The organism is Acinetobacter sp. YH12041 (assembly GCF_013419975.1).
Classification (GTDB): domain Bacteria; phylum Pseudomonadota; class Gammaproteobacteria; order Pseudomonadales; family Moraxellaceae; genus Acinetobacter.
On sequence record NZ_VOZC01000006.1, the window covers coordinates 115,344 to 170,302 of the forward strand.

General features: G+C 44.4%; 67 protein-coding genes (2 of these 67 cut by a window edge). 44 read left to right on the forward strand and 23 right to left on the reverse strand.

Annotated features, from left to right (window positions below):
• A protein-coding gene (locus tag FTU00_RS07015) for a type B 50S ribosomal protein L31 (RefSeq protein WP_004787006.1) crosses the window boundary here: on the reverse strand, positions 1-173 show its 5' portion. 79 nt of this gene lie to the left of the window's left edge; the window shows 173 of its 252 coding nt (coding positions 1-173); the start codon lies at positions 171-173; its stop codon lies beyond the left edge, outside the window.
• A 97-nt stretch (positions 174-270) separates the two neighbouring features.
• Positions 271-1,569: an AarF/ABC1/UbiB kinase family protein gene (locus tag FTU00_RS07020; RefSeq protein ID WP_004787005.1), complete on the reverse strand. Its 1,299-nt coding sequence runs from the start codon at positions 1,567-1,569 to the stop codon at positions 271-273.
• A gap of 288 nt (positions 1,570-1,857) precedes the next feature.
• Here FTU00_RS07020 and FTU00_RS07025 point away from each other — a divergent pair, with 288 nt between their 5' ends.
• A complete protein-coding gene (locus tag FTU00_RS07025) occupies positions 1,858-2,064 on the forward strand; it encodes a DUF1737 domain-containing protein (protein ID WP_034701512.1) in 207 nt (68 codons plus the stop codon).
• 30 nt (positions 2,065-2,094) lie between these two features.
• Here the strand turns inward: FTU00_RS07025 and FTU00_RS07030 are convergent, their stop codons facing one another.
• On the reverse strand, positions 2,095-3,453 hold the full coding sequence (locus tag FTU00_RS07030; RefSeq protein ID WP_180179415.1) for an MATE family efflux transporter: 1,359 nt from the start codon (positions 3,451-3,453) through the stop codon (positions 2,095-2,097).
• Between the two features lie 40 nt (positions 3,454-3,493).
• On the reverse strand, positions 3,494-3,952 hold the full coding sequence (locus tag FTU00_RS07035; RefSeq protein WP_004786999.1) for a DMT family transporter: 459 nt from the start codon (positions 3,950-3,952) through the stop codon (positions 3,494-3,496).
• 126 nt (positions 3,953-4,078) lie between these two features.
• On the opposite strand from FTU00_RS07035, the gene hemW reads away from it, so the two are divergent.
• The gene (hemW, locus tag FTU00_RS07040; protein WP_180047847.1) at positions 4,079-5,233 is read left to right on the forward strand and encodes a radical SAM family heme chaperone HemW; all 1,155 of its coding nucleotides are present in this window, start codon (positions 4,079-4,081) and stop codon (positions 5,231-5,233) included.
• A gap of 104 nt (positions 5,234-5,337) precedes the next feature.
• Here the strand turns inward: hemW and FTU00_RS15560 are convergent, their stop codons facing one another.
• The 7 genes from FTU00_RS15560 to hemF all read right to left on the reverse strand — a co-directional run bounded on the left by FTU00_RS15560 (position 5,338) and on the right by hemF (position 10,971).
• Entirely contained in the window at positions 5,338-5,493 is a 156-nt protein-coding gene (locus FTU00_RS15560; RefSeq protein WP_257229792.1) for a hypothetical protein, read from the reverse strand.
• Between the two features lie 6 nt (positions 5,494-5,499).
• A complete protein-coding gene (locus tag FTU00_RS15565) occupies positions 5,500-5,622 on the reverse strand; it encodes a hypothetical protein (RefSeq protein ID WP_257229793.1) in 123 nt (40 codons plus the stop codon).
• 378 nt (positions 5,623-6,000) lie between these two features.
• Complete coding sequence (locus FTU00_RS07050; RefSeq protein ID WP_004786992.1) at positions 6,001-6,210, reverse strand: cold-shock protein; 210 nt, start codon at positions 6,208-6,210, stop codon at positions 6,001-6,003.
• Between the two features lie 359 nt (positions 6,211-6,569).
• Positions 6,570-8,393 carry an acyl-CoA dehydrogenase C-terminal domain-containing protein gene (locus FTU00_RS07055; protein WP_180179416.1) on the reverse strand — a complete coding sequence of 608 codons (1,824 nt, stop codon included), beginning with the start codon at positions 8,391-8,393 and terminating at the stop codon, positions 6,570-6,572.
• 386 nt (positions 8,394-8,779) lie between these two features.
• Complete coding sequence (gene aroE / locus FTU00_RS07060) at positions 8,780-9,568, reverse strand: shikimate dehydrogenase (RefSeq protein WP_180179417.1); 789 nt, start codon at positions 9,566-9,568, stop codon at positions 8,780-8,782.
• A gap of 98 nt (positions 9,569-9,666) precedes the next feature.
• Positions 9,667-9,873 carry a hypothetical protein gene (locus FTU00_RS07065; protein ID WP_004786985.1) on the reverse strand — a complete coding sequence of 69 codons (207 nt, stop codon included), beginning with the start codon at positions 9,871-9,873 and terminating at the stop codon, positions 9,667-9,669.
• 150 nt (positions 9,874-10,023) lie between these two features.
• Positions 10,024-10,971 carry an oxygen-dependent coproporphyrinogen oxidase gene (gene hemF, locus FTU00_RS07070; protein ID WP_180179418.1) on the reverse strand — a complete coding sequence of 316 codons (948 nt, stop codon included), beginning with the start codon at positions 10,969-10,971 and terminating at the stop codon, positions 10,024-10,026.
• Between the two features lie 241 nt (positions 10,972-11,212).
• On the opposite strand from hemF, the gene hemN reads away from it, so the two are divergent.
• Entirely contained in the window at positions 11,213-12,586 is a 1,374-nt protein-coding gene (gene hemN / locus FTU00_RS07075) for an oxygen-independent coproporphyrinogen III oxidase (protein ID WP_180179419.1), read from the forward strand.
• Positions 12,587-12,722: 136 nt separating this feature from the next.
• On the opposite strand, the gene ribA is transcribed toward hemN, so the two are convergent.
• Positions 12,723-13,325: a GTP cyclohydrolase II gene (gene ribA / locus FTU00_RS07080; RefSeq protein WP_004786979.1), complete on the reverse strand. Its 603-nt coding sequence runs from the start codon at positions 13,323-13,325 to the stop codon at positions 12,723-12,725.
• Positions 13,326-13,636: 311 nt separating this feature from the next.
• On the opposite strand from ribA, the gene dxs reads away from it, so the two are divergent.
• The 8 genes from dxs to FTU00_RS07120 all read left to right on the forward strand — a co-directional run bounded on the left by dxs (position 13,637) and on the right by FTU00_RS07120 (position 22,461).
• Positions 13,637-15,547: a 1-deoxy-D-xylulose-5-phosphate synthase gene (gene dxs, locus FTU00_RS07085; protein WP_180069722.1), complete on the forward strand. Its 1,911-nt coding sequence runs from the start codon at positions 13,637-13,639 to the stop codon at positions 15,545-15,547.
• A gap of 114 nt (positions 15,548-15,661) precedes the next feature.
• Complete coding sequence (locus tag FTU00_RS07090; protein ID WP_004786976.1) at positions 15,662-16,492, forward strand: inositol monophosphatase family protein; 831 nt, start codon at positions 15,662-15,664, stop codon at positions 16,490-16,492.
• Positions 16,493-17,021: 529 nt separating this feature from the next.
• Entirely contained in the window at positions 17,022-18,827 is a 1,806-nt protein-coding gene (locus FTU00_RS07095) for a DEAD/DEAH box helicase (RefSeq protein ID WP_180179420.1), read from the forward strand.
• Positions 18,828-19,232: 405 nt separating this feature from the next.
• Positions 19,233-20,051, forward strand: coding sequence for an ABC transporter ATP-binding protein (locus FTU00_RS07100; RefSeq protein ID WP_005233709.1), 819 nt, complete (start codon positions 19,233-19,235; stop codon positions 20,049-20,051).
• A complete protein-coding gene (mlaE, locus tag FTU00_RS07105) occupies positions 20,048-20,827 on the forward strand; it encodes a lipid asymmetry maintenance ABC transporter permease subunit MlaE (protein ID WP_004786970.1) in 780 nt (259 codons plus the stop codon). The genes FTU00_RS07100 and mlaE overlap by 4 nt, the downstream gene beginning before the upstream one ends.
• Entirely contained in the window at positions 20,827-21,504 is a 678-nt protein-coding gene (locus FTU00_RS07110) for an outer membrane lipid asymmetry maintenance protein MlaD (protein ID WP_179992763.1), read from the forward strand. Before mlaE ends, FTU00_RS07110 begins: the two co-directional genes overlap by 1 nt.
• A gap of 18 nt (positions 21,505-21,522) precedes the next feature.
• On the forward strand, positions 21,523-22,158 hold the full coding sequence (locus FTU00_RS07115) for a phospholipid-binding protein MlaC (RefSeq protein WP_004786965.1): 636 nt from the start codon (positions 21,523-21,525) through the stop codon (positions 22,156-22,158).
• Positions 22,159-22,170: 12 nt separating this feature from the next.
• Positions 22,171-22,461 (forward strand): STAS domain-containing protein, encoded by a 291-nt coding sequence (locus FTU00_RS07120; protein WP_180179421.1) that lies wholly within the window; start codon positions 22,171-22,173, stop codon positions 22,459-22,461.
• 106 nt (positions 22,462-22,567) lie between these two features.
• On the opposite strand, the gene FTU00_RS07125 is transcribed toward FTU00_RS07120, so the two are convergent.
• On the reverse strand, positions 22,568-23,581 hold the full coding sequence (locus tag FTU00_RS07125; protein ID WP_159122636.1) for a CorA family divalent cation transporter: 1,014 nt from the start codon (positions 23,579-23,581) through the stop codon (positions 22,568-22,570).
• 152 nt (positions 23,582-23,733) lie between these two features.
• Between FTU00_RS07125 and FTU00_RS07130 the strand changes: the two genes are divergently transcribed.
• Positions 23,734-24,324 carry a TIGR00730 family Rossman fold protein gene (locus tag FTU00_RS07130; RefSeq protein ID WP_034701503.1) on the forward strand — a complete coding sequence of 197 codons (591 nt, stop codon included), beginning with the start codon at positions 23,734-23,736 and terminating at the stop codon, positions 24,322-24,324.
• Between the two features lie 28 nt (positions 24,325-24,352).
• Positions 24,353-24,754 carry an NUDIX domain-containing protein gene (locus FTU00_RS07135; protein WP_180179422.1) on the forward strand — a complete coding sequence of 134 codons (402 nt, stop codon included), beginning with the start codon at positions 24,353-24,355 and terminating at the stop codon, positions 24,752-24,754.
• Between the two features lies 1 nt (position 24,755).
• On the opposite strand, the gene FTU00_RS07140 is transcribed toward FTU00_RS07135, so the two are convergent.
• Both FTU00_RS07140 and recG read right to left on the reverse strand, forming a co-directional pair.
• Positions 24,756-25,391 carry a ComF family protein gene (locus FTU00_RS07140; RefSeq protein WP_180179423.1) on the reverse strand — a complete coding sequence of 212 codons (636 nt, stop codon included), beginning with the start codon at positions 25,389-25,391 and terminating at the stop codon, positions 24,756-24,758.
• Complete coding sequence (gene recG, locus FTU00_RS07145; protein WP_180179424.1) at positions 25,378-27,423, reverse strand: ATP-dependent DNA helicase RecG; 2,046 nt, start codon at positions 27,421-27,423, stop codon at positions 25,378-25,380. Before recG ends, FTU00_RS07140 begins: the two co-directional genes overlap by 14 nt.
• Positions 27,424-27,456: 33 nt before the next feature.
• Here recG and FTU00_RS07150 point away from each other — a divergent pair, with 33 nt between their 5' ends.
• Entirely contained in the window at positions 27,457-28,269 is an 813-nt protein-coding gene (locus tag FTU00_RS07150; RefSeq protein ID WP_180047863.1) for an NAD-dependent epimerase/dehydratase family protein, read from the forward strand.
• Positions 28,270-28,446: 177 nt separating this feature from the next.
• Here FTU00_RS07150 and plsB read toward each other — a convergent pair whose 3' ends face one another.
• Entirely contained in the window at positions 28,447-31,014 is a 2,568-nt protein-coding gene (plsB, locus tag FTU00_RS07155; protein WP_180179425.1) for a glycerol-3-phosphate 1-O-acyltransferase PlsB, read from the reverse strand.
• Positions 31,015-31,296: 282 nt separating this feature from the next.
• Between plsB and FTU00_RS07160 the strand changes: the two genes are divergently transcribed.
• Together FTU00_RS07160 and FTU00_RS07165 are read left to right on the forward strand one after the other, a co-directional pair.
• Positions 31,297-32,169 (forward strand): acyl-CoA thioesterase II, encoded by an 873-nt coding sequence (locus tag FTU00_RS07160; protein WP_004786947.1) that lies wholly within the window; start codon positions 31,297-31,299, stop codon positions 32,167-32,169.
• 143 nt (positions 32,170-32,312) lie between these two features.
• A complete protein-coding gene (locus tag FTU00_RS07165; protein WP_004786945.1) occupies positions 32,313-33,551 on the forward strand; it encodes a dicarboxylate/amino acid:cation symporter in 1,239 nt (412 codons plus the stop codon).
• On the opposite strand, the gene FTU00_RS07170 is transcribed toward FTU00_RS07165, so the two are convergent.
• The 7 genes from FTU00_RS07170 to FTU00_RS07200 all read right to left on the reverse strand — a co-directional run bounded on the left by FTU00_RS07170 (position 33,548) and on the right by FTU00_RS07200 (position 40,800).
• The gene (locus FTU00_RS07170) at positions 33,548-33,982 is read right to left on the reverse strand and encodes a VOC family protein (RefSeq protein WP_180047867.1); all 435 of its coding nucleotides are present in this window, start codon (positions 33,980-33,982) and stop codon (positions 33,548-33,550) included. The two genes, FTU00_RS07165 and FTU00_RS07170, sit on opposite strands and share 4 nt — an antisense overlap.
• 97 nt (positions 33,983-34,079) lie before the next feature.
• The gene (locus FTU00_RS07175; RefSeq protein WP_180047869.1) at positions 34,080-35,024 is read right to left on the reverse strand and encodes a metal-dependent hydrolase; all 945 of its coding nucleotides are present in this window, start codon (positions 35,022-35,024) and stop codon (positions 34,080-34,082) included.
• A 102-nt stretch (positions 35,025-35,126) separates the two neighbouring features.
• Positions 35,127-36,044, reverse strand: a complete 918-nt coding sequence (yihA, locus tag FTU00_RS07180) for a ribosome biogenesis GTP-binding protein YihA/YsxC (protein WP_166135543.1) — start codon at positions 36,042-36,044, stop codon at positions 35,127-35,129.
• A gap of 93 nt (positions 36,045-36,137) precedes the next feature.
• Complete coding sequence (locus tag FTU00_RS07185; protein WP_004786937.1) at positions 36,138-36,578, reverse strand: Rrf2 family transcriptional regulator; 441 nt, start codon at positions 36,576-36,578, stop codon at positions 36,138-36,140.
• An 89-nt stretch (positions 36,579-36,667) separates the two neighbouring features.
• Positions 36,668-37,876 (reverse strand): NO-inducible flavohemoprotein, encoded by a 1,209-nt coding sequence (gene hmpA / locus FTU00_RS07190; protein ID WP_004786935.1) that lies wholly within the window; start codon positions 37,874-37,876, stop codon positions 36,668-36,670.
• A gap of 152 nt (positions 37,877-38,028) precedes the next feature.
• On the reverse strand, positions 38,029-39,579 hold the full coding sequence (locus FTU00_RS07195) for a helicase HerA-like domain-containing protein (protein WP_180179426.1): 1,551 nt from the start codon (positions 39,577-39,579) through the stop codon (positions 38,029-38,031).
• 18 nt (positions 39,580-39,597) lie between these two features.
• A complete protein-coding gene (locus FTU00_RS07200; RefSeq protein WP_180179427.1) occupies positions 39,598-40,800 on the reverse strand; it encodes a PLP-dependent transferase in 1,203 nt (400 codons plus the stop codon).
• Between the two features lie 162 nt (positions 40,801-40,962).
• Between FTU00_RS07200 and FTU00_RS07205 the strand changes: the two genes are divergently transcribed.
• From FTU00_RS07205 to FTU00_RS07340, 28 genes are all read left to right on the forward strand, one after another.
• Positions 40,963-41,697 carry a type 1 glutamine amidotransferase gene (locus FTU00_RS07205; protein ID WP_180179428.1) on the forward strand — a complete coding sequence of 245 codons (735 nt, stop codon included), beginning with the start codon at positions 40,963-40,965 and terminating at the stop codon, positions 41,695-41,697.
• Positions 41,698-41,971: 274 nt separating this feature from the next.
• Positions 41,972-42,283 (forward strand): 30S ribosomal protein S10, encoded by a 312-nt coding sequence (rpsJ, locus tag FTU00_RS07210; RefSeq protein WP_000070912.1) that lies wholly within the window; start codon positions 41,972-41,974, stop codon positions 42,281-42,283.
• A 60-nt stretch (positions 42,284-42,343) separates the two neighbouring features.
• A complete protein-coding gene (gene rplC, locus FTU00_RS07215; RefSeq protein WP_005233737.1) occupies positions 42,344-42,982 on the forward strand; it encodes a 50S ribosomal protein L3 in 639 nt (212 codons plus the stop codon).
• An 11-nt stretch (positions 42,983-42,993) separates the two neighbouring features.
• Positions 42,994-43,596: a 50S ribosomal protein L4 gene (gene rplD / locus FTU00_RS07220; protein WP_004786925.1), complete on the forward strand. Its 603-nt coding sequence runs from the start codon at positions 42,994-42,996 to the stop codon at positions 43,594-43,596.
• Positions 43,593-43,913: a 50S ribosomal protein L23 gene (rplW, locus tag FTU00_RS07225; protein WP_004786923.1), complete on the forward strand. Its 321-nt coding sequence runs from the start codon at positions 43,593-43,595 to the stop codon at positions 43,911-43,913. Before rplD ends, rplW begins: the two co-directional genes overlap by 4 nt.
• Positions 43,914-43,924: 11 nt before the next feature.
• Positions 43,925-44,749 (forward strand): 50S ribosomal protein L2, encoded by an 825-nt coding sequence (rplB, locus tag FTU00_RS07230; RefSeq protein ID WP_005233738.1) that lies wholly within the window; start codon positions 43,925-43,927, stop codon positions 44,747-44,749.
• Between the two features lie 19 nt (positions 44,750-44,768).
• Positions 44,769-45,044, forward strand: a complete 276-nt coding sequence (gene rpsS, locus FTU00_RS07235; RefSeq protein WP_004673001.1) for a 30S ribosomal protein S19 — start codon at positions 44,769-44,771, stop codon at positions 45,042-45,044.
• A gap of 11 nt (positions 45,045-45,055) precedes the next feature.
• A complete protein-coding gene (gene rplV / locus FTU00_RS07240; protein WP_001982638.1) occupies positions 45,056-45,385 on the forward strand; it encodes a 50S ribosomal protein L22 in 330 nt (109 codons plus the stop codon).
• A 1-nt stretch (position 45,386) separates the two neighbouring features.
• Positions 45,387-46,139: a 30S ribosomal protein S3 gene (rpsC, locus tag FTU00_RS07245; RefSeq protein WP_004786918.1), complete on the forward strand. Its 753-nt coding sequence runs from the start codon at positions 45,387-45,389 to the stop codon at positions 46,137-46,139.
• Between the two features lie 3 nt (positions 46,140-46,142).
• Complete coding sequence (gene rplP / locus FTU00_RS07250; RefSeq protein ID WP_004786917.1) at positions 46,143-46,556, forward strand: 50S ribosomal protein L16; 414 nt, start codon at positions 46,143-46,145, stop codon at positions 46,554-46,556.
• Complete coding sequence (gene rpmC / locus FTU00_RS07255) at positions 46,556-46,753, forward strand: 50S ribosomal protein L29 (protein WP_004786915.1); 198 nt, start codon at positions 46,556-46,558, stop codon at positions 46,751-46,753. Before rplP ends, rpmC begins: the two co-directional genes overlap by 1 nt.
• Positions 46,750-47,007, forward strand: coding sequence for a 30S ribosomal protein S17 (rpsQ, locus tag FTU00_RS07260; RefSeq protein WP_004786913.1), 258 nt, complete (start codon positions 46,750-46,752; stop codon positions 47,005-47,007). The genes rpmC and rpsQ overlap by 4 nt, the downstream gene beginning before the upstream one ends.
• Positions 47,008-47,098: 91 nt before the next feature.
• Positions 47,099-47,467, forward strand: a complete 369-nt coding sequence (gene rplN / locus FTU00_RS07265) for a 50S ribosomal protein L14 (protein ID WP_001982634.1) — start codon at positions 47,099-47,101, stop codon at positions 47,465-47,467.
• Between the two features lie 9 nt (positions 47,468-47,476).
• Positions 47,477-47,794, forward strand: coding sequence for a 50S ribosomal protein L24 (gene rplX / locus FTU00_RS07270; protein ID WP_004786911.1), 318 nt, complete (start codon positions 47,477-47,479; stop codon positions 47,792-47,794).
• A 16-nt stretch (positions 47,795-47,810) separates the two neighbouring features.
• Positions 47,811-48,347 (forward strand): 50S ribosomal protein L5, encoded by a 537-nt coding sequence (rplE, locus tag FTU00_RS07275; protein ID WP_004786908.1) that lies wholly within the window; start codon positions 47,811-47,813, stop codon positions 48,345-48,347.
• 9 nt (positions 48,348-48,356) lie between these two features.
• Positions 48,357-48,662 (forward strand): 30S ribosomal protein S14, encoded by a 306-nt coding sequence (gene rpsN / locus FTU00_RS07280; protein WP_004786907.1) that lies wholly within the window; start codon positions 48,357-48,359, stop codon positions 48,660-48,662.
• 12 nt (positions 48,663-48,674) lie between these two features.
• Positions 48,675-49,070, forward strand: a complete 396-nt coding sequence (rpsH, locus tag FTU00_RS07285) for a 30S ribosomal protein S8 (protein WP_004786905.1) — start codon at positions 48,675-48,677, stop codon at positions 49,068-49,070.
• Positions 49,071-49,083: 13 nt separating this feature from the next.
• Positions 49,084-49,617 (forward strand): 50S ribosomal protein L6, encoded by a 534-nt coding sequence (gene rplF, locus FTU00_RS07290; protein ID WP_004786903.1) that lies wholly within the window; start codon positions 49,084-49,086, stop codon positions 49,615-49,617.
• A 14-nt stretch (positions 49,618-49,631) separates the two neighbouring features.
• A complete protein-coding gene (gene rplR, locus FTU00_RS07295) occupies positions 49,632-49,982 on the forward strand; it encodes a 50S ribosomal protein L18 (protein ID WP_004281497.1) in 351 nt (116 codons plus the stop codon).
• A 2-nt stretch (positions 49,983-49,984) separates the two neighbouring features.
• Positions 49,985-50,482, forward strand: a complete 498-nt coding sequence (gene rpsE / locus FTU00_RS07300) for a 30S ribosomal protein S5 (RefSeq protein WP_004786901.1) — start codon at positions 49,985-49,987, stop codon at positions 50,480-50,482.
• A 6-nt stretch (positions 50,483-50,488) separates the two neighbouring features.
• Positions 50,489-50,665: a 50S ribosomal protein L30 gene (rpmD, locus tag FTU00_RS07305; protein WP_004786899.1), complete on the forward strand. Its 177-nt coding sequence runs from the start codon at positions 50,489-50,491 to the stop codon at positions 50,663-50,665.
• Between the two features lie 3 nt (positions 50,666-50,668).
• Positions 50,669-51,109, forward strand: coding sequence for a 50S ribosomal protein L15 (rplO, locus tag FTU00_RS07310; RefSeq protein WP_004786897.1), 441 nt, complete (start codon positions 50,669-50,671; stop codon positions 51,107-51,109).
• A gap of 45 nt (positions 51,110-51,154) precedes the next feature.
• The gene (gene secY / locus FTU00_RS07315) at positions 51,155-52,474 is read left to right on the forward strand and encodes a preprotein translocase subunit SecY (RefSeq protein WP_171065444.1); all 1,320 of its coding nucleotides are present in this window, start codon (positions 51,155-51,157) and stop codon (positions 52,472-52,474) included.
• A gap of 20 nt (positions 52,475-52,494) precedes the next feature.
• Positions 52,495-52,611 carry a 50S ribosomal protein L36 gene (gene rpmJ / locus FTU00_RS07320; protein ID WP_000867907.1) on the forward strand — a complete coding sequence of 39 codons (117 nt, stop codon included), beginning with the start codon at positions 52,495-52,497 and terminating at the stop codon, positions 52,609-52,611.
• 107 nt (positions 52,612-52,718) lie between these two features.
• Positions 52,719-53,075 (forward strand): 30S ribosomal protein S13, encoded by a 357-nt coding sequence (gene rpsM / locus FTU00_RS07325; RefSeq protein ID WP_180179429.1) that lies wholly within the window; start codon positions 52,719-52,721, stop codon positions 53,073-53,075.
• Between the two features lie 19 nt (positions 53,076-53,094).
• Positions 53,095-53,481: a 30S ribosomal protein S11 gene (gene rpsK, locus FTU00_RS07330; protein ID WP_001040166.1), complete on the forward strand. Its 387-nt coding sequence runs from the start codon at positions 53,095-53,097 to the stop codon at positions 53,479-53,481.
• Between the two features lie 12 nt (positions 53,482-53,493).
• Entirely contained in the window at positions 53,494-54,120 is a 627-nt protein-coding gene (gene rpsD / locus FTU00_RS07335; RefSeq protein ID WP_004786890.1) for a 30S ribosomal protein S4, read from the forward strand.
• A 16-nt stretch (positions 54,121-54,136) separates the two neighbouring features.
• Positions 54,137-54,959, forward strand: partial view of a DNA-directed RNA polymerase subunit alpha gene (locus tag FTU00_RS07340; RefSeq protein WP_004786889.1) — the 5' portion only. 185 nt of this gene lie beyond the right edge of the window; the window shows 823 of its 1,008 coding nt (coding positions 1-823); its start codon is at positions 54,137-54,139; the stop codon falls past the right edge of the window.

Genomic DNA, 54,959 nt, shown 5'->3' on the forward strand with positions numbered 1-54,959 from the left:
GTATAAAACGGATGTGAAGCACTCGAAATATCCAGGGTGACATAAGGATAGGTCTTACCTTCATATTCCTTGGTCTGGCTAGAAGTCATGGTGCTGCCAATCACGAAGTAGGCATCAGCATTGGTGTCATGAAATAAAACTTCTCGATATTCGGGATGAATGTCTGGACGCATCGTAATATTCCTCTTGTAATTTAAGAGTAATGTTATAATGTAACATTTGATATTTCAAGTGAAGTAGGGTTACAGCTTGTAAGCTTATTACTTCAACTTAACTGCGACTTGGCACGATTTCTTCAAATACATCACTCAAATCATCATGTACTTTCAAATGAATCAAGTTCCAGTATTGTCCGGAAATAGTACGGTTTACCATCAGGGTATCCGGCGACGGTTTGAATACATCCCAATATTTCAGAGAAGGTTTGAGCAATTCCATTCCATCATGATGTGCTGAGTTTTCAGCAAAATCATAATTAGTGGTTAAAGGACGCATCAGCACTTCTAGCCATTGCTCATACAGATCGGCCGGGAATTTTCCGGTTTCTGTCAGGGTATGCAAGGCATCCAGTTGCTGTTCAATGGTCGAAATATCCTTGTCACGGGCTGCATGGATCAACTCTTTGAAATGAGTAATGATCTCGGTAGAAAGCGTTTTAACACCGCCGTAATCGTAAATAATCACCGAGCCATCTTCACGGAAGGCAAAGTTCCCTGGATGCGGATCACAATGGAAACGTTTCAGATAGAAAATTTCCTGACCAATCGCACGGAATAAACGGCGGCCTAGGGCATTACGGGTTTCTAGCGGCCATTGGCTGGCTGTTTCCATACTTTCACCCTGTTCCAGGCTTAGGGTCAGAATATGGCGGGAAGAATATTCACTAAATACTTTTGGAATCACAATTTGGTGATCGAGTGATTCATGAAAGGCACGTGCCACTTCCAGATTCTGAGCTTCAATTTCATAATTGAGTTCATTGTCCAGACTATGCTGGATTTCCTTGAATAGCTGATCCTGCAATTTGCGGTCAATTTTTAGTACACCCATCAAACGCAAGGCCAGACGAACCTGTTTCAGGTCACTTTCACAGGCTTCTTCCACTCCCGGATATTGCACCTTGACCACAACCTGCTGGCCATCGGGTAGAGTCGCTTTATGCACCTGTCCGATCGAGGCTGCGGCAAAAGGCTGCTCATCAAACTGCTGGAATAGGTCCTGCAAAGATTTACCTAATTCTTTTTCAACCTGTGACTGAATCTCTTTAAATGGCATCGGTGGAGCCTGACGCTGCAATTTGGAAATGGCTCGAGCAACTTCAGGCGGGAAAATATCTTTATATTGCGAGGCAATCTGGCCGACTTTCATCACCGCACCTTTCATTTCCCCCAAGGTATCAGCAATCTGTACTCCAATATCCTGAAATAATTTACTGCGTGCAGCATTTTTCTGCTCTTCATCCGCAGTTAAATTTTTAATCGAATTGGATAGGGTTTTACTTGCAATACTTGCGGTCATTCCAGCCAATTTCATAAAGCGGCGACCAGGCGTTCGAGCCGTTTTTGCCATGCGAGATTCCTCAAAATCACCATTTTTATGGGTGTATTTGATCATAGGTGACAAACTATAAATTGCCTATATTTAATTGTAGATGTTATGTTGCAAAGCTTCTCAAAGTATTCATATTTACTTGATATTGTTCACTTGATTTATGCAATTTTTAAACCATCTTGGTGTCTGTACGGCAGTTTTTGAATCAATTATTTAATTATTCTGGAGAGAGCAAAGCATGATTTTTGAGTTCCTTTCCATGATGAAAGTCTTAAAATAATCGCATCTCAAGATCAAGAAATTTCAATGAAAGTCTATCGATATTTTACTGGTAAAGATGATGTGAATTTTTGTGCCCGTGTGACCAAGGCACTCAATGAAGGCTATGAACTTTATGGTGCACCGACCATGACCTTTAATGGAACAGATGTCATTGTCGGGCAAGTGGTGATTAAGGAAGTGGCGGATGAGTCGGAAATTCCACAGGGATTAAAAGATGCGTTAAATCAGTAATTCAATGCATCTTTTTAAATAATAAGAGGATTAGGCATGCTGGCTTAAACGTTTATTATTACCATAAAGCCGTGCCAGCAATAAAACACAGGCCACGCTCAGACCGACAATCAGACCGACCCAGACGCCTGCCGCACCCATATCTCCAAAACGGGATAGATAAACCCCTACAGGAAAGGCAATCACCCAATAGGCAATCATGGTGATCCACATGGGACCTTTGGTATCCTGCATGCCGCGTAAGCAACCTGCAGCACTGATCTGCCAGGCATCCATCAGCTGATAGGCCACAGCAAAGAGCACCAGATAAAGCGCAATCTGGGTCACCATAGGATCAGAGGTATAAAGCGCTACGATTTCACTACGGAACACCCAGAGTAATAACATGATGAGCAGAGCCAAAATCGTCGCGGTCATCAGACCTAAGCCTTGCACTCTACGCATGGCATCCCAGTTCTGTTCACCATAATAAGTTCCCACCCGAATGGTTAGTGCAATGGCGAGAGACATCGGAATCATGAACAGCTGTGAGGTAACAGAAATAGCAATCTGGTGAGCGGCCACAATGGTTTCACCCAATGGGCTCAAGACTATCGCTGCGGTACTAAAAATACTCACTTCAAAGAAAATTGCCAGTCCGATCGGAAAGCCCAGCTTTAAAATCCGTTTCAGCCAATATCCGTTCAGCTTTTCCCAGTGACTAAATGGCTGACTATTTTGATAAACCCGATTTTTAAAAATATACAGTGCCAGACTCATTAACATGAGCCACTGCAGAATTGCGGTGGCAAAACCACAACCGGCACTGCCCAGTGCCGGAATAGGGCCAACTCCATACATAAAAATGAAGTTTAATGGAACCAAAAGCAGTAGCGCCATGAGGCTAATAGCAGTGACCGGACGTGGATAACCAATGGCTTCAGAATAACCACGTAAAGCCGCATACATGGTCACAGCAGGCATACCAAAGCCGATGGCATGTAGGAACAGACCAGCCTTAGGTTGCAAGCTTTCTGGGACACCTAGTAAAGGTAAAGAGAGGGGCAAAACTTGTAAAACCAGACCCGCAATCACCCCAAGGATGAATGCGACCCATAATGATTGTCGCGCAATTGTGGCAATTTTCTCAGGTGTACGTGCGCCTTTGGCTTCCGCCACTAAAGGTGTAGTGGCGATCATGATGCCACTGAAGAGTAGCATGACTGGAATCCAGAGGCCGACACCAACCGCAATCGCTGCCAGATCAGTTGGTGAGAGACGCCCGGCCATAATGGTATCAATCAGGCCCAAACCTGCCTGGGAGAATTGTGTGACCAGAATGGGCAACATCAGATGGAACAGCTGTTTTAATTCATAACGACGGGTTGTGGCTGTCAAAACATTCGACACAAAAATTACTCATTAGTGATCATGTGCTTAGAGATAAGGTTTAGCGTTGTAAAGTGAGAAGCACACCAATAAAAATCACCACGCCACCTAAAAGACGTTGCCAGTTCACCGGCATTTTTTCATTGCCCAGCAGACCAAACTGATCGACGATCATGGACATCACCATCTGACCAAAAATAATCATTCCGGTCAGTGTCAGGAAGCCCATTTTAGGTGCAGCATAAATGCTCATGCTGATCGCATAAACACCCAAAAAACCACCTAACCAGAGATACCAGGGAATTGCCATCAGCTCCTGTAAGCCTGGTTTGGGATGTGACTGAAACAGCACGATGCCGGCAAGTACTATTGTACCAATCAAAAAGGAAAAAAATGCAGCTTGAATAGGAGAATATAAATATTCTTTTAATTGGGTATTAATAGCCGTCTGTAAGGTCAGCAAGACCCCGATTGCAAAGACCAAAGGCAATAAAATAAGGAGCTGGGAGGATATTTTCATAATTTTAACTATCTAATTCTATTTAAATTTTTAAGCATTAGGTGATGGCGATTTTAATTTTAGCAGTGTTGTTGCCGAGTCATGTTAAAATTACGCTAGATCTTGTAGTTGTTTTTGAGTAGTTCTTTGGCTGAATTGAATCCTGCACTTATTCCCTTATCCCTGTATATCCATATGCCGTGGTGCGTACGTAAATGTCCGTATTGTGACTTTAACTCGCATGCCGTGCCTGATGGGGAATTGTCTCTCGAGCTGGAGCGGGAATATCTGCATGCGCTGGTAGAGGACTTTAAAACTCAGGTTGATTTTGCCCAAGGCCGTTCGATTCATAGTGTATTTATCGGTGGGGGAACGCCATCACTGATCTCTGCTGCAGGTTATCAGTGGCTGTTTACCGAACTGAAAGCACTGATTCCTTTTGAAGAGAATTGTGAAATCACACTGGAAGCCAATCCAGGTACGGTGGAGCATGATCCATTTGCTGGCTATTTAGCAGCTGGTATTAATCGTCTTTCTATTGGCGTGCAAAGTTTTAATACCGAGCATCTGAAAAAGCTGGGCCGAATCCATAGCAATAAAGATGCGATCTCGGCGATTGGCCTAGCGCGTGACGCAGGGTTTCAGCGGATCAATGTTGACTTGATGCATGGCTTGCCTGAACAGACACTAGAGCAGGCACTCAATGACCTGAAACTGGCAGTCGAGAATGGTGCTACGCATATTTCCTGGTATCAGTTAACTATTGAGCCGAATACTGTGTTTTTCCGTACTCAGCCGATTTTACCGGTCGATGAAGTACTGGAAGAGATTCAGGAACAGGGCGAGGCTTATTTAAAAGCCAATGGCTTTATCAATTATGAAGTCTCTGCCTGGCGTAAAGAATTACCATCGGCACATAACCTGAATTACTGGCAATTTGGTGATTATCTGGCCATTGGAGCAGGGGCGCATGGCAAAGTGACTCAACCGGATGGTGTTTACCGTTTCCAGAAAACCCGTTTGCCTAAAGACTATTTAGCCAAAGTGCCAGCCGAACATTTGCAGTTTAAGCGCATCGAAGCGGCAGATATGCCGTTTGAATTTATGATGAATGCCTTACGTTTAAATGAGGGTGTGGAAGCGAAGCTTTATCTTGAACGAACAGGCTATAGTCTGGATACACTGGATGAATTGCTGACTTCATTGCGCCAACGTCAATTAATGGTAGAAGATGCAGAACGTCTGGCATGTACTGAGCAAGGTCACATCTTTTTAAACTCTGTGCTGGAAGAGTTTCTTTAATTGCCTAATCTATCCGAATAATTAATCCAGTTTAAAAAGAAAAAGCCCGATGAGTTACATCGGGCTTTTTCTTCTCTCTCCACTATGCATTTAAGCCATTCGGATTAACGATACTTAGGTGGCAACTTGTGATGCGGGCCATTGTGATGATTTTTGTTGAAGAAGCCTTTATGGTCTTTCTTGCCAAACTTATCATGACGATCATGCTGGTTAAAATGCGCTTTAGGAGGTGCTTTATGGAAACCCCCTTTATGCGGCATTGGTTTCTAATCAAAATGATGCGCTGCTGGCGTTGGATGACGATGATCCGGTCCAGGAGCTGCCATTACTGACATGGTAGCTGTTGTTGCGATCAAGCCAATCATTAAAGAAGAAACTAATTTTTTCATGATCATACTCATATTTATTCAATGAGTTCATCATAGGAGTCAGTGATGTAGGGAAGATGGAGCCGTAGACAAGACTTTTGTAAATTTCAGAATTTCTTTCAATTCCGTATATAAGTAATTAATAAATAACAATTTTTATTAAAACTTCTATATTTTTATGTGCAATTTTTGATTTTAAAATCATCAGAATTCTTCTCAGTTTCTTCATATTTTAACATGACTAAAATCAGATGAAGAGATTTGGGACAAGATGATGAATGAAAAGCGAATATTTTTAATTATCTTTAAAATTTAATTAATTGATCTGGAAACTAAAATTAGTCAATTTAAGGTACAAAAAAAGCACTCTAATGAGTGCTTTTTTTCATCTTCGCAATATTAGATTGCAGTGATGTTAGTCGCTGTAGGACCTTTTTGGCCTTGAGCTACGCTGAAAGAAACCTTTTGGCCTTCAGCTAAAGTTTTGAAACCTGAACCTTGGATTTCGCTGAAGTGAGCGAAAACGTCTGGACCATTGTCTTGTTGAATGAAGCCAAAACCTTTAGTTTCGTTGAACCACTTTACTGTACCGGTAACTGTGTTAGACATAATATAACCTATTGAATCTTATGGATTTATAGTCAAAATTTCAGATGACTAGCTGTAACTTTGAAAAATAAAAAGGATGGAGCTTATTGATCTTTAAAACGAAGGTTTATGACTAAAACTGCGATACTTAAAAGAAGACTAACCAAAACAAGAATTTTTCTAGTTATCGCCATCATACCCTGTATTTATAGATATTCAAGTAAATTATATGGATTATTTAATAGACGTCTGAAAATTATAGATATAAATTTGTGTAGTTTGTGTACGCAGCAGATTTTTCTTTGTATCAAGTCATCATTTTGACATATGAAAAAGAGCGCCGTAGCGCTCTTTTTAAAGCTAAAACCTAAGTTTTTGACTTAGTAATCAAAACTGAAGTGTTCTGATGCCAGTGAAGTCATGGTTTTTGATGGGTTCACCATCGCTTCAGCATGGCCTTGGGCACGCGGCAATAAACGCTCAAAGTAGAAATCAGCAGTTTTGATCTTCGCTTTATAGAACTCTGGAACTTCTGCACCATCACCAGCAACCAGTTTCGCTGAAGCCACCGCAGCTTGTTGTGCCCAGAAGTAAGCCATCATTACATAGCCTGAGAACATCAGGAAGTCCACAGAAGCAGAGGATACGATGTCACGGTCTTTACGTGCTGCCAGCATGATACGTACAGTTAACGCATTCCACTGTGCACATAGCTTGGTCAGGTCCCAGGCAAAACGGCGCATGTATTTATTGCGTGCATGCTGTCCACAGAATTTCAGAATTTCAGCGGTGTAATCACGAATCACTTTACCTTTAGAGGTTAGCAGGACCTTACGACCAATCAGGTCAAGTGCCTGAACGCCAGTCGTTCCTTCGTACAGGGTAGAGATACGTGAGTCACGAACGATTTGCTCCATGCCCCATTCTTTGATGTAACCATGACCACCAAATACTTGCATACCGTGGTTCGCTGCTTCATAACCCATTTCAGTCAGGAAGCCTTTCAGAATAGGGGTATAGAAACCTAAGTGATCATCCTGCTGTTCAAATTCAGCAGTATCACCACGCAGCAGGGCATCATTCATGTTATCTGCGATTTGTGCTGCATGATAGATCATGGCACGACCACCTTCAGCAATCGCTTTCTGGGTCAACAGCATACGGCGCACATCGGCATGGTGGATGATCGCATCCGCCACTTTTTCCGGATCTTTTTTACCAGACAGGGCACGCATCGACATACGTTCTTTGGCATATGGCAATGCACCCTGGAACGATAATTCTGCATGACAGATACCTTGAATTGCGGTACCAATACGCGCGGTATTCATGAAGGTAAACATGGCATGCAAGCCTTTGTTTGGCTCGCCAATTAAATAACCTACTGCATTGTCAAAGTTTAGTACCGCTGTTGCAGAGGCACGGATCCCCATTTTGTGTTCAATCGAACCACAGTTCACCGCATTGCGTTCACCAATACCGCCATCTTCAGTGGCAATGAATTTCGGTACGATGAACAGGGAAATGCCTTTAGTGCCTTGTGGCGCATCTGGAAGACGTGCCAAAACGATGTGCACGATATTTTCAGTTAAATCGTGTTCACCCGCAGAAATGAAGATTTTAGTGCCAGAAATCGCATAAGTACCATCAGCTTGCGGTTCTGCTTTAGTTTTTACCTGACCCAGGTCGGTACCACATTGTGGCTCAGTCAGACACATGGTTCCTGACCAGGTACCTGCAACCAGATGCGGTAGATAGGTGTTTTTCTGCTCGTCAGTACCATACTGGATGATGGTATTGATACAGCCCACGCTCAAACCTGGATACATCTGGAAAGACCAGTTTGCTGTACCCATCATTTCGGATTTGATCAGGTTTAAAGACATCGGCAGGTTTTGACCGCCAAATTCTTCAGGATAAGACAGACCTTGCCAGCCACCTTGCACGAACTGATCATAAGCTTCCTTGAAGCCTTTCGGTGTGCGTACTTCGCCATTTTCAAAATGACAGCCTTCTGCATCGCCGGTCTGGTTCAGTGGAGAAAGTACATTTTCACAAAAATCTGCCGCACCTTCTAGAATCATGTCTACCGTATCTGCATCGGCATATTCGCCATTTGACAGTTTTTGGTAATGTGCAGGGTAATCAAGCACTTCATTCATTAAGAAGCGAATATCACGTAAAGGAGCTTTATATGCTGGCATGCGTTTAATCCTGATTAAAATAGTTTTGGATTATCTGTATCGATTCTATGATTATTCACATTGGGGATAAAAAAACATTGATAAAGACAACAAATAAAAATGTCAGAAAAGCGAATCGAGAAGATCAGACAAGTTTAAAGATTAAATAACGGAACTCTCCATCTTTAAATAAGGCACTTATATTGAAAAATGCTTATCTGTCTGGACTTTAATCAATATTTAGGGAGATTGTCTAGGGGTATTTTTGTATGAATTGTACACGAATGTTAGGGGCTAATCATTGGATAAATCATGTCATTAAATCCAATTTAATTTTATTATTTTTAATGAAAGGAAAAGAGTGAACGGATTAATGGCTAACCCGTTCATCTCAAAAATATTCAGAATTAAAGAAAATCTTTCAGCTCAGGTTTTACTCCGTTCCAGATATAAAAAGATTCAATGGCCTGACCGACTAGCATGCCGAAACCTTCAGAGGTAGGGACGCCACGGGCTTTGGCTTGATCTAAGAACGTGGACGGTTTGCCATAGGCCATTTCATAGGCATGTTTAAACTGTAGAGCTTCAGGTAGTACCAGCGCATCACCACTAAGACTGGCAGAAGTCGCATTAATCACGATATCAAACTCACCGGCTAAATCAGTTAAGGCAATGGCTTGTAACTCCGCTTGAGGCACAGCGTCTTTTAGATCGGCAACCAGTTGTTCTGCACGTGACAAAGTACGGTTAGCAATAACAATCTTCTTCACACCAGCCTGTACCAATGGATAGATCACGCCGCGGGTCGCGCCACCAGCACCAATAATCAGGATATCGGTATTTTCCAGAGTCCAGTCAAGAGCACGAATAGCCTCGACTAAGCCTTGTCCGTCAGTATTGTCACCATGCAGAATGCCATCTTTCATCCATAGGGTATTCACGGCTTTGGCGATTTTGGCGCGTTCGGTAAGGACCTGGCACTGGGCAAAGGCCTGTTCTTTGAAGGGCACAGTCACATTCATGCCAATACCGCCCTGAGCAAAAAATTCCTGGATATTGGCTGTGAAACCATCCAGAGGGGCAAGGCGTTTGGTATAGGTCAGATTGACCCCGGTTTTGGCAGCGAAAGCCTGATGCAGTTCAGGAGAGCGTGATTGTTCGATGGGGTTGCCAATGACGGCAAATTGCTTGCTCATTTCACCATGTCCATGTGCGGAAATGGCCATTAATATACGTGAAAATGCAGGAGGGCTAAAGCCTGTCAGCAGTGAAAAGCAGGCTAAAGATTAAAGGTTTAGGAACTGCAAATCTCAATAATATGTTCGACAAAAAGCAAGGCCATACTAAATAAGGTTCCGGCAATCGTGAGAACACTCACAGAAATGGCAACTACATCTAGAATCAGGTTATGACTGATGACAGCGGTACTAATCGCACTAATACCAAGCGCCAGAAATAGCCAAAAGGCCAACGTAGCAGGATTAAGGTGAAGCTTAAACATTGTTATTTTTACCTAGCAGAATTTATCTTTATCAGAGTCAAGATCAAGGAGTAGATCCTGAAATATCTTTCTGAGTTGCAGTATAGAGGATTTATCCATTAAAAAAGCCCTCGATCTGAGGGCAATTTGTATTTAAATATTTTGATTGCTTTATTTTGTTTTTAATTCTGTTAACCAGTCATGTGGTTTAAGGTAGTAATTGGTCAAGCGTTTTTCTGGTGATCCTTCGGCCCATTCCGGACGGTATAACCAGCCGGTAAGAGGTGGCAGGCTGACTAGAATTGATTCAATCCGGCCACCCGTCTGCAGGCCAAACAGTGTGCCCCGGTCATATACCAGATTGTATTCCACATAACGGCCACGACGATACAGCTGGAAATCACGTTGTGCTTCAGTATAAGGCTTGTCTTGGTTGCGCTGGAAAATTGGCAGAATGGCTTCTAAATAGCCATTGCCTACAGCTTGCATATACTGAAAACAGGTTTCAAAATCCCATTGATTCAGGTCATCAAAGAATAGGCCGCCGACACCGCGCTGCTCATCACGGTGTTTTAGATAGAAATACTCATCACACCATTTTTTATGTTCCGGATAAACCTCTTCGCCAAAAGGTGCACATAGATCATGCGCCGTCTGGTGCCATGAAAGCACATCTTCATCATTTGGATAGAAAGGGGTGAGGTCAAAACCGCCACCAAACCACCAGATCGGATTCTGACCTTCTTTTTCCGCCACAAATAAACGTACATTGGCATGTGAGGTCGGGACATTCGGATTTTTAGGATGGATGACTAAAGATACACCCATGGCTTGGGCTTTAGCTCCGGCTATATTCGGATGACGTTCAGTGGCAGAAGCCGGCAGTTTAGAAATATTGATGTGAGAGAACATCACACCGCCTTTCTCAATTACCGTACCATTTTGCAGCACACGTGAACGGCCGCCGCCACCTTCAGGACGTTCCCAGTCATCAATCACAAATTCAGCTGTACCGCCACCGGCACGTTCCTGCTGTTCCAGCGCGGCACAAATCCGGGCTTGCAGGTCGAGGAGAAAATCGCGAACGCGTTGAATATCTGCAGAGGTAGGATGCTGCATCAGAACCCTCATAGGGAAATAAAAAGACTGCTTACATCAAAGCATAAAATGGCCTAAAAATTAAGGTGTTTTTCTGGATGCTCACCATCTGTAACAACATTCAACCTAATGTTTTAGAAGGATGTGTAGTGCATTAAATCCGACCAGACTACTAGGTTGAATTCTTTTTTTGAGCTCCGCACAATAACCTCAACAGCGCTTATGCAGCGCATTAACCTGACTGATAAGGTGGTAGGCATTCATGACTGTGCAGGCAAATTCTCTCATTCAAAAATATAATGTCCCCGGTCCTCGCTACACCAGTTATCCAACCGTACCTTATTGGGAAGAGTCAGGATTTTCACTAGAGCTTTGGAAGCAGACACTAAAACGTTCTTTTCAGGAGTCGAATGCGACTGAAGGCATTAGCCTGTATATCCATCTGCCATTTTGTGAAAGTTTATGTACCTTTTGTGGCTGTCATAAACGGGTGACCAAACGTCATGAAGTCGAGCAACCTTATATACAGGCTGTGCTGAAAGAATGGGAGCTGTATTGTAAGTTATTAGAAGAAAAACCCATCATCAAAGAAATTCATCTCGGCGGTGGGACACCGACGTTCTTTTCTATTGAACATTTAACCCAGCTGATTCAAGGTATTTTGTCCAAAGCCAAGATTACAGCAGAGCATGAATTCAGCTTCGAAGGTCATCCAAACAATACCACGCGTGAGCATTTGCAAGGCTTGCATGACCTGGGTTTTCGTCGGGTCAGTTATGGCGTGCAGGATTATAATGAAACCGTACAAAAAGCCATTCACCGGATTCAGCCTTATGAAAATGTTAAACAGGTGACTGAATGGGCACGTGAAATTGGTTATGAATCGATTTCGCATGATCTGGTTTTTGGTCTGCCATTTCAAAGCCTGGAGGATGTCTTAAATACCATCGATCAGACCAATTCCCTATTACCAGACCGTCTGGCCTTATATAGCTATGCACATGTACCTTGGATTAAAGGGAATGGCCAGCGCGGTTTTAAAGATGCTGATGTACCCAAAGATGAGATCAAGCGTCAATGTTATGAAGAGGGTAAGAAAAAGCTCCTGGCGCATGGTTACCATGAAATTGGTATGGATCATTTTGCGCTAGAAAAAGACAGCATGTACCAGTCCTTTCAGTCTGGGACTTTGCACCGTAATTTTATGGGTTATACCGCGTCTAAAACTCAGGTGATGATCGGACTCGGAATTTCTTCGATTAGTGATAGCTGGTATAGCTTTGCGCAGAATGTGAAAACCATTGAAGAATATTATGAACTGCTAGAGCAGAATCAGATTCCAGTGGTGAAAGGCCATATCCTGACTCAGGAAGATCTGATTATTCGTAAACATATCCTGAATCTGATGTGTAGCTTTACTACTTCTTGGGCAAAACCTGACATGAAGTTTGCTGAAATTGATGAAGTTCTAAAGCAGTTGGTGGAAATGCAGCAGGATCAGTTGATCAAAATTGAAGACTCTTCAGTCACGATTTTGGAGAAAGGGAAACCATTTGTACGCAATATTTGCATGGCTTTTGATTTACGTTTAAAGCGTCGCATGCCAGAGAACCGGATTTTCTCGATGACGATTTAAGAATCCCTCTTATTAAGAATCCCTCTTAGGATCTTATAAATCCCTCCAAACCTCCCTTTAAAAAAGGGAGGCTTTCCTATACTTATATAAAAGGAAATTTCCCCTCTTTGAAAAAGAGGGGGCAGGGGAGATTCTTTTAAAAATCTTCCTTCTGATACATATGTGCCATACGCTCATGCTTAGTTTTGAGGTATTGCTCATTGAATGGATTCAGACCCACAGTGAGTGGCACGCGATCAACCACATTGATACCTTGTTCTTTGAGTGCATCAATTTTTAAAGGGTTATTGGTGATCAGGCGGACGGCTTTTACACCTAGGTGATCCAGCATGATGCTGCACATATCATATTGACGTGCATCTGCCGGTAAATTCAGCATTAGGTTGGCATCGACCGTATCATGTCCCTGGTCTTGCAAGGCGTATGCACGGATTTTATTGGTCAGGCCAATTCCGCGTCCTTCCTGACGTAAATAAAGAATGACACCGCGACCCACTTCATTAATCAGTTTTTGTGTTGCCTGGAGTTGAGGGCCACAGTCGCATTTTAATGAAGCAAAGGCATCACCGGTTAAACATTCAGAATGTACACGGACCAGCACAGGTTCATCACTTGGTTCTTCTAAGCCTTTAGAAAGAGCGACATGTTCTTCGCCAGTTTTAGGGTCTTGAAAAACAGTAATTTTAAATTCGCCATGAGCGGTCGGTAATCTTGAAGTTGCGACAAATTCGATAGGCACAGCTGAACCCGTAAAATCCTAATAAAGTAGCTAAAGTATAGCGTAATGCTTAAACATTAGTAGAATTGCTCAGCTGAATTTATGAAGAACATTTTCTTTTTTGTAGAAAGCGAACGATAATAGTTGATAAATAGTAAGATTATTCAGGATAATCGTAGCCTGCAAATTTTTCACCCCGACGAGATCGCTGTTTAATATTGCATCGCTAGAAGCGTAGCTGAATTGAAGCTGCTACAATTCAACTATATGATCGGTTATTCCCCATTGACCTAGCTTAAGATTTTGCCAGGCTTTAGAAGGCTTTGCCATATATGCTGTATACAGAAATACCAACTCAACGCCCTGTAACACCGTTGCTTGATGCGATCGATCATCCTGAGCAACTGCGTGCACTCGAGCAAAGCCAGCTCACACAAGTGGCGGATGAGTTACGTCAATTCATTTTGTATGCTGCGGGTCAGAGTGGTGGACACTTTGGGGCCAATCTGGGTGTGATTGAGCTTACTGTCGCTTTACATTACTGCTTTAATACGCCACATGATCGCCTGATCTGGGATGTGGGTCATCAGGCTTATCCGCATAAGGCGTTGACCGGACGTCGTGAACAGCTCACTACAATCCGTGCAAAAGATGGTCTGGCCGCATTTCCGGCGCGTGAAGAATCCGAATTTGATACTTTTGGGGTAGGGCATTCATCTACCGCAATTTCTGCTGGCCTCGGCATGGCTCTGGCGCGTCGTTATCAGAACAATCCGTGTGAAGTTGTATCAATCATTGGTGATGGGGCCATGACAGCAGGTATGGCCTTTGAGGCTATGAATGATGCTGTGGCACATCAGGCTGACCTGATGGTGGTTCTGAATGACAATGATATGTCGATTTCATGTAGTACTGGTGGTTTTGCCAAGCATCTCGCTGCAATCTGGGAACGTGGCGAATTCGTCAATGTGACTGAAGATGGTGAGGCTTATGTACAGCCACATCCGGAATGGCTATATAACTCGCGTTTACATCAGGCTGCAACTGATGCCGCAGATAACCTGTTTAAAGCCATTGGTTTTGATTATTTTGGTCCTTATGATGGCCATGATGTTAAACAGCTGGTACACGTTTTTAAAGCCTTGAAAAAACGTACCGGTCCACGCCTGATCCACATCTATACCAAAAAAGGTAAGGGCTTTGCGCCAGCAGAATGTGACCAGATTAAATACCACGCGATTAGCAAACTCAATGCAGTTGCAGCCCCTAATCCAGCACCGAAATATTCGGATGTATTTGGACAATGGTTATGTGATGAAGCAGCACAGGATAAACGCCTATTGGCGATTACTCCGGCAATGTGTGAAGGTTCAGGCATGGTGCAGTTTGCCAAAGAATATCCTGAGCGTTTCTTTGATGTTGCCATTGCAGAACAGCATGCAGTAACGCTTGCCGCTGGTATGGCTTGTGAAGGTTTAAAACCGGTCGTCGCAATTTATTCAACTTTCCTGCAACGTGGATATGATCAGTTGGTCCATGATGTAGCGCTGCAAAATCTGGATGTGACGTTTGGGATCGATCGTGCCGGTCTGGTTGGTGAAGATGGTCCAACGCATGCCGGTGCCTATGACTATGCCTATATGCGTACCATTCCGAATCTGGTGATCATGGCACCAAAAGATGAGAATGAATGCCGTCAGATGTTGCATACGGCTTATCTGTATCATGGTCCGGCAGCAGTGCGTTATCCGCGCGGGAATGGACTGGGTGTGGAAATCCAGAAAACCATGACCGAGATGCAGATCGGTCAGGCAGAATTGTTGCTCAGTCTGAACGAACAATATGATGAATATGTTTCGATTCTAGCATTCGGTAGTCGAGTTCAAGCTGCAGTTGAAGCTGCTCAAGTATTTGCCAGCAAGCATGATGTGGGTGTACGCGTGGTAAATATGCGTTTCATCAAACCACTGGATACCAAAATGTTAAACCAACTGGCCCATTCAACCAGCCTGTTTGTTACTGTTGAAGAACATGCAGTCATGGGCGGCGCAGGAAGTGCAGTGAATGAGTATCTGGCTGAAGCTCAAATTGTTAAACCAATCCTGAATCTAGGTTTAGCGGATAGCTTTATGGCACAAGCAACACATAGTCAAATGTTGCAACAGGCAGGACTTGATAGCCAAGGCATTGAAAAATCAATCAATGAAGCCTGGTCAAAGCTAGGTCAAAGCGTCCTGTTATAAACTCTTAAAAAGTTTCGACACATTTTTTCCCAAAAAGCCCGGATATTTGCTAAAATATGCGGGCTTTTATGCATTATTCTTTATCAGTATCTTCAAATTTGTAGTGGGTGTTCAATGGAACCTATGGTGGTGATGGCTGCGCGTGCGGCTCAATTAGTTGGTCAAGAGCTTTTAAAAGCGCATCAAAATCGTCATAAACTCGATCTGCAAGTCGAAGAAAAAGGCATTGATGGTCCGGTAACGCGTGTAGATCGTTATCTGGAACAGTTGACCATCGATACTCTACGTAAAAGCTATAAAAATCACAGTTTCCTTGGTGAAGAATTTGGTCTGCAAGAAGGTAAAGGTCACGACGCTGATTGGTGTTGGGTGATCGATCCACTTGATGGCACACTAAACTTTATCAACGGTTTTCCGCATTTCTGTATCTCTATCGCAGTTCAGCACAAAGGTGTAACTCAACACGGTGTTATTTATGACCCGGTGAAAGATGAGCTATTCTCTGCGAGCCGTGGTCGTGGTGCGATGCTGAACCAGCGCCGTATCCGTGTAAATGTTAAAGACAGTCTGAACAATACTTTCCTGGCAGTAGGTCATGCTTACCGTACTAAACGTAATGGTGAAGTAGTCTCTTATGCCAAGAATCATTTTGATGCATTGCTCAATGTGACTGAAGCAGGTGCACAATTCCGTCGTGGTGGTTCAGCTGCCTTGGATCTGGCTTATGTCGCTGCTGGTCGTCTTGATGGTTACTTCGAGCTTGGCTTGAAACCTTGGGATATTGCAGCAGGCGAGTTAATCGTGAAAGAAGCGGGCGGTACTGTGGTTGATGCGCGTGGTGGTAGCGATTCTATGGAAAATGGTCAAGTTTTGGCTTGTTCAATGAAAATGCTGAAACCTCTTATGCAAGCAGTTGTTCCTGCTTGGGGTGAGGCAGCGAAATAATCGGGTTTAACGCCGTAAATCGAATATTAAAAAGGTATCTCTCGGGATGCCTTTTTTATTTTTTGAAAATAATTACGGGATAAATATCTTCATATTTAGATGATTCACAGCATTGATAAAAAGAAAATTGACCGGCCGGAGAATTAATTACATTTCTTTTCTTGGTTAAGTCTTGGAAATTGATGAAGAAATTAGCAGTTAAACAAAATAATCTGAAAAGCGGATGACTTTATGAATAATCCTGCTATAATCTGCGCACGCACTTAATTTCTGTTCGTTACCTGAACATTTCTCTTCTTATCATTGTGTATGCGCGTGCGGTCCAAAGAGAGGACGATATCTCGCGCCCCAATCGCTAAAGCGATTCCTTCAGGTTATGCCGTAATCATGCGTGCGTTATATCACATCGTCGTTACTCGGATCGCCGCTGAATCATCTCTTTTCAGCGTTTAATTGCTGTACCGCTTTTTGTCGATGTCCATTTGACTTTATTTTTAATGGAGCACCCAATTTCCGGGTGGAATACTCTATGAGCAAAACTTTTGCTGAATTTTCTTTGCATGAATCGTTACAACAAGCCCTTCAAGGCTTAGGTTTTACTACTCCGACTCCTGTACAAGAACAATCTATCCCTGCTGCACTAGAAGGTAAAGACCTTTTAGTATCTAGCCAGACAGGTTCGGGTAAAACCGCTGCGTTCCTTCTCCCAACTTTGAACGCACTTGCTAACCAAGATACTTTCGTACCATTTAAAGAACGTATGAAAGCGGTGACTCAACCGACTATTCTGGTGATTTCACCAACTCGTGAATTGGCACAACAAGTATGCCAAGACGCGATCGCATTTGTACGTCACATGAAAGGTGTTCGTATTGCTGCAATTATGGGTGGTATGCCATTTGGTAAACAAATCCAGCAGTTAAAAGGTGCACAGGTTGTTGTAGCAACTCCAGGCCGTTTACTTGACCTTGTTAACCGTCGTCAAATCAAACTTGACAAAGTTGACTCGCTGATCGTCGACGAAGCTGACCGTATGCTGGATCTTGGTTTCTCTGAAGACCTGGAAGCAATCGGTGACTTGGCTGCAAACCGTAAACAAACACTGATGTTCTCTGCAACTTTCGCTCCACGTATCATTACCCTTGCTGAACGCATGATGAATGAACCAGAGCGTATTGCAATTGAAACTGGTCACTCTACCAATACTGACATTACCCAGACTTTACACTGGACTGATGGCTTTGAGCACAAGAAAAAACTTCTTACTCACTGGTTAAACGAAGAAGATGTTGATCAGGCAGTGGTCTTTGCTTCTACTCAAGAAGATACAGATATGCTGGCTGAAGAACTTGCTGAAGCAGGTTTATCAGTTGTTGCTCTGCATGGTGCGATGCCACAAACCGTTCGTAACCGTCGTCTGCGCAGTATCCGTGAAGGTCGTGCAAAAATCCTGGTTGCAACTGACGTTGCAGCACGTGGTCTAGACGTACCGACAATCTCTCACGTGATCAACTTTGGTCTTCCTATGAAGAACGAAGACTATGTACACCGTATCGGTCGTACAGGTCGTGCGGGCCGTACCGGTAAAGCAATTACTTTAGCGACTTATCGTGAACGCGGTAAAATCCGTGCACTAGAAGACTTCCTTGAAGCTCGTCTAAATGTATCTGAAATTGAAGGTCTTGAGCCATCTCCACCTCCTGCACGCGGTAGCCGTGATGGCGCTGGTCGTGGTCGTGGCGGTCGTCGTGATGGCGGTCGTGGCTTCGGTGGTGGTCGTCGTTTCGAAGGCGAGAGCAATTTCAAACGTCGTGAAGGTGGTGATGACCGTCCACGTCGTAGCTTCGATGACAAACCTCGTGGCGAACGTCCTGCGTTCAGTGGTGAAGATCGTCCACGTCGTGATTTCAATAGCGATCGTCCTCGTCGTGAAGGCGGTTTCGGTGATCGTCCACGTCGTGACTTCAATGAAGACCGTCCACGTCGTGAGTTTAATAATGATCGTCCGCGTCGTGACTTCGGTGACCGTCCTCGTTTCGAAGGTAATGATGACAACCGCGGTAACCGTGTAGATTACAAACCACGTCGTGAAGGTTCATTTGGTGACCGTCCAAAACGTGATTTCGGTGATCGTCCAGCACGTCGCGAAGGCGGTTTCGGTGATCGTCCAGCACGTCGCGAAGGTGGTTTCGGTGATCGTCCAGCGCGTTCATTCGGTGATGACCGTCCAAAACGTGACTTCGGTGACCGTCCAGCGCGTCGCAACTTTGATGACAAGCCACGTGGCGAGCGTTCATTCGGTGAAGATCGTCCACGTCGTAAATTCAATGACTAATTGAATAATGTCTGAAAAAAACCAGCCTGAGTGCTGGTTTTTTTATGCATTGATTTTTTGTTTTTTCAGCATAAAATGCCTACTTCATCAACTTTTTCTGGGTTTATGATGATCCGTAATCTGAAAGTGTCTTTTTATAGTCTTTCATATTATTGAGGGGTACATGTCCTACATTGCGGTAACTTTGCTTTTGTGCAATCTGATTTATTATGTATATCGTTTTTTAAATGGATCATAGTCTGTTAAAATCGCGTCGAAATAAAATTTTTGATTACTAGAAATATATGGCCAAGCATGGAGCATTATGTTTTCCATGAACTTGACCCTTCATTTTCAAATGCTAACATGTTGAACTTCGTTCTTTTGTCATATGCATGCTGAAAAAATGCAGGAATAAACTCAGCTATGAAAAATCAAACAGCGCAGGATCCTCAGTCTTTGATTGAAGTCAAGAATTTGAGTTTCAAGCGGGGTGAGCGTGTAATTTATGACGATGTCAGTTTAAACATTCGTCGCGGACAGATTACTGCCATTATGGGACCTTCCGGAACTGGTAAAACTACTTTGTTGAGATTGATCGGTGGGCAACTGACGCCTGAACAGGGTCAGGTTTTACTGGACGGTAAAGATATTGCCAAGATGTCCCGTTCCGAGCTTTTTTCTGCACGTGCACGTATGGGCATGCTGTTCCAAAGTGGCGCTCTGTTTACTGACATGAGCGTCTATGAAAATGTTGCCTTTCCGATTCGTGCGCATACCAAATTGCCTGAACATCTGATTGCTGAAATTGTGGCTTTGAAACTCGAGTCAGTAGGACTACGTGGGGCAGAGCAAATGATGCCTTCAGAGCTGTCTGGCGGGATGAATCGCCGGGTGGCTTTGGCTCGGGCGATTGCACTGGACCCTGAACTGATCATGTACGATGAACCTTTTGCCGGGCAGGATCCGATTGTGATGGGGGTTTTAACTCGACTAATCCGCTCTCTACGTGAAGCACTGGATTTAACAACCATTATTGTTTCGCATGATGTGGCAGAGACTTTATCGATTGCCGATTACATTTATGTAGTCGCAGAAGGCAAAATCCAGGGTGAGGGCACAGCAGAGGAATTGAAAAATCATCCTTCAGCCTTTGTGCAGCAGTTCCTAACCGGTTCGGTTGAAGGCCCGGTAGATTATCAGTTTAGTCATCAGGCTTATTTAAGTGATGAGGTACGTTCATGAATGCCATTGCTGCCTTAGGTAGACGCGTTATTGAACGTGTTCAGGGAATTGGTGTTGCAACACTGATGCTGTTGCAGATTCTCTTTTCCATGCCGACCTGGCTTGGAGTAAAGCTGTTTGTTTATCAGATGTATCGGGTTGGGGTGCTGTCACTCTTGATCATTGCGGTATCTGGCCTGTTTATTGGTTCGGTACTCGGTTTGCAGATGTATACCATCCTGTCGACATTCGGTAGTGAAGCGATGCTTGGTACTGCAGTGGCTTTAACCTTGTTACGTGAATTGGCACCTGTGGTTGCTGCCTTACTATTTGCGGGTCGTGCCGGTTCTGCTTTAACTGCCGAAATTGGACTGATGAAAGCGACCGAGCAATTGTCCAGTATGGAAATGATCGGGGTCGATCCCTTAAAACGGGTGATTTCACCACGCCTTTGGGCCGGTATTTTTAGCTTGCCCATGCTCTCTGTGATCTTTGCTGCGGTCGGGATTATGGGCGGAAAAATGGTGGGTGTTGATTTTCTGGGTGCAGATGAAGGCGCATATTGGAGTGGCATGGAAAGTACCGTGCGATTCTATAAAGATGTCCTGAATGGCACCATTATCAAGAGTTTTGTTTTCGCATTAATTTGTACCTGGATCGCGGTTTATCAGGGTTATGCCTGTGAACCAACATCAGAAGGTATCGCAACTTCTACAACACGTACGGTCGTCTATTCTTCGCTGTGCGTATTAGGTTTTGATTTCGTGTTGACTGCGGTCATGTTCGGAGGTATTTAATGAAATCACGTACTAGTGAGCTGGCCGTTGGTGTTTTTGTCATTCTTTTTGGTATCGCCCTGTTCTTTTTGGCGATGCGTGTTAGCGGTCTGGTAGGCACCAATATTTCTGATAGCTATCAGATGACAGCGACTTTTGAAAATGTAAATGGCATCAAACCACGTGCTAAAGTTGCTTTAAGTGGGGTGAAAGTCGGTCAGGTTGATAAAATTACGCTGGATCCAGTGACTCGTTTAGCCACTGTCCATATGACGCTAGATGGCTCTCTGACTTCTTTTAATGCCGAGCAGCTCAAGCAGGTTCAGCAGGAAGCATTGGAAGAGTTACGTTATAGTTCAGACTATACCGCAGCCGATCTTGCGCAACAAAAAACAATGGAAAAACAACTATTAGATAACATGAAATCCATCACCAATATTGATGAAGATGCTTACATTATGGTAGCAACAAATGGTTTATTGGGTGAAAAGTATCTGAAAATTATTCCAGGTGGCGGTCTGACTTACTTGAAACGTGGTGAGCAGATTGCGAACACTCAAGGCACCATGGAAATTGAAGATTTAGTGACGAAATTTATTACCGGTGGTGCCGGAAAATCGTCAGATAGTCAGGAAAGTGCCTCAGAAGAAGCTGCATTTTCAGAAACAACAAATGCAGAACCGGCATTTGTTGAATAACAGATTGAGGAGATTTGAGTGAAGACTTTAGTAAAACAAACGCTTGCTGCAAGCATTCTTTCAACAATGGTTGCTGGTACAGTGTTTGCTGCACCGTCTGAAGCCCCACCTGCTTTTATTAAAAGAGTTGCAGACAATTTGATTGATCGTCTTAAAACCGATCATGCCAAATTGCAGAATAATCCTGCGCTTGTGAAAACGATTGTCCGTCAGAACCTTGACCCGTATATCGATTCACAATCGTTTACCCGGATTGTGATGGGGACTTATGCGACCAATCAGTATAGTACTGCGGCGCAGCGTGCACAGTTTGAAAAGAACTTCCGTGAAACCCTGATTGAAAATTATGGTACGGCTTTCTCTAAGTTCAGTAACCAGACTTACAGCGTTCGTCCTTATAAGGCGACTAACAGCAAAAATCCTGTGGTGACTATCGACTTTAATAACAAAGGCGAGAAAATCCCGGTTGCCTTCCAGTTAGTTGATAAAGGTTCACAATGGAAAATCCGTAACATCAATGTTTCTGGTATTGACCTAGGTCTGCAGTTCCGTAACCAGTTTGCGGCTACAGTAAAACGTAATGGTGGTAACCTGGATAAAGCCATTGCTAACTTCAAGCCAGATGCTGAAGCGGCGATTGACAAGAAAAAATAAGATAGGTGAGCTGTGATTCAATTCAATAATCAGGAACTACAGGTTTCAGGCAAGATTGAAGCTGACAACGCGCAGAACTATTACCTAGATGGTCTGCGTGTCATTCAATCACAGGATAAGTTTCCTGTGGTAGTTAATCTAGCTGGACTTGAGCAGGGTAGTACTTTGGCTTTGGCTGTTCTGGTGCGATGGTTGCGCCAGACTCCGCAAGCACGAGGGCTACAGTTTAAAGCAGTTCCTGAAAAAATGATGAAGATTATTCAGGCCTGTCATTTGCAGGATGATTTACAGATCATTCAGTAAATAAAAAAGCACCGAAAGGTGCTTTTTTATTGTTTTTCAAATAAGCATGAATCAGATGAGGAGCGTTTCTTGCACTTCGCTTTAAAAGCAGTGCTTTAAAGCTCGCTCAAATCCACTTCTTCCATCTAAAGTAAATCAATGGCCCTATCAGGAAGCCCATAATAATAATGTTCACCATCACAAAGCTCATCGAACCTTGAGCGAAAGGCAAGACATCAGTGTTCATCCCGTAAATACTGGCAATCAGCATGGGTGGCGCAAGCATACTCGGTAAAATCGAGAAGCGACGGATCGTATCATTCTGTTCAGTGTTAATGAATCCGGACGTGGTATCCAGCAAGAAGCGGACTTTCTGGAACAGGAAGGCATCATGCTCGACCAGTGAGCGGACGTCTTCACTGAGTTCTCGAATATCCGCATCATAAATATGACTGCCTAAGGCACGTGGACGTGACAGGAAGGTAAGTACACGGCGTAAATCGATCAGACAGAGCTGAGCTTTCCCGAGCATATCTTCCAGTTGGGCCAGACGGGTAATCATGTCGTCCAGATCCAGGATCTGTTCACGATGCCGGTTATTCAGAACTTCAGTTGAGTATTTTTCCAGATCCTTATGTACATCTTCCAGAATATCGGCCAACTCATCCAGTTTGGCCTCGAGCAAACCCAGCAAAATCCAGGTTGGATCTTTATAGTCAATATCATAATCATTGCGACGCGCACGGGCACGAAAGGCCCGGAAAGCTACTAGCTTTTCACCACGCAGGGTAAAGAGCCGGTCTTTATGTAAAATGAAAGCGACTGTCTGAACTGTCGCGAGGATGCTGGCATCATCCTCATGTTCACTTTCGACCTGATAATTTTTATTTTTCGTTAAGAAATAGGTACTGATGTGCAAAATACCGTCATCATCACGGTAAAATCGGGCACTCGAAGAAATATCTTCCAGAGATTTTAAAGTGGGCAGGTTTTGCTCATAGGCATCCAGAATCCATTGCTGTTCTTCCTGTGAAGGCGCAATTAAGTCTATCCAAACCAGTTCCGGATGCAGGTCGAAATCACCATTGATGGTGGCATCTTCTAGGCTACCGCGCTCTGTGGCGTAAAAGGCTTCAAGCATGCTGTCTTTTCTCCCTTGCGCAGTATGTTAATCTAAATGCGTGTATTTTAGACAAGGAATTGAATAAAAACACTGATTGTGCAGTTATTTTTGAAAAAAAACTCTCAGGCGCTGCCTGCGTACTATATACCGGCAATGCAATGGTGAAAATGATGAATTCTATCGCAATTTTCTGTGGCTCAGCGCTAGGTTCTGAACCTGGTTATAAACAAATTGCTGAAAAGGTAGGTCAAACCCTGGCAAAAAGACAGCAAACACTGATTTATGGTGGTGGTCGTTCCGGATTGATGGGCATTGTAGCGGATAGTGCCTTAGCTGCAGGGGGCGAGGTCATTGGTGTCATTCCAAGACCCTTGGTGAATCGTGAACTGGCACATCCACATATTACCAAGCTGTATGTGGTCGATAATATGCATGAGCGTAAGACCAAAATGTCAGAACTCTCCGATGGTTTTATTGCCATTCCGGGTGGGGCGGGAACGCTCGAGGAAATTTTTGAGCAATGGACTTGGGCTCAGCTCGGGATTCATAAAAAACCTTGTGCTTTTCTCAATGTCGATGGCTTTTATGATGATTTGCTTAAATTTATTCAGATGACCACGGACAAGGGTTTTACCAAGCCACGTTTTACTGAATCCCTGATCGTGAGTGATGACTTCGAAGAAATTTTACAGAAATTTCAAGACTACCAGCCGCCTGAAGCAAAATGGGGTATGGTCGATCAGGAAGATCTCGTAAAATAAGTGTTTTCCACTTGATCGTTCCGAATTCATGAAAATTATTACCGTCGCAGCTGCCATTATTTTGAATTCAGATCAGCAGCTGCTGGTGGTTCGTAAGAAAAATACTGACTGTTTTATGCAAGTGGGTGGCAAGCTGGAACCGGATGAAACACCTGAACGCACCATGCTACGTGAAATTCAGGAAGAAATTGGCTGTCAGGCTGAGATTCAGCAATTTATCGGGCGTTTTGAAACTCAACCTGCCAATGAACCGGATCATCAACTGGTCAGTTATGTTTATCTGATGCAATTAGATGGGGAACCACATATTGAAGCTGAGATTGCCGAGATGAAATGGGTGGACCTGAATCAGAAAGATGTGAAACTTGCACCATTGACTACAGAAATTGTCATACCTTGGGTTAAAAAGAACTTATTGGTACAAGCCTGATTTAAAGTTTGGCTCCTGCTAGACAGGCGGCGTAAATCTGCTGGCAGCCCAGTTTTTCCAGTTGCTGGCTTAAAGCTCGAATTGAGCTGCCAGTCGTAACCACATCATCAATAATTAAAACCTTACGATAACGAACTTTTGAAGAGGTAGTGACTCTGAACTGGGCCTCAATATCTTCGATACGTTCCAGACGGCTTAAACCTTTTTGTGAATGTTGCTTAAGCCTTTCAATGGGCTGCCAGACGGGAATTTGTAAATGTTTAGCTACATGCTTGGCCAGTAACAGAGATTGATTATAGCCACGTTCAACTAGCCGTTCTGTTGAAATCGGCATAGGCACCACTGCACTGACTTTAGGAAATTTTAAGGTCAGTAATGCACCCGCCAATAAAGGTTCCAGATGCAGCTTTTGCTCATATTTAAATAATTGAATCAGGCGATCCATTGGGTAGGCGTAGTCACACGCCACTTGAAACTGCATTTCCTGACGCTGAATAGTCTGATGTGCCCAAGGTAACTGTTGCCAGCAATCCTGACAGACGGAATACAGGTTTTGATAATCTGTCTGGCATAGTTGACAAGGCTGTAAACGATTCAGCCAGTGTTTTGCCTGTTGGAGCAGCTTAAACATAGGCATAGCGTGGAGCCTCGGGTAGCCAGCGTTTTAATAAGGCATCCGCCTGTTTCGGATAATCTTTTAGCATCTGCTGGGCGACATAATGGGCCTGATTCAGCAAGTGATCATCACGTTCCAGCTTGGCTACACGGAAACCCATATCACCAGTCTGTTTGGTTCCTAATAATTCACCCGGACCACGTAATTCCAGGTCTTTCTCGGCAATGATAAAACCATCATTGGTTTCGCGCATGATGCGCAGACGTTCCTGACCATTTTGTGACAATGGATTTTTATAGAGCAGGGCACAGAAACTGGCTTTGGCACCACGACCCACCCGACCACGCAGCTGATGTAGTTGTGACAGGCCAAGCCGTTCGGCATTTTCAATCACCATAATCGAAGCATTCGGGACATCAACACCGACTTCGATCACAGTTGTAGCAATGAGTAGCTGCAGTTTATTGTCTTTGAATTCCTGCATGACTGCCTGTTTTTCATCGGCTTTCATTTTGCCATGTACCAGACCGATATTCAGTTCAGGGAAGCGTTCCTTGATCTCGGCAAAGGTTGCTTCTGCGGCTTGAGCATCCAGAGTTTCCGACTGTTCCACCAAAGTACAGACCCAATAAGCCTGTTTACCTTCAGCACAATTCGTGGCAATCCGTTGCAGAACCTCTTCGCGACGATCCAGCGGAATGGTCACAGTCTGGATCGGAGTACGACCCGGTGGCAATTCATCAATAATCGAAGTATCCAGATCGCCATACGCCGACATGGCAAGCGTGCGTGGAATCGGGGTCGCGGTCATGACCAGTTGATGCGGTGACATACCATCCAAGCCTTTATTTCTCAAGGCTAAGCGTTGATCGACCCCAAAACGATGCTGCTCATCAATAATCACTAAGCCCAGTTTGGCGAACTCGACATTTTCCTGAAACAGGGCATGTGTGCCCACCACCAGATGCGCGCTGCCATCACGGATTACTTGTTCTGCTGCTACACGCGCTTTACCTTTCTGCTTGCCGGAAAGCCAGGCAACATTTAAACCGAGTGGTTCGAACCAGCGCTTGAAGTTGAGGTAATGCTGTTCGGCCAGAATTTCAGTTGGCGCCATCAGTGCGACTTGCCAGCCCTCTTCGAGGGCATGACAAGCTGCTACACCGGCAACCAAGGTTTTTCCTGCACCCACGTCACCCTGCACTAGACGCAGCATCGGTTTATTCTGTTTCAGGTCTATGGCAATTTCTTTGGATACTCGTTTTTGCGCACCGGTCATTTCGAAAGGCAAACCGGCCAAAAGCTGTTTGGCATAGGTTTTACTCGGGGAAAATGAAGGGGCTTCAATCTGCTGAATAAAGGCACGCCGGGTCAGTAAACTGATTTGATGCGCCACCAGTTCCTCAAAAATCAGACGCTGCTGTGCCGGATGTGAGCCTTGAGTGAGCTGCAACATATTGGCATCCAGCGGTGGATGATGAATATATTCCAGTGCTTGCTTTAGGCCATAACCATTGCTAAATTTTTGTGGTAACAGCTCAGGCAAATCATCGCTATGCAGCTCTAGTGCCTGTTTAATATATTCCCGTAACTTGGATTGAGTTAGTCCTTCGGTTGCCGGATAGATGGAGGTGAGTTGAGTATGAGGAAGAGGCGTATGTTCAGTAATGACTTGTAGCTCTGGGTGATACATTTCCAGACCACGGGCACCAACTCGCACTTCACCGAAGACTCTTAAACGGTTACCGAGCTTACAGCGATCGGTAATGCCCTTATAAATATGATAAAAGCGCAAAGTTATCTTGCCAGAGTCATCATCCAGTAACACCGCCATGGACTTACGTTTACCGGGAGGGAAATCGACCCCTTTCACGACACCTTCCAGCAAATAGCTGCGTCCCACTGTCAATTGATTCATGGGAATGATCGTGCTACGGTCTTCATAGTCACGTGGTAGATGAAAAAGCAAATCATCAGTATTAAAGATATTTAGTTTTTCGAGTAAAGCAGCGGCGGCATTGCCAACGCCTTGTAACTGATGGACTGCAGCCATGTCCCCTCAACCAGGTCTGTGATTCGGTGTCGAATGCATATTTTATTTATTGGTTATGGTAAAACATCCGAGCGGGTAGCTAAACAATTATTTGAGCAAGGTCATCAAATTAGCACAATTAGCCAAAGTCCCAAAACAGATTCATTCGCAACTCATCTGATTCAGGATGTGCATACTCTAGATTTAAGTGCAGTCGCTTCGATTGATTGGGTCTATGTGTTACTTAGCCCAAAACTGAGGGGGGTCGAAGCCTATCAGCACATTTATCTGGATTCGGTTCAGCCAATCATTACTGCCTTGAAATCCCATCCGGTAAAAAGAATGGTGGTGGTTTCATCAACCCGGGTTTATGGACAGAATGCAGGTGAAAGCGTGGATGATGAAACTGAAATTCATCCGAATGATGCTCAAGGTGAAATTCTGCATCACATGGAACAGGCGTATCTCGCGGCTTATCCTGATCAATGTACCATTATCCGCCCAAGTGGGATTTATGGGACTTCTGTGGCACGTATGCAGAAAATGGCAACCTCAATGATCAGTTATCCAAATCTGCACTGGTCGAATCGTATTCATATTGAAGACTTATCACGTTTTCTAGCTCATATGATTCACGTGGAACATCCTGATTCTTCATATATTTTGACTAATAATCAGCCACAACTTTTGCATGAAGTCTTGCAATGGTTTCAGCAGCAGATGGGTTTATTTATATTGAAAGTGGAAAGTGACAGGGTGACGGGTAAAAAGCTGTATGCCACAAGAATGGAAAAGATAGGCTTTGAGTTAGAGCATCAGGATTGTTTTCAGGATTATTTAGAGTTGATGAATAAGACTGATTTATAAATTTGGAAGTTCCTCCTCCCTCTGGGAGGAGGTTAGGAGGAGGTTTTTTTTAAAATCACCTCTCCCTTGCGCAGCAGTGCTGCTCATCTCCTAAAAGGAGAGGGAATATTTATCATTTTTATTAATTCTCAAGCAAAAAAAGAGAGGCCAAAACCTCTCTTTTTCTTTAAGTAAACTTTACTTTTTCTTGCGTTTCGCACGTTTCTTGGCTTGTTCAGCCGCAACTGCATCTAGTGCTTCTTTCAACTCTTCATCGGTAAAGGAGGTGATGTGATGCAGCATTTGCAGCTTCACTTCATCCAGTACCAGATCTGCATACTGCGCAACATTGGTCAGCTGCTCATCATAGACAATGGCATTGTCTTCGTTGGTACAAATATAGCCTTTTTGCGTCAGAACTTTGATAAAGCTTTGGAACAAGGCCTTGTCAAAGAATTCTGGCGAGTTGAATTCATACAGTACAGAAAGACGTTGCCCCACCAGATGACTCAGCTCTTCCACCTGACGGGTTGAAATATTGCCTGGGCCACGCTGGGTGATCAAAGCCAGTGTCATGTAATAGCGTTCCAGACTTTGGGTCACTGGAGCAGCCAGAACTTCAAGCTGGTGATGCGCTTCAGTATTCGGTGCTGGCGCTACCAGATTTTCACCATCTGCACTGATCAGATTGGTTGCAAGTAAAGCATCGATATAAGCATCAACATGTTGCTGAATTTCGCCTTCTTTCCATTTCAGGAATAGCTCAGCTTTCAGGAATGGATAGAGTGTACTGCTAGCGTTGATCGCATCTTCACGGCGAATCATGCCATTGTGTTCTACCAGTGCCGCAATCAGGGACGGCAATACAAAGCTATGCACGATGTTATTACGGAAATAAGTCAGCAATACGGCCTGATTATCTTCAATGGCAATGATATCGCCCAGAACGTGTTTCACCCGTTTAATCAGCTTGAGCTTCATTGCATAGGCAATAATCTCTTTACCTGAAAGTGAGGTAATTTGCATACGCTCATCATAAGGTAAAGCCACCAGCAGATTACGGTAGGTATCCAGCTGCTTGATACAGATTTCTTCGTCCAGCGTATGTTTCGGTGTTGCCAATAAAATAAGTGACAGCAGTGAAACCGGATTCACCACGACTGCACGGTTGATATTTTCCAGAATGGCTTGGGCAGAACTGTTGACTGCGTCGGATACTGGCTGCGGAATCGGATCATCATTCTTTTCAATTTTGATATGTTCTGCACCATGCTGTTTCAGGATGTCATCCAGAAATACCGGTTCACCGAAGTTCAGATGGACCTTGCCAAAAATACGTTCAATTTTGCGCAAGGTTTTCAGGATGCCAAAAATAGATTCTGCTTCTTTCGGCTTGCCATTCATCTCACCGACATAAGTACCACCTTCCATCAGGCGTTCATAGCCGATATAAGTCGGAACAAAGACAATTGGCTTAGCTTTGCCACGTAAATGACCATGTACGGTCATCGCCAGCATGCCGGTTTTTGGTGGCAGCAGACGACCAGTACGTGAACGACCACCTTCGATAAAGTATTCCAGTGGAGTATTACGCGACAGCACGCTATACAGATATTCTTTAAATACGGTGGTATAGAGTGCATTACCGCGGAAGGTACGACGGATAAAGAAAGCACCACCACCCCGTAAGATCTGACCCACAAATGGCATGTTCAGGTTATCGCCTGCCGCAATATAAGGCACCATCAGACCACGACGATAAATCACATAAGACAATAATAAATAGTCGATATGACTGCGGTGACATGGCGTATAGACAATTTCATAATCTTTGGCCAGTTCACGCACGGTACTGAAATTATGTACTTCCACGCCGTCATAGAGCTGGGTCCATAAACGGGTCAGGGCTTTATCGGCGAAACGTACGGTAGAGTGAGAGTAGTCCGATACAATTTCATTCAGATAGCCAATCGCACGACGTTCTGCTTCCAGCATACTGATTTTGCTGCGGATGCTTTCATTACGAATAGCCGCCTGTACATCCGGAGATTTAATCAGGCCATGCATCACATTACGGCGGTCTGACAGGTCAGGGCCGAGGATCACTTCACGCTGTGCATCCAAATAGTCATTCAGACGGCTGACAATATAGGTCGCTGGCGCTGAATTTGGATAAGTTTCTTTGGCAAATTCCATGAGGGCGCGCAAAGATTGTGGCTCATGAAACTCCAGATAAGACTGGCGACCATGCAGACCGATATTGACCAGCTGTTTGACCCGGCTTGGCGTAGACCAGGTATCGGTAAATAAAAGCTTGAACCAAGAATCTTCTTTTTCAGGATCACGACCCCAAAGTACAGTCACCGGTACCAGTTCCACATCCAGTTCGGGGTTTTTTTCTAGGACTTCAATCAGGCGTAACAGGCGTGGAGGAAAAGCATGTGGTGGTGAGCTAAGCAGATTATTCTCATCATGATGCTGCAGGAACAGCACCGAAGCCTTTTCCTTGCTGTCACCAATCTGTAGAGGGTCAAGCGCGGGCGGCATGTTTAAACGGCGAGTTTCCGCATCGACCACCAATGCATTACTGCGTGAATGATTCTGCAAGATATAGCAGACGATTTTCTGCTGCGCTGCCGGAGTCTGGTCAGCAGTAGGAGCTGTCACTTCACTTGGTACTTCCCCAAGAACATGCGGGGTGACCACAAGATCAAGTAGCTTACTTGAAAGCTTGCGATATATTTGACCAAAGCCACTCTTGGACATAGTTACTCCTAATTTTACTGACCAAAACTACAGAATTTCTGAGGGAATTTATTTTGATTGATTATAAAAACAAACAATATGTCATTTTCTGACAAATTCAATCGAAGTGGTTCAATTTTAGCGCGAAAGCAGATGTTTTTCCTAGTAAGTTGCAAGATCAGTTGACAGAACAGTCAATCAATCTTTAGAAGATTGATTGGATTTTATGGCAGAATATTCAGAATAAATTGTATAGATTTATTTCTACACTTCTGGATCTTGCCAATATCACACAGGTTGCTTATGAATGCCTTAACACAGGAACTGGTCGAGCTGCTCAGTTTAGAAAAGTTAGAAGAAAATATTTTCCGGGGAATTAGCCGTAATCTGGTAGGCAAGCGCGTATTTGGTGGGCAGGTTCTGGGACAGGCTCTGCGTGCTGCGTCTTATACCACAGATCGTCCTGCGCATTCACTGCATGCCTATTTCCTGTTTGGTGGCGATGTCAATGCACCGATCATTTATGAAGTGGATCGTATCCGTGATGGAAAAAGCTTTGTCAGCCGTCAGGTTCGTGCCATTCAGCATGGCCGTACTATCTTCATGTGTATGGTTTCCTTTGCGCATCAGGAAGAAGGTCTGAACTATCAGATTTCAGAACCTGAGTATCCACCAGCAGAAAGCCTGAAAAATGAAGCAGAGCTCACCCGGCAGATTATTGAATTTATTCCGGAAAATGTGCGTGCTTCTTTCATGCGTGACCGTCATGTCGAAATTCGCCCTGTAATGCCAGTGAATCCATTCCAGCCGCAACCGGAAGCGCCAAATTATGCGCACTATATTCGTACTCATGGAAAGATTGCTGCAGAAGTGGATGAGATTTCCCTGCATCAGGCGATTGCTGCTTTCTATTCGGACTTTACCCTAATGACCACAGCGCTGCGTCCGCATGGTTTAAGTTATCTGTCTCCAAGCTTGCAATGTGCCAGTATTGATCATGCCATGTATTTCCATAAACCATTCCGGGTAGATGAATGGATGTTATACGACATGGATGCTACTCAAAGTGCCAGTTCACGTGGTCTGAACTTTGGCCGCATGTGGCAAAATGGTGAGCTGGTCTGCAGTACCACACAAGAAGGCCTGATCCGTTTACGTGAAATTGAAACCCAGTAAAGCATACTTTTAATTTAAATAAAGCCGGATCCCAGATCCGGCTTTATACATTTTTAAGCACGGCTCTTTATAAAAAATTACTCGATTCTCCAGCACTTGCATGGCATAGTGCCCTTAAGATCAATATTAAAAATGCATGTGAAATGAGCTTAAATACGCAGATTTTAATTGCCGCCGTATTGGGGGTACTGTTTGGATTTTTACTGACTTTATTTCCGCAAAGCACATTTTTTGATGTCGGCCTGTACGGGATTGGAATTGCCAGCAGCCTTTTTATTGGCCTGCTGAAAATGATTTTGATTCCCCTGATTTTTACCTCAATTGTGGTTGGGGTCTCTAATCTGCAGGCGGGGGGGCAGCTGAGTCGAACCTGGAAAATTACTTTGCTGTGCTGTGTGACCACCACCTCATTGGCACTGATTTTAGGGCTAACCTGTGCGCATCTGTTTAATGTGGGGAGAGGTGTGGATGTGGTGATGTTTCAGGATGCTATGGCTCAGCATCAGACTCCTGATACTTTAACGCCGTCGTCTTTCTTTACTAATTTTATTCAGAATACCCTGATCAATCCCTTTAAGGCCTTTGCTGATGGCAATGTTTTGGCTGTTGTGATTTTTGCTCTGTTTATCGGTGTGGCGCTGGTCGCAGGTGGAGACAGCTTCCGTACTGTGCGTAAGCTGAGTCACCAGTTTTTTGACATCATGATGTTGATGATTGGCTGGATCATGAAACTGGCACCGATTGGGATTTTTGCATTACTCGCCAAGTTAATTGCCACTGAAGATATTTCAGTGCTGAGCCGTCTGGCCGAGTTTGCGGCAGTGGTGACAGGCACTACAATTTTCCACGGAATAGTGGTGTTGCCGTTATTGCTATGGATCTTCGGAAAAATGAATCCGCTGACCTTTTTTAAAGGCACCCGTAGTGCATTAATTACTGCCTTTGCCACCAGCTCCAGTTCGGCAACCATGCCGATTTCTTTAAAATGCGCGCAGGAAAATCTGGGCGTACGTCCGCAAACAGCTGGTTTTGTGATTCCTCTTGGCACGCAGCTGAATATGGATGGAACGGCACTTTATGAAGCTGCAGCAGCTTTGTTTATTGCCAATTTGATGGGACTGGATTTAACCTTAGGTCAGCAGCTGGTGGTTTGTGCCACGGCAATGATTGCGTCATTAGGTGCACCGGGCATTCCAAGCGCCGGCATGGTCACCATGATCATGGTACTGCAATCAGTGGGTTTACCTGCTGAAGCGATTGCGATTCTACTTCCGATTGACCGTCTGCTGGATACCGTACGTACAGTAGTAAACGTGCAGGGCGATATGATGATTAGTGTGGTGGTAGATCGACATACCCGCGAGCCTGAAGTGCCGGTTTAATCTTTGTCTAATTCAGCTTTATCTAAGTCCGGATTCCAGACAATTTCCCAGAGATGACCATTGGGATCCTGAAAATAACCTGCATATCCGCCATAAAAAGTCGTGTGTGCAGGTTTAATAATTTTAGCGCCGGCACGTTCAGCCTGTGCCATTGCCTGGTCGACTTCTAAGGGACTATAGACATTATGCCCCAGAGTCATTTGCGTCGGACAGATTGGGCTTGGCTTCAGACCGGTATCTTGCTGGATACTACGCTGTGGCCATAAGGCAAGCTTAAGACCAGGTTGTAATTGAATAAAAGCCACCGCGCCATATTCAAACTCTTCACCCATAATTCCTTCACTGGGAAAACCCAGTCCATCACGGTAAAAGCGTAGTGAAGCTTCCAGATCGAGCACACCGAGGGTAATCACAGAAATCCGTGCTTGCATAAGTCCCTCCTGATTATGATTGTTATATTTCTATCTTAGGACAAATAAAAAGCAGGGAAGCGATCCCTGCTGTTAGAAATTGTAATAACAGGCAAGCTTAAGCGACTTTGAGAGTAGCGCGTTTGGCTGCCTGTGAATGGTTGAGATAATGCAGCGCATCATCGGTACCGCCTTCATGCACCGGATCATACCAAGGCATTAAATAACCGAGCTGTTGGGATACTAACCACAGCGGGTTAGGCAGAAGGCGGTTATCTGACTGGGAAATACGCAACCATTCTTTCCAGATCCAGGGTTTATATACGGCTGGCTTATACTGCTTGAAACGTGAATCCTGCGATAACAGATGTGCAGCACCATCCACCCAAAGGCCAATTACACCAATAATGACCACCACACTTAGATAATAACGGGCAATATAGCCGCCACCTAGGTGACGATATAAATCAAAAGCCACACTACGATGTTCAATTTCTTCAGCACCATGCCATTTCACCAGATCCAGCATATTCGGATCAGCACCCAGACGTTCCCATTCAGTATTGTAGAGTGCGTATTTACCCAGGACACAGGTCATGTGTTCTATCGTCGCAATGATACCGAGACGGAACAGATCCCATTGGTGTTCTAAGATTTTAGGAATTTTGAGACCGAATGGATGATCGGCTAGGAGCTTGTTAAATAGGAAATGCATGATGTGCAGATTGCGCTGGATATCAATCTGACGTTCAGATAAATATTCTTTATTGGCCGAATTATGCGCTTGGGCATGCATGGCTTCCTGACGGATAAATGCCTGCACATCATGCTTTAATTTTTCGTCAGTGATCTGGGGGAGGACTTTGTTATATAAACGGCAGAACCAGAGTTCACCCGCGGGCAGAATATTGTTAATTTCATTGACGAAGTAACTGGCAAAGGGCTGATCAGGAATCCAGTCGACTGGAGTGTCTTGCCATTCAAAGCTGACTTTGCGAGGCTGGATAAAATAGGAAATGGAAGAGCCAATTCTTGTTGTTTTGAAGCGCGAAAGTAAAGACATGGTGTGAATCCATCACTGCTTGATCAAGACAGTATGAAAAAAATATCCCGAATTGCGGCAGGCAATACGGGACATTCTTTTATCCGATGAAACACATTCGGCTTATTTTTGTGGATCCTGTTCGACAATCTTTGTTGGATCGGCTTCCACAGGTGCATCCAGATCATTCAGTTCACTGGCAGTGACTTCATGAGCGCTGTTGGTCTCATCTTCATCTTCTAATAATTCAATTGGTTCATCAGCTTCGTTTAAATCATGCATTGAAGCTTCAGGAATGCTGTCCAGATCAAATTCAGGTGCTTGATTCAAAGTGAAGTTCAAACGCCCGCCCATCACACTGGCCAGTTCTTCCAGACCTTGCTTGTTTAGAGAAGAAAACAGTTGAATCGAGAAATCCAGCTTCATCTTTTTCAGTTTGGCTTTCACTTCTTGTAGCGCTTTCGAAGCAGGGCCACGGTTCAGCTTGTCGGCTTTGGTCAGCAGCACATGTACGAATAATTTACGTGAATACGCCCATTCCAGCATCATCACATCAAAGTGTTGTAGCGGATGACGGATATCCATCAGCAACACCAGACCTTGCAGGCTCTTGCGGTGAATCAGATAGTTTTCCAGTTCTTTCTGCCAGACAATTTTCATGGCTTCTGGGACCGCTGCATAGCCATAACCCGGTAAATCGACCAGACGCTGATCCGGATTGCCAAGGCTAAAGAAGTTGATCATCTGGGTACGGCCTGGTTTTTTGGACGCACGGGCCAACTGTTTCTGATTGGTCAGGGCATTGATGGCACTCGATTTACCCGCATTGGAACGGCCAGCAAAAGCCACCTCATAACCGGTATCTTCTACACACAAGCTGAGCTTGGGTGCACTCATCAGGAACTCAGCTTTGCGTAACCAGTTGAGGGCTTGTACCGAATATTCAGTAATGGCTGGATCGACCTTTTTTTCATAGCTGATCTTTTGCTTTGGGGCATTTGATGCCTTACTGTTTTTCGACTTTCCTCTGCTGTGATGCATGGCTCAACTTCAATGACTAATTATACAAGAAGCTATTATAAAGGAAGTCGGGCGGGCAAGCGAACTTTAGAATTGCCCAATAGAATAAGGGTATTAGAGATTGATCAGGCTAATTGGTGACTGGATACTAAAATGTTCCTTGGTCGGTTCAACGACATCACCCAGAATATATTGATCCAGACTGGTGTAGAACTGCTCCACAGCCTGATCCAGAATGCCTTTTAATCCGCAATTGGTACGTAATACACAGGGTGGATCATTACATTCCACAATCTGGTTGTCACGTTGCAGAATACGCACAATCTGTCCTAGCTGAACTTTCAGGGCAGCCGGATTAAGACGGATTCCACCGCCTTTACCGCGAGAGGTAATGAGCCAGTCCTGTTTCGCCATAAAGTAGGCAATTTTCATGGCATGGTTCTGTGAAATCTGTAAGCGCTCCGCCAGCTCGGCAATCGTATAAGGCAGATCGCGGGGTTGTGCAACATACATCAGTATGCGCAGCGCATAGTCAGTAAATTTATTCAGTTGCATGATAATACTGATGTTTTTGATGAAAAAAATTAGGGTTAGTCTAGCATACCAGGCTAACCCTCTGTTTTTATTTTAAGCTGAAGAAGCAGTTAGTGGCGTACACCACCTGTGCCAAAGGCTTCGCTATGAATGTTCTCAGCAGGAATTCCGCGAGCGACAAGCGCCTTTTGCTGTTCAGCCATAAATGGCATTGGGCCACAGAGATAGTAGTCTGCATTGGCTGGTAATAATGCGCTATCTACAGTGCTTAAGTCCAGTCGACCGGCAACATCATAATCCTCGCCCAGTTTATCGCTTGGGTGCGGGAATTCATAAGCAGTCATTGTGCTTAAACGTGGATATTTGGCTTTCAGGTCATGAATATGCTGTTTCATCGCATGAACCTGTTTGCTACGGCAGGCATGGATGAAAGTCACAGGTTGTGGCATGTCCAGAGTCACCAGCTGGTTTAGCATGGCCACCATTGGAGTCAGGCCTACACCGCCACTGATAAACACATTACGTTTGTTCGGATCGATCAGGTAGAAGTTACCTGTCGGTGCAGAGACTTCAATTTCTGAACCTTCTGGCAGGCTATGTAAAGTATTCGATACCCAACCTGGAACCATGTCGCCTTTCTGGTCTTCACGTTTCACCGAGATACGCAGGTAGTCTGCTTGTGGGCAAGTCGACAGGGTATATTGGCGTGGTTGTCTCAGATTTAACTCAGGTACAAACACACGTACAGAGATATATTGGCCAGCTTCATATTTCGGTAATGGACCGCCGTCGACTGGAGCCAGGTAGAAGGAAGTGATTTCATCACTTTCCACGACTTTCTTGGCAATCTTGAAGTTGCGCCAGCCTAACCAGCTGCCTTTAGTCTGTTCATGCTGGTCGTAAATCGCTTTTTCAGTTGCAATGAACAGATCCGCCAGTTGACCGTACGCTGCAGCCCAAGCATCAATCAGTGGATCATCCATCGAAATGTTCAGCACTTCACTGATCGAATGCAACAGGTTTTCCCCAACAATACCGTAATCCGGTGCCTTAATGTTTAAGCTCACGTGTTTATGTGCGATCAGCTCAACCACGGGTAACAGCACAGATGGATCTTCGATATTTTCAGCATAAGCCAGAACCGCACCTGCCAAGGCTTGTGCTTGAGCTCCACTGCGTTGATGTCCCATGTTAAAGGTTTCTTTCAAATCAGGATTATTGCCTAGCATGCGGTTATAGAAATAACCGGTCAGGGCAACCCCATTTTCACGAAGTACAGGAACAGTGGCTTTTACAAGGTCAATTTGCTGTGGAGTCATAGCTGATCTCTCATGGCTGTTATTTATAAGATGTATTTAGAATACATCTTATAAAATGCTTTTACAATATAGTAAAAGCATAAAACCATAAAAAAATTATGGGATATAAAAATATCCCATAAAAATGATGTTTTCGATCGGAGAAAGGAAGGTTATTTGCGCCCGAAGAGGGAACCTAATAGACCACGCACAATTTTCTGTCCGGTACTACCACCCAGACTACGTGCTGCACTTTTGGCAAAGGTACCCACAATATCCTGAGTCAGTTTTTCACGTTGCTTGGCTGCACGCTCAGCTTCTTTTTGCTGTTCACGTGCCAAACGTTCCTGTTCCTTGGCTTGCTGTTTAGCCAGAGCTTCCTGTTCTTTGGCCTGTTGCTTGGCAAGTTCCGCAGCTTGAGCCTGCTGCTGAAGTTCCAGTACTTTTTGCTGCAGCATCTCATGCGCACTGTCACGGTCAACTTCCTGCTCATAAATACCAGCGACAATGCTTTGCTGCATCAGTGCTTTACGTTCTTCTGGTGTAATCGGGCTAAAAGAAGAATGTGGTGGCATGATCCAGCCACGTTCAACAATCTGTGGAGTCCCTTTTTCATCCAGACAGCTAATCAGCGCTTCACCTACAGCAAGTTCAGTAATCGCTTCCTGTACTTTAAATTCTGGATTGGCACGGAAGGTATCCGCCGCCGTTTTGACTGCCTTCTGGTCTTTAGGTGTGAAAGCGCGTAAAGCATGCTGAATACGGTTGCCGAGTTGTCCTAATACGCTTTCAGGTAAATCCAGTGGATTCTGGGTGACAAAATAAATCCCCACACCTTTGGAGCGGATCAGACGCACCACCTGTTCAATCTTTTCCTGCAGGGCGGGGCTGGCATTATCAAAGAGTAGGTGGGCTTCATCAAAGAAGAACACCAGTTTCGGTTTGTCCAGATCACCCACCTCTGGTAACTGTTCAAATAACTCTGACAGCATCCATAACAGGAAAGTGGCGTACAACTTCGGTGTGTTCATCAGCTTGTCGGCAGCCAGCAGATTGATATTGCCGCGGCCTTGGCTATCCGTTTGCAGGAAATCCATCAGGTCTAGTGCTGGCTCGCCAAAGAATTTATCCCCGCCTTGATCCGCAAGTGCCAATAAATTGCGTTGAATCGCACCGAGGCTGGCAGGCGATAGATTGCCATATTCCGCTTTAAAGTCTGCAGTATGTTCGCTGACATAACTCAGCATGGCTTTCAGGTCTTTAAAGTCGATCAGTAGCAGGCCCTGATCATCAGCAATCCGAAAGACGGCGGACAGTACTCCTTCTTGTGTGTCATTCAGGTTTAGGATACGGGCAAGGAGGAGTGGTCCAATTTCGGAAATCGTAGTACGGATCGGATGGCCTTGTTCACCAAACAGATCCCAGAATACGACCGGCGAAGCTTCAAAAGGAATTGAGTCAATATTCAGGCTTTTAATACGTTCATCAAACTTAGGATTACTTTCGCCTGGCTTGGCCAGGCTGGAAACATCTCCCTTGGCATCGGCAAGGAACACGGGTACACCAATGCGAGAAAAGCTTTCTGCCAAAACTTTCAAGGTTACCGTTTTGCCGGTTCCGGTCGCGCCGGCAATCAGTCCGTGACGGTTGGCAAGCTGTGAATGCAGCACAATATCTTGCGTGGTATCACTGGTTTTTTTAGCAATAATAATTGGTGTACCCATAGATTTTCCTGTTGTTATTTACTCATTTTTAAGTTTTTTCATGTTTTGTAGTGCGTGCTGAATATCTTCAATCAGATCTTTCGGATGTTCTAGACCAATACAGAAACGAACCAGAAAACCCTCTTTCAAATGTGAATGTTCAAGCACACGCATTTCTTTTAAGTTATATAGCATGACCAGACTCACAGGGCCACCCCAGCTAAAGCCAAGCTTAAACAGTTTTAAGCTGTCACAGAAATTTCGAATATCTTGCAACTTGTAGTTATTGTCAAAAATCACGCTGACCAGTCCGGCACTATGTCCTTGCTTGCAAATTTCTTTCCAGTTTTCATGGCCAGCATTGTCAGTATCAGCCGGATGTAAGACCTGAACAAATTCTGGTTGTTGTTTGAGCCAGTCTAATAAGGTTAAGCAGCTTTGTGATTGATGTTCATATCGGAGTTGCATCGACGCCAGACTACGTTGTACCTGAGCGACATCATCACCTGATACTGAAATACCCTGAATGGCATGCGCACGGAACAGCTTGTGGTGCAGTTCTTTATTGCGCGTAACCACTGAACCCATCAGGATATCACCGCCACCACTTGGATATTTAGTCAGGGCATGCACGGTCATATCGACACTTAAGTGTTCATTGCCGAAATCAAAAGCATTAAAGGCAAGACCTGCACCCCAGGTATTATCCAGCGCAGTGAGAATGTTGTTAGCTTGAGCTTTCTTGACCAAGCGACTTAAATCGGGAAATTCTAAAGTCACGGAACCCGCCGCTTCAAGCCAAAGTAGTTTGGCTTTTTCCGAGGGCTGAAAAGTATCCGCATCTATCGCATTATAGACTTTGACCTGAATACCATAGCGGTTTTCCAGATTACGTAAATGTTCCATGTTTGGACCATAGATATTATCTGCAACCCACACTTCATCGCCTTGGCTTAAAAAACAAGAATTCACGAGATTAATCGCGGATAAACCACTCGGTGCCAGCAAGCAATATTGACCGCCTTCGATCTGGGCAATGCTATCGCCTAAGGTAAATGTCGTCGGTGTACCATGCGTGCCATAGCTATAGTCATAGTCATCAGTCCAGTGGCGATTAAATAGGGCATCAGTATTGTTAAAGATGATGGTGGATGCACGAAACAGGGGAGGTTGAATACTGGAAATATATTGCGGGGCCTTTCGTGGTGCATGAATCAGCGCTGTTTGAGGATTTTTTTTCACGTGAATGCTCTTAAATGTAATCAAATATTGCTTTAGCTTAAGAGAATCTCATTATTGCTGCCAGTTATGTTGTGAAATGTTGAAAAAATTGACATTGCTAAAAAGTTGGCTTCATTTTTGCAAAACCTAAAATCAGAGAGCTACAACAAAAGGTTTAGGCGCATGAAGTCGCAGTTAAAAGTACATTATTTTCAGCATATTGCTGGTGAGGGTTTTGGTAGTTGTATTGATTTTTTAAAGCAGCATCAGGCGCAAATTACTGCGACTGAATTCTTTGCTTTACCCGTCGATCGTCCACTCGATATAGAAGCTTTACCAGCAGTTGAAGAAGTTGATTTGCTGATCATCATGGGAGGCACCATGAGTGTCAATGATGAGGCAAATTATCCATGGCTCAAGATCGAAAAACGCTGGTTACGCCGTTATCTTTCTCAAGGCAAACCGGCGATTGGCCTATGTTTAGGCGGGCAGTTGATTGCCAATGCCTTGGGTGCGGCCGTCAGCCGTAACCAGGAGCAGGAGCTAGGCTGGACCACGGTACGAAAAGTCGCGCATGTACCCGAGGATTGTTTTGTCTTGCCTGAACAGTTCGAAATCATGCAATGGCACAGTGAAACCTTTGAACTGCCTAAAGGAGCGATTCATCTGGCAGAAAATGAAGCCTGTCGTAATCAGATGTATCAACTCGGCAAGAATGTCTTGGGATTCCAGTTTCATCCGGAAATCACCCCGGAAACTTTAAAGCTGTTTTTGGAAAATGAAGAAGAAATTTCACAATTTTCTGGAAAATATGTACAGGACATACAACAACTGAAAAGAACAACCAAAAATAATTTTATCCAAGGAAATCAAATACTAAATCAAGCTATTCAGTATGTTTTGGAAAAAACAGCCTAGTGAGTAAAAAATAAACAATTGATTTCCCGAATAAATTGAAATACAGCAAGAAAAACCGTAAAAGGGATTTGCTTATGCAATAAACAATGGCTATAATAAGCGACCCTTCGAGAGGAAGGGGGTTAACTGCGAAGAAAGTAGTTAACTATCGTTACAGTCGTGGCATCGATCACGACCTTAGTGATATTTCACTGCTCTTGACACTTGCCTTAAAATAGTGGGGTGAGATGCGTCAAGAGTGATTCTTTATATATTTGGCTTGGAGTTAACTGGTATGTCTAACCAGAGAATTCGTATCCGTCTTAAGTCTTTTGATCACCGTCTTATTGATCAATCAGCTCAAGAAATCGTAGAAACAGCAAAACGTACTGGCGCACAAGTTTGTGGTCCAATTCCAATGCCTACACGCATTGAACGTTTTAACGTTTTAACATCACCACACGTTAACAAAGATGCGCGTGACCAATACGAGATCCGCACTTACAAACGTTTGATCGACATCGTTCAACCTACAGACAAAACTGTAGATGCATTGATGAAGTTAGATCTTGCAGCTGGTGTTGATGTTCAGATCGCATTGGGTTAAGGCTTTCGGGTTAATTAACGCTCTAAGTTAATTAGGCCGCTTTTTTAGAGGTTTATGCACATGGCTATTGGTTTAGTCGGTCGCAAGTGCGGTATGACACGTATCTTTACAGATGCTGGTGTTTCTGTGCCTGTTACAGTGATTGAGGTTGATCCTAACCGCATCACTCAAATCAAAACGCTTGAAACTGATGGTTATCAAGCGATTCAAATCACTACTGGTGAACGTCGCGAATCTCGCGTAACTAACGCTCAGAAAGGTCACTTCGCGAAAGCTGGTGTTGCTGCTGGTCGTCTGGTTCAAGAATTCCGCGTTTCAGAAGCTGAGCTTGAAGGTCGTGAAGTTGGCGCTACTATCGGTGTAGATCTGTTCACAGTTGGTCAAATCGTTGACGTAACTGGTCAGTCTAAAGGTAAGGGTTTCCAAGGTGGTGTTAAGCGTTGGAACTTCCGTACTCAAGACGCTACTCACGGTAACTCTGTTTCTCACCGTGTTCTAGGTTCTACAGGTCAAAACCAGACTCCTGGTCGCGTGTTTAAAGGCAAAAAAATGGCTGGCCATTTAGGTGCTGAACGCGTAACTGTACAGGGTCTTGAAATTGTATCTATCGACGCAGAACGTTCAGTTCTAGTAGTTAAAGGTGCGATTCCTGGCGCTACTGGTGGCGACGTAACTGTTCGTCCTACGATCAAGGCCTGAGGGGAAATAACGTGAATTTAAATACTGTTTCCGGCTCTGCTGTTGAATTATCAGAAGTTGCGTTCGGTCGTGAATTTAATGAAGCTCTTGTACACCAAGTTGTTACAGCTTACTTAGCTGGTGGTCGTCAAGGTTCTAAAGCTCAGAAATCACGTGCAGACGTTTCTGGCGGTGGTAAAAAACCATTCCGTCAAAAAGGTACTGGCCGCGCTCGTGCTGGTTCTATTCGTAGCCCAATCTGGGTTGGCGGTGGTAAAACTTTTGCTGCTCGTCCACAAGACTGGTCTCAAAAAGTAAACCGTAAAATGTACCGCGGTGCTATGCAATGCATCCTGGCTGAACTTGTTCGTCAAGATCGCTTAGTTCTAGTTGAAGAGTTTGCTGTTGCAGCTCCAAAAACTAAAGAATTGCTTGCAAAACTTAACGACTTGAATGCTACTCGTGCATTGATCGTTACTGATGCTGTTGATGAGAACTTGTATCTAGCTGCTCGTAACCTTCCACACGTTGATGTGGTTGATGCGACTGCAATCGATCCTGTTAGCTTGATCGCGTTCGATAAAGTTGTTATGTCTGTAGCTGCTGCTAAGAAAATTGAGGTAGAACTCGGATGAACAACGAACGTTTATATCAAGTCCTGCAAGGACCTGTTTTCTCAGAAAAAGCACAAGTTTTAGGTGAAACTGCTGGTGTTCAAGTATTCAAAGTTGCACTTGATGCAAACAAGCTTGAAATCAAAAAAGCAGTGGAACAATTGTTTGGTGTAGAAGTTGTTAAAGTTAACACTACGATCACTAAAGGTAAAACTAAACGCTTTGGTAAAACATTAGGACGTCGTTCTGATGTTAAAAAAGCATACGTCACCCTGAAAGCTGGCCAAGATGTTGAAATGGCTGACTTGGGCGATGCCGCTGAAAGCGCAGCGGAATAAGGACGAAAACTATGCCTATTCAAAAATGTAAGCCAACGTCTCCAGGACGTCGCTTTGTAGAGAAAGTGGTTCATGATCACCTTCACAAAGGCGCGCCTTATGCTCCACTAGTTGAAGCTAAAAAACGTACTGGCGGCCGTAATAACAACGGTCACATTACGACTCGTCACGTTGGTGGCGGTCACAAACAACACTACCGTTTAATCGACTTCAAACGTAACAAAGACGGCATCCCAGCTGTAGTTGAGCGTATTGAATACGATCCAAACCGTACTGCGCACATTGCGTTGTTGAAGTATGCTGACGGTGAACGTCGCTACATCATCGCGCCTAAAGGTTTACGCGCTGGTGATTCAGTTCAATCTGGTAACGATGCTCCAATCCGTCCAGGTAACTGCTTGCCACTTCGCAACATGCCTATCGGTTCTACTCTTCACAACATCGAACTTAAAATCGGTAAAGGCGCGCAGTTAGCTCGTTCAGCTGGTACTTCTGTTCAGTTGTTGGGTCGTGACGGTTCCTACGCTATCGTTCGTCTTCGTTCAGGCGAAATGCGTAAAATTCATGTTGAATGCCGCGCTGTGTTAGGTGAAGTATCTAACTCAGAAAGCAACCTTCGCTCACTAGGTAAAGCTGGTGCATCACGCTGGCGTGGTGTTCGTCCTACCGTTCGTGGTATGGCGATGAACCCAGTTGATCACCCACACGGTGGTGGTGAAGGGCGTAACAAAGGTATTCAACCTGTAAGCCCATGGGGTCAAAAAGCTAAAGGGTACAAAACACGTACCAACAAGCGTACGACTAAGATGATTATTCGCGACCGTCGCGTTAAGTAACAAGTAAAGGAATCTGACAATGCCTCGTTCTCTGAAAAAAGGCCCATTCGTCGATGCGCACTTGTTCGCTAAGGTTGAAGCGGCTATCGCGGCTAATAACCGTAAGCCGATCAAAACTTGGTCGCGTCGTTCGATGATCCTCCCGGATTTTGTTGGTTTAACAATTTCTGTACACAATGGCCGTAACCATGTTCCAGTGATCATCTCTGAACATATGGTTGGACACAAGCTTGGTGAATTTGCACCGACTCGTACCTACCGTGGTCACGGTGTTGACAAGAAATCTAAACGTTAATAGGTGCTATGATGGAAGTAACTGCTAAATTACGCGGTGCCGCTATCTCGGCACAAAAAGCTCGTTTGGTTGCAGATCTTATCCGCGGCAAATCTGTTGCGCACGCTCTTAACATCTTAAACTTCAGCAACAAAAAAGCTGCAGTATTGGTTAAGAAAGCGTTGGAATCTGCAATTGCAAACGCTGAACATAATAACAGTTTAGATGTAGACGACCTTAAAGTTTCTACGATCTACGTTGATGAAGGCATGAGCCTGAAACGTATTATGCCACGTGCTAAAGGCCGTGCAGATCGTATTACTAAGCGTACTTGTCACATCACCGTTAAGGTAGGGGTTTGATATGGGTCAGAAGGTTCATCCAATCGGTATCCGCCTAGGTGTTGTGAAACGTCATAACGCTAACTGGTATGCGAGTCCGAAACAATACGCTGAATACTTGCTTAAAGATTTGCAAGTTCGTGAGTTTTTAACTAAAAAACTTAAGAATGCAATGATCAGCAATATTCTTATCGAACGTCCAACAGGCGCTGCTAAAGTAACTATTAGCACTGCTCGTCCTGGTATCGTAATCGGTAAAAAAGGCGAAGACATTGAGAAATTACAACGCGAATTAACATCTATTATGGGTGTTCCTGCGCAAGTAAGTATCAACGAAATTGATCGTCCAGACTTAGACGCGCGTCTAGTTGCTGAAGCTATCGCTTCTCAATTGGAAAAACGTGTAATGTTCCGTCGTGCTATGAAGCGTGCGGTTCAAAACACTATGCGTGCTGGTGCGAAAGGTATCAAAGTAGAAGTTTCAGGCCGTTTAGGTGGTGCTGAGATTGCTCGTACTGAATGGTATCGTGAAGGTCGTGTACCTCTACATACTCTTCGTGCAGATATCGACTACGCGACTATGCGTGCTGAGACTACTTACGGTACGATTGGTGTTAAAGTTTGGATCTTCCGTGGCGAGATCTTGGGTGGCATGAAACAAGTCATGAACCCAGCTCCAGCTGAAGAACGTCCAGCTAAACGCGGTCGCGGTCGTGGTGAAGGTCAAGAGCGTCGTGGTCGTCGCAATGATCGTTCTGCTGAAAAAGGAGAATAATCCATGTTGCAACCTAAACGTACTAAATTCCGTAAGGTGCAAAAAGGCCGTAACACTGGTCTAGCTCACCGCGGTAGCTCAGTATCTTTTGGTACTATCGCACTTAAATCAATCGAACGTGGTCAAATGACTGCACGTCAAATTGAAGCAGCGCGTCGTACAATTAGCCGTCGTATTAAACGTGGTGGTAAAATCTTTATCCGTGTATTCCCGGACAAGCCAATTACTTCTAAACCACTTGAAGTGCGTATGGGTAAAGGTAAAGGTTCTGTGGAATACTGGGTTTGCCAAATCAAACCAGGTAAAGTCTTGTACGAAATTGATGGTGTTAACGAAGACCTAGCTCGCGAAGCGTTCACGCTTGCTGCTGCTAAACTTCCGTTTAAAACCACTATCGTGACTCGGACGGTAATGTAATGAAAACTAAAGATCTACGTGAAAAGTCGGTAGAAGAGTTGACAGCTTTGCTTGATGAGCAACAGCTAAACCAATTCCGTCTTCGTATGGCGAAAGCAACTGGTCAATTGGGTAAATCGCACGAAGTGCAATTGACTCGCAAGACTATTGCTCGTATCAAGACCCTCCTTACCGAAAAACAGGGGAACGGACAATGAGTGAAAATACAGTCCGCACGTTAACAGGCAAAGTAGTAAGCGACAAGATGGAAAAATCTATCGTTGTTCTTATCGAACGCCGTGTTCAACACCCGTTGTATGGCAAATCAATCCGCCGTTCAACAAAATTACATGCTCATGATGAGAACAACACAGCTAAAGTTGGCGACGTTGTAACCATTAAAGAAAGCCGCCCAATGTCTAAAACTAAGTCATGGACTTTAGTTGAAGTTGTTGAAGCAGCTGCTGAGTAATTAACGTTCTTGTTGCATCATCGGTCAATTTCGAGTACTCTTTGAGCCTTTCGAAATTGTGACCGGTGATGCTCGGTTTTGGAGTAGGGCAATGATTCAGACCGAAACTATGCTCGACGTAGCAGACAACAGTGGTGCTCGCCGCGTACAATGTATTAAAGTACTTGGTGGTTCACATCGTCGTTATGCTTCTGTTGGCGACATTATTAAAGTTACTGTAAAAGAAGCAATTCCACGCGCACGTGTTAAAAAAGGTGACGTGATGAATGCAGTAGTTGTACGTACAAAATTCGGTATCCGTCGTCCAGACGGTTCAGTGATTCGTTTCGACGATAACGCTGCTGTTATTTTGAACAACAACAAAGCGCCGATTGCAACTCGTATTTTCGGACCAGTGACTCGTGAACTTCGTACTGAACAGTTCATGAAAATTATTTCATTGGCTCCTGAAGTTCTATAAGAGGCGATCATGGCTAAGATTAAAAAAGGCGATCAAGTAATTGTGATCGCAGGTAAAGAAAAAGGCAAACAGGGTACTGTTCTGTCTGTTTCTAATGACCGCGTTAAGGTTGAAGGCCTTAACTTGGTGAAGAAGCATCAAAAGCCGAACCGTGTTACTGGCGCTGAAGGCGGCATCGTAACTCAAGAAGCTTCGCTTCACATTTCAAACGTGGCAATTTTTAATGCTACAACCCAAAAGGCTGACCGTGTTGGTTACCAAACGATTGACGGCGTGAAAACTCGCGTATTCAAATCTAATGGTGAATCAGTGGCGGTAGCGAAGTAATAGGTTGAAAAAGGCAATGGCCAGACTTAAAGCACGTTACAACGACGAACTTAAAGCTCAATTAAAAGAACAATTGGGAATTAAGAATGTGATGGAGATCCCTCGCATCACTAAAATCACTATCAACATGGGTGTTGGTGCAGCTTCTGCTGACAAGAAACTCCTTGATGGTGCTCTTTCTGATATGCAAGCTATCGCTGGTCAAAAACCAGTTCTTACGTTAGCTCGTAAATCTATCGCTGGTTTCAAAATCCGTGATGGTTGGCCGATTGGTTGTAAAGTTACTTTACGCGGCGAACGTATGTACGAATTCTTAGACCGTCTGATCTCGATTGCGATTCCTCGTATCCGTGACTTCCGTGGTTTCTCTGCGAAATCATTTGATGGTCGTGGTAACTACTCAATGGGTCTTAAAGAACAGATCATGTTCCCTGAGATCGATTTTGACAAGATTGACCGTATTCGTGGTATGGACATTACCATCACTACGACTGCTCGCACCGATGACGAAGGCCGTGCGCTAATGCGTGCATTCGGCTTCCCGTTCAAATAAGAGGTCGAAATGGCTAAGAAAAGTATGATTAATCGCGAATTGAAACGCGAAGCTACTGTTGCTAAATACGCTGCAAAACGTGCTGAATTAAAAGCAATCATTGCAAACGTAAATGCTTCAGATGAAGAACGTTTCGATGCGATGATGAAATTACAAGCATTACCACGTAATGCATCTCCAGTACGTCTACGTAACCGTTGTGGTTTAACTGGTCGTCCTCATGGTTACTTCCGTAAGTTCGGCTTAAGCCGTAACATGGTACGCGATAAAGTAATGCAAGGTGATGTACCTGGCGTTGTTAAGGCAAGCTGGTAAGGAGCACTATAAATGAGTATGCAAGATACCGTTGCCGACATGCTAACACGTGTTCGTAACGCACAAATGGCAAAGAAACAAACTGTTTCTATGCCTAATTCTAAGTTGAAAGTTGCGATTGCTAACGTACTTCAACAAGAAGGTTATATTTCAAACGTAGAAGTTGCTGAAGTTGAAGGCAAAGCAACTCTTACTTTGACTTTAAAATATTTTGAAGGCAAGCCAGTTATCGAAACTGTGAAACGCGTAAGCCGTCCGGGTCTACGTCAGTATCGCGGTAAAGATGCACTTCCAAGCGTTAAGCAAGGTTTAGGTATTGCAATTGTTTCTACAAGCAAAGGCATCATGACTGATCGCGCTGCACGTGCTGCAGGCGTTGGTGGTGAAGTTATTGCTTTTGTTTCTTAATAGGTGATTCCTCATGTCTCGTGTGGCTAAAGCCCCAGTAACTGTACCTAACGGTGTAACAGTTACTCAGAACGGCCGGCAGGTCGAAGTGAAAGGCAGCAAAGGTACATTGTCTTTCAACCTGCATGCGCTGGTCGAGCTAAAACAGGAAGACGGTACTCTAGTTATTGCTCCTAAAGCTGAATCTAAAGATGCTTGGATGCAAGCTGGTACTGCTCGCGCTGTGCTTAACAACCTTGTAAAAGGTGTAAGCGAAGGTTTCGAACGTAAGTTACAACTTATCGGTGTTGGTTATAAAGCTGCGGTTAAAGGTAACGTTGTTAATCTTAACCTTGGTTTCTCTCACCCGATCGACTATACGCTTCCTGAAGGTGTAACTGCTGAAACTCCAACTGCAACTGAAATCGTACTTAAATCTGCTGATAAAGCAGTTCTAGGTCAAGTCGCTGCAGATATCCGTGGTTACCGTCCACCAGAGCCTTATAAAGGTAAAGGTGTTCGTTATTCTGACGAAGTTGTACTTCGTAAAGAAGCTAAGAAGAAATAAGGCGCGAGGTTCTTATGAACGAAAAGAAACAATCCCGTTTGCGTCGTGCGAAAAGCACACGCTTGCACATCCGTGCATTGGGTGCGACTCGTTTGTGTGTAAACCGCACTCCGCGTCACATCTATGCTCAAGTTATCTCAGCAGATGGTGGCAAAGTATTAGCGCAAGCTTCTACTCTAGACGCTACTCTACGTGCGGGTACTACTGGTAACGTTGAAGCAGCTCAGAAAGTAGGTGCTTTAATCGCAGAACGCGCTAAAGCAGCTGGTGTTACTAAAGTTGCATTTGACCGTTCTGGTTTCAAATATCATGGTCGTATCAAAGCCTTGGCTGATGCTGCCCGTGAAAACGGCTTGGAGTTCTAATCATGGCTAAAGTTGAACAAAACGAAGGTCTTGTTGAAAAGCTGGTTGCCGTTGATCGTGTAGCCAAAGTTGTTAAGGGTGGTCGTATCTTCTCTTTCACAGCATTAACTGTTGTGGGTGATGGTAATGGTCGCGTAGGTTTTGGTCGTGGTAAAGCGCGTGAAGTTCCAGCTGCTATTTCTAAAGCACTTGAAGCTGCTCGTCGTAACATGATTACTGTTGACCTTGTTGATGGTACTGTTCAGCACCCTATCAATGCTCGTCACGGTGCAAGCCGCGTTTACATGCAACCTGCTTCTGAAGGTACTGGTGTAATTGCTGGTGGCGCGATGCGTGCAGTTTTAGAAGCTGTTGGCGTACGTAATGTATTAACTAAATGTTATGGCTCTACAAACGCTGCTAACGTAGTAAACGCAACTTTTAACGGTTTGCGTGATATGACTTCTCCTGAGAAAGTTGCTGCGAAACGTGGTTTAACAGTAGAACAAATTCAAGGGTAATCAATCATGAAAACGATTAAAGTTACCCAGACTAAATCTGCATCGCACCGCTTGAAAAATCACAAGCTGAGCCTGAAAGGTTTAGGTCTGCGTCGTATTGGTCATACTGTAGAAGTGCAAGATACGCCTTCTAACCGTGGTATGATCAACCAAGTCTACTATATGGTTAGTGTAGAGGAATAAGCCATGACTCTGCGTTTAAATACAATTGCACCTGCAGAAGGTGCTAAGCGTGACAACCTTCGTCTAGGTCGTGGTATCGGTTCTGGCGTTGGTAAGACTGGTGGTCGTGGTATCAAAGGTCAAAACTCACGTAAGAGCGGTGGTACTCGTCCAGGTTTCGAAGGTGGTCAAACTGCACTTTATCGTCGTTTGCCTAAATTCGGTTTCACTAGCCAATTGGCTTTGAAAACTGCTGAAGTACGTTTATCTGAGCTTGCTAAAGTTGAAGGCGACATCGTGTCTCTTGAAACTTTAAAAGCTGCGAACGTTGTACGTAAAGACATGACTCGTGCTCGTATCGTACTTTCTGGTGAAATTACTCGTGCATTCACTGTACAAGGTGTTGCATTGACTAAAGGCGCTAAAGCTGCTGTTGAAGCTGCTGGCGGTAAAGTCGAGGAGTAATCCCCAGTGTCTATGACTCCTAGTTCTTCAGGTCATGTCAACATGATGAAAGGCCAACCATTTCATGTGAAATACCGTGAAATTATTCGTCGAATGATGTTTCTCATTGGTGCGTTGTTGGTGTTTCGACTAGGAGCGCATATTCCAGTACCAGGGATTAATAATGCCGCACTAGAAAATCTGTTTAATGCAAACCAAGGTACCATCCTTGGTTTGTTTAACATGTTTTCGGGTGGTGCATTAGAGCGAATGTCGATTCTTGCTTTAGGGATCATGCCATACATCTCTGCATCGATTATTGTGCAGTTAATGTCTACAGTGGTTCCTCAGCTCGAAGCTTTGAAAAAAGAAGGCGAGCAGGGCAAACGTAAGATTAACCAATACACACGACAAGGCACGCTGTTCCTTGCACTTGTGCAAGCAATTGGTATGTGTGCTGGCCTGATCAGCCAGGGAATTACCCTGACCTCTGGTCTGGCTTTTTATGTTCCTGCGGTAACCTCTTTGGTTGCGGGGACCATGTTCTTGATGTGGCTGGGTGAACAGATTACCGAGCGTGGGGTGGGCAATGGTATTTCCATGATCATCTTCGCAGGTATCGTTGCAGGATTGCCGACTTTAGTTATGCAGTCTCTAACTTCAGTTGATAATGGCCAGTCTAGTCTAATTGGATTAGCAATTTTTGGTCTGTTATCGATTGCTGTACTTGCAGCGATTGTGTTTATCGAGAAGGCGCAACGTCGTATTCCGGTGAACTATGCTCAAAAGCAGCAGGGACGTCGTGTATTTACTGCACAGCAAACGCACTTGCCATTAAAAATTAATATGGCGGGTGTAATTCCGGCAATTTTTGCCAGCTCTTTACTTTTGTTCCCAGCGAGCTTAGGTCAGTGGGTTGGTAGTTCGGATCCAAGTGCAGGAATTATCAAGCGTAGTCTACAAGACTTGGCATTGGTGTTATCGCCTGGTCAGCCGTTGTATTTGGTGCTCTTTGGTGCGTTAATTATCTTTTTCTGTTACTTCTATACAGCACTGGTATTTAGTCCTAAAGAAGTGTCAGAGAACTTGAAACGCAGCGGAGCTTACGTGCCTGGTATTCGTCCAGGTGAGCAAACTGCTCGTTACTTAGATCATATTCTCAATCGTTTGACCTTTATCGGCGCGATATACATCACTGTCATCTGTTTAATGCCGATGATTCTGCAAAGCTCTTTTGGTATTCCATTTAGCTTGGGCGGAACATCGTTGCTGATCGTGGTAGTGGTGGTGATGGACTTTATGGCTCAGCTTCAAGCACATCTCACCTCGCACCAGTATGACAATCAAACGTTAATGAGAAAAACGACTGCTCATCCTAAGGGATAAGCGCACTTAGAGGTTTCATCATGAAAGTACAAGCTTCTGTAAAGAAAATTTGTGGTAGCTGTAAAGTTATCCGTCGTAATGGGGTTATCCGCGTAATTTGTAGCGCAGAACCTCGTCATAAGCAGCGTCAAGGTTAATCTGATCAAGACCTGTTGATTTCAGTAGGCGAATTGGGTTATTATCCGCCCCTCAAGATTTTTGTGGGGCGGTTGATTATCTCTACTGCCTTTTTGGAGAAAATTGAATGGCTCGTATTGCCGGTGTAAACATTCCGGATAACAAGCATGCTGTTATCTCTCTAACGTACATCTTTGGTATTGGTCGCCACACTGCTAAGTCAATCTTAGCTGCTGCGGGTATCGCACCGACTACTAAGATCCGTGAATTAGATGACGCTCAGCTTGATGCGATTCGTGCAGAAATTGCCAAGGTTCCGACCGAAGGTGATTTACGTCGCGAAATTTCCATGAACATTAAACGTTTAATGGATTTAGGCTGCTACCGCGGTCTTCGTCATCGTCGCAGCTTGCCTGTCCGTGGTCAACGCACCAAAACTAACGCACGTACCCGTAAAGGTCCGCGCAAACCAATTAAGAAATAAGATTTCTGGAAGCTAAAAGATGGCTAAAGATACTCGCACACGCAAGAAGGTCACTCGTACCGTCTCTGAAGGTGTTGCACACATTCACGCTTCTTTTAATAACACCATTGTGACTATTACCGATCGTCAAGGTAATGCACTGGCTTGGGCCACTTCAGGTGGACAAGGCTTCCGTGGATCACGTAAATCAACTCCGTTTGCTGCTCAGGTAGCTGCTGAAGTTGCTGGTAAAGCTGCTTTAGATTACGGTTTGAAAAACTTGGACGTCCTTGTGAAAGGTCCTGGTCCAGGTCGTGAGTCTGCGGTTCGTGCATTAGGTGCAGTGGGTTATAAAATTAACAGCATTACCGATGTGACTCCAATCCCTCACAACGGTTGCCGTCCACCTAAAAAACGTCGCGTGTAAGGAGAAACATTCATGGCTCGTTATATTGGTCCAAAATGCAAACTCTCTCGCCGCGAAGGGACAGACCTGCAATTAAAATCTGGCGTTAAACCATTTGACGTCAAAACTAAAAAACACGCTAAAGCTCCTGGTCAACATGGTGGAGCTCGTGGCGGTAAACAATCTGAGTACTCACTACAATTACGTGAAAAACAAAAAGTACGTCGTATGTACGGTGTTTTAGAGCGTCAATTTAGTAACTACTACAAAGAAGCTGCTCGTGTTAAAGGCGCAACTGGTGAAAACCTGTTGAAATTGCTTGAAAGCCGTCTTGATAACGTTGTTTATCGCATGGGTTTTGGTTCTACACGTGCAGAAGCTCGTCAGTTAGTATCTCACCGTTCAATCACTTTAAATGGCCGTCGCGTTAACATCGCGTCTATCCAAGTTAAAGCGGGTGACGTGATTGCAGTTCACGAAGGCGCTAAACAACAATTACGTATCAAAAACGCAATTGAATTAGCTGCTCAACGTGGCATTCCTTCTTGGATGGAAGTAGATCATTCTAAACTAGAAGGTACGTTCAAAGCTGCACCGGATCGTTCTGATTTACCTGCTGAAATCAACGAAAGCTTGATTGTAGAATTGTATTCTAAATAATCCTTGAGGTAGCAATATGACGCGTACTGCAAATGAGTTTCTAACTCCGCAAGCGATCAAGGTCGAAGCGGCAAGCGGGACCTCGGCAAAAGTTATTCTAGAACCCTTAGAGCGTGGCTTTGGTCATACTCTGGGCAATGCTTTACGTCGCATCCTTCTTTCTTCTTTACCTGGCGCTGCTGTGGTAGAAGTTGAGATTGAAGGTGTTGAGCACGAGTACAGTACTTTGGAAGGCTTGCAGCAGGACATCGTCGAGCTCTTGCTGAACCTAAAAGGATTGTCTATTAAGCTGTTCGATCAAAATGAAGCTTATTTAACATTAGAGAAACAAGGTCCAGGCGACGTAACTGCGGCTGACCTTCGTTTACCTCATAATGTTGAAGTGGTTAACCCTGAACACTTGATCGGCACGTTAAGTGCATCAGGCAATCTTAAGATGCGCCTGAAAGTGGCTCAAGGCCGTGGCTACGAGACTTCTGACTCACGTTTCCCAGAAGGCGAGACTCGCCCAGTGGGTCGTTTACAGTTAGATGCATCTTACAGCCCGATCAAACGTGTGTCTTACACAGTGGAAAACGCTCGTGTAGAACAACGTACTGACCTTGATAAACTGGTCATTGATCTTGAAACCAACGGTACAGTTGATCCTGAAGAAGCAATCCGTAAAGCGGCAACAATCTTGCAACAACAAATTGCAATCTTTGTTGATCTTCAGAAAGATCAAGCTCCTGTGGCTCAAGAACCTCGTGAAGAAGTTGATCCAATTTTGCTTCGTCCAGTAGATGATCTAGAGCTAACTGTTCGTTCTGCTAACTGTTTGAAAGCAGAAAACATTTACT

What these genes read in the sequence shown, in the direction of transcription:
- FTU00_RS07020 (WP_004787005.1), bottom strand. Translation starts at nt 1,569, where the DNA reads ATGGCAAAAACGGCTCGAACGCCTGGTCGCCGCTTTATGAAATTGGCT.
- FTU00_RS07025 (WP_034701512.1), top strand. Translation starts at nt 1,858, where the DNA reads ATGAAAGTCTATCGATATTTTACTGGTAAAGATGATGTGAATTTTTGT.
- FTU00_RS07035 (WP_004786999.1), bottom strand. Translation starts at nt 3,952, where the DNA reads ATGAAAATATCCTCCCAGCTCCTTATTTTATTGCCTTTGGTCTTTGCA.
- FTU00_RS15560 (WP_257229792.1), bottom strand. Translation starts at nt 5,493, where the DNA reads ATGCCGCATAAAGGGGGTTTCCATAAAGCACCTCCTAAAGCGCATTTT.
- FTU00_RS15565 (WP_257229793.1), bottom strand. Translation starts at nt 5,622, where the DNA reads ATGAAAAAATTAGTTTCTTCTTTAATGATTGGCTTGATCGCAACAACA.
- FTU00_RS07050 (WP_004786992.1), bottom strand. Translation starts at nt 6,210, where the DNA reads ATGTCTAACACAGTTACCGGTACAGTAAAGTGGTTCAACGAAACTAAA.
- FTU00_RS07055 (WP_180179416.1), bottom strand. Translation starts at nt 8,393, where the DNA reads ATGCCAGCATATAAAGCTCCTTTACGTGATATTCGCTTCTTAATGAAT.
- aroE (WP_180179417.1), bottom strand. Translation starts at nt 9,568, where the DNA reads ATGAGCAAGCAATTTGCCGTCATTGGCAACCCCATCGAACAATCACGC.
- FTU00_RS07065 (WP_004786985.1), bottom strand. Translation starts at nt 9,873, where the DNA reads ATGTTTAAGCTTCACCTTAATCCTGCTACGTTGGCCTTTTGGCTATTT.
- hemF (WP_180179418.1), bottom strand. Translation starts at nt 10,971, where the DNA reads ATGCAGCATCCTACCTCTGCAGATATTCAACGCGTTCGCGATTTTCTC.
- hemN (WP_180179419.1), top strand. Translation starts at nt 11,213, where the DNA reads ATGACTGTGCAGGCAAATTCTCTCATTCAAAAATATAATGTCCCCGGT.
- dxs (WP_180069722.1), top strand. Translation starts at nt 13,637, where the DNA reads ATGCTGTATACAGAAATACCAACTCAACGCCCTGTAACACCGTTGCTT.
- FTU00_RS07090 (WP_004786976.1), top strand. Translation starts at nt 15,662, where the DNA reads ATGGAACCTATGGTGGTGATGGCTGCGCGTGCGGCTCAATTAGTTGGT.
- FTU00_RS07095 (WP_180179420.1), top strand. Translation starts at nt 17,022, where the DNA reads ATGAGCAAAACTTTTGCTGAATTTTCTTTGCATGAATCGTTACAACAA.
- FTU00_RS07100 (WP_005233709.1), top strand. Translation starts at nt 19,233, where the DNA reads ATGAAAAATCAAACAGCGCAGGATCCTCAGTCTTTGATTGAAGTCAAG.
- mlaE (WP_004786970.1), top strand. Translation starts at nt 20,048, where the DNA reads ATGAATGCCATTGCTGCCTTAGGTAGACGCGTTATTGAACGTGTTCAG.
- FTU00_RS07110 (WP_179992763.1), top strand. Translation starts at nt 20,827, where the DNA reads ATGAAATCACGTACTAGTGAGCTGGCCGTTGGTGTTTTTGTCATTCTT.
- FTU00_RS07125 (WP_159122636.1), bottom strand. Translation starts at nt 23,581, where the DNA reads ATGCTTGAAGCCTTTTACGCCACAGAGCGCGGTAGCCTAGAAGATGCC.
- FTU00_RS07130 (WP_034701503.1), top strand. Translation starts at nt 23,734, where the DNA reads ATGAATTCTATCGCAATTTTCTGTGGCTCAGCGCTAGGTTCTGAACCT.
- FTU00_RS07135 (WP_180179422.1), top strand. Translation starts at nt 24,353, where the DNA reads ATGAAAATTATTACCGTCGCAGCTGCCATTATTTTGAATTCAGATCAG.
- FTU00_RS07140 (WP_180179423.1), bottom strand. Translation starts at nt 25,391, where the DNA reads ATGCCTATGTTTAAGCTGCTCCAACAGGCAAAACACTGGCTGAATCGT.
- recG (WP_180179424.1), bottom strand. Translation starts at nt 27,423, where the DNA reads ATGGCTGCAGTCCATCAGTTACAAGGCGTTGGCAATGCCGCCGCTGCT.
- FTU00_RS07150 (WP_180047863.1), top strand. Translation starts at nt 27,457, where the DNA reads ATGCATATTTTATTTATTGGTTATGGTAAAACATCCGAGCGGGTAGCT.
- plsB (WP_180179425.1), bottom strand. Translation starts at nt 31,014, where the DNA reads ATGTCCAAGAGTGGCTTTGGTCAAATATATCGCAAGCTTTCAAGTAAG.
- FTU00_RS07160 (WP_004786947.1), top strand. Translation starts at nt 31,297, where the DNA reads ATGAATGCCTTAACACAGGAACTGGTCGAGCTGCTCAGTTTAGAAAAG.
- FTU00_RS07165 (WP_004786945.1), top strand. Translation starts at nt 32,313, where the DNA reads ATGAGCTTAAATACGCAGATTTTAATTGCCGCCGTATTGGGGGTACTG.
- FTU00_RS07170 (WP_180047867.1), bottom strand. Translation starts at nt 33,982, where the DNA reads ATGCAAGCACGGATTTCTGTGATTACCCTCGGTGTGCTCGATCTGGAA.
- FTU00_RS07175 (WP_180047869.1), bottom strand. Translation starts at nt 35,024, where the DNA reads ATGTCTTTACTTTCGCGCTTCAAAACAACAAGAATTGGCTCTTCCATT.
- yihA (WP_166135543.1), bottom strand. Translation starts at nt 36,044, where the DNA reads ATGCATCACAGCAGAGGAAAGTCGAAAAACAGTAAGGCATCAAATGCC.
- FTU00_RS07185 (WP_004786937.1), bottom strand. Translation starts at nt 36,578, where the DNA reads ATGCAACTGAATAAATTTACTGACTATGCGCTGCGCATACTGATGTAT.
- hmpA (WP_004786935.1), bottom strand. Translation starts at nt 37,876, where the DNA reads ATGACTCCACAGCAAATTGACCTTGTAAAAGCCACTGTTCCTGTACTT.
- FTU00_RS07195 (WP_180179426.1), bottom strand. Translation starts at nt 39,579, where the DNA reads ATGGGTACACCAATTATTATTGCTAAAAAAACCAGTGATACCACGCAA.
- FTU00_RS07205 (WP_180179428.1), top strand. Translation starts at nt 40,963, where the DNA reads ATGAAGTCGCAGTTAAAAGTACATTATTTTCAGCATATTGCTGGTGAG.
- rpsJ (WP_000070912.1), top strand. Translation starts at nt 41,972, where the DNA reads ATGTCTAACCAGAGAATTCGTATCCGTCTTAAGTCTTTTGATCACCGT.
- rplC (WP_005233737.1), top strand. Translation starts at nt 42,344, where the DNA reads ATGGCTATTGGTTTAGTCGGTCGCAAGTGCGGTATGACACGTATCTTT.
- rplW (WP_004786923.1), top strand. Translation starts at nt 43,593, where the DNA reads ATGAACAACGAACGTTTATATCAAGTCCTGCAAGGACCTGTTTTCTCA.
- rplB (WP_005233738.1), top strand. Translation starts at nt 43,925, where the DNA reads ATGCCTATTCAAAAATGTAAGCCAACGTCTCCAGGACGTCGCTTTGTA.
- rpsS (WP_004673001.1), top strand. Translation starts at nt 44,769, where the DNA reads ATGCCTCGTTCTCTGAAAAAAGGCCCATTCGTCGATGCGCACTTGTTC.
- rplV (WP_001982638.1), top strand. Translation starts at nt 45,056, where the DNA reads ATGGAAGTAACTGCTAAATTACGCGGTGCCGCTATCTCGGCACAAAAA.
- rpsC (WP_004786918.1), top strand. Translation starts at nt 45,387, where the DNA reads ATGGGTCAGAAGGTTCATCCAATCGGTATCCGCCTAGGTGTTGTGAAA.
- rplP (WP_004786917.1), top strand. Translation starts at nt 46,143, where the DNA reads ATGTTGCAACCTAAACGTACTAAATTCCGTAAGGTGCAAAAAGGCCGT.
- rpmC (WP_004786915.1), top strand. Translation starts at nt 46,556, where the DNA reads ATGAAAACTAAAGATCTACGTGAAAAGTCGGTAGAAGAGTTGACAGCT.
- rpsQ (WP_004786913.1), top strand. Translation starts at nt 46,750, where the DNA reads ATGAGTGAAAATACAGTCCGCACGTTAACAGGCAAAGTAGTAAGCGAC.
- rplN (WP_001982634.1), top strand. Translation starts at nt 47,099, where the DNA reads ATGATTCAGACCGAAACTATGCTCGACGTAGCAGACAACAGTGGTGCT.
- rplX (WP_004786911.1), top strand. Translation starts at nt 47,477, where the DNA reads ATGGCTAAGATTAAAAAAGGCGATCAAGTAATTGTGATCGCAGGTAAA.
- rplE (WP_004786908.1), top strand. Translation starts at nt 47,811, where the DNA reads ATGGCCAGACTTAAAGCACGTTACAACGACGAACTTAAAGCTCAATTA.
- rpsN (WP_004786907.1), top strand. Translation starts at nt 48,357, where the DNA reads ATGGCTAAGAAAAGTATGATTAATCGCGAATTGAAACGCGAAGCTACT.
- rpsH (WP_004786905.1), top strand. Translation starts at nt 48,675, where the DNA reads ATGAGTATGCAAGATACCGTTGCCGACATGCTAACACGTGTTCGTAAC.
- rplF (WP_004786903.1), top strand. Translation starts at nt 49,084, where the DNA reads ATGTCTCGTGTGGCTAAAGCCCCAGTAACTGTACCTAACGGTGTAACA.
- rplR (WP_004281497.1), top strand. Translation starts at nt 49,632, where the DNA reads ATGAACGAAAAGAAACAATCCCGTTTGCGTCGTGCGAAAAGCACACGC.
- rpsE (WP_004786901.1), top strand. Translation starts at nt 49,985, where the DNA reads ATGGCTAAAGTTGAACAAAACGAAGGTCTTGTTGAAAAGCTGGTTGCC.
- rpmD (WP_004786899.1), top strand. Translation starts at nt 50,489, where the DNA reads ATGAAAACGATTAAAGTTACCCAGACTAAATCTGCATCGCACCGCTTG.
- rplO (WP_004786897.1), top strand. Translation starts at nt 50,669, where the DNA reads ATGACTCTGCGTTTAAATACAATTGCACCTGCAGAAGGTGCTAAGCGT.
- secY (WP_171065444.1), top strand. Translation starts at nt 51,155, where the DNA reads ATGAAAGGCCAACCATTTCATGTGAAATACCGTGAAATTATTCGTCGA.
- rpmJ (WP_000867907.1), top strand. Translation starts at nt 52,495, where the DNA reads ATGAAAGTACAAGCTTCTGTAAAGAAAATTTGTGGTAGCTGTAAAGTT.
- rpsM (WP_180179429.1), top strand. Translation starts at nt 52,719, where the DNA reads ATGGCTCGTATTGCCGGTGTAAACATTCCGGATAACAAGCATGCTGTT.
- rpsK (WP_001040166.1), top strand. Translation starts at nt 53,095, where the DNA reads ATGGCTAAAGATACTCGCACACGCAAGAAGGTCACTCGTACCGTCTCT.
- rpsD (WP_004786890.1), top strand. Translation starts at nt 53,494, where the DNA reads ATGGCTCGTTATATTGGTCCAAAATGCAAACTCTCTCGCCGCGAAGGG.